General features: G+C 68.1%; 59 protein-coding genes, 1 tRNA gene, 1 rRNA gene and 1 other RNA gene (1 of these 62 running past the window's edge). 31 read left to right on the top strand and 31 right to left on the bottom strand.

Going from position 1 to position 53087, the window contains the following annotated elements; genetic code table 11:
• Both purL and NDI86_RS12300 read right to left on the bottom strand, forming a co-directional pair.
• Positions 1–1951, bottom strand: partial view of a phosphoribosylformylglycinamidine synthase subunit PurL gene (gene purL / locus NDI86_RS12305; protein WP_310900735.1) — the 5' portion only. 212 nt of this gene lie to the left of the window's left edge; only the first 1951 of its 2163 coding nucleotides appear in the window; its start codon is at positions 1949–1951; its stop codon lies off the left edge, out of view.
• A gap of 61 nt (positions 1952–2012) precedes the next feature.
• The gene (locus NDI86_RS12300) at positions 2013–2609 is read right to left on the bottom strand and encodes a TetR/AcrR family transcriptional regulator (protein WP_310900734.1); all 597 of its coding nucleotides are present in this window, start codon (positions 2607–2609) and stop codon (positions 2013–2015) included.
• 86 nt (positions 2610–2695) lie between these two features.
• Between NDI86_RS12300 and NDI86_RS12295 the strand changes: the two genes are divergently transcribed.
• Positions 2696–3403, top strand: coding sequence for a YqjF family protein (locus NDI86_RS12295; RefSeq protein ID WP_310900733.1), 708 nt, complete (start codon positions 2696–2698; stop codon positions 3401–3403).
• Complete coding sequence (locus NDI86_RS12290; protein WP_310900732.1) at positions 3400–3822, top strand: thiol-disulfide oxidoreductase DCC family protein; 423 nt, start codon at positions 3400–3402, stop codon at positions 3820–3822. Before NDI86_RS12295 ends, NDI86_RS12290 begins: the two co-directional genes overlap by 4 nt.
• On the opposite strand, the gene NDI86_RS12285 is transcribed toward NDI86_RS12290, so the two are convergent.
• The 4 genes from NDI86_RS12285 to NDI86_RS12270 all read right to left on the bottom strand — a co-directional run bounded on the left by NDI86_RS12285 (position 3819) and on the right by NDI86_RS12270 (position 5136).
• Complete coding sequence (locus NDI86_RS12285; RefSeq protein ID WP_310900731.1) at positions 3819–4088, bottom strand: glutamyl-tRNA reductase; 270 nt, start codon at positions 4086–4088, stop codon at positions 3819–3821. The genes NDI86_RS12290 and NDI86_RS12285 overlap by 4 nt on opposite strands.
• A 6-nt stretch (positions 4089–4094) precedes the next feature.
• Entirely contained in the window at positions 4095–4388 is a 294-nt protein-coding gene (locus NDI86_RS12280) for a DUF7521 family protein (RefSeq protein ID WP_310900730.1), read from the bottom strand.
• Between the two features lie 68 nt (positions 4389–4456).
• Positions 4457–4756, bottom strand: a complete 300-nt coding sequence (locus NDI86_RS12275; RefSeq protein WP_310900729.1) for a DUF7521 family protein — start codon at positions 4754–4756, stop codon at positions 4457–4459.
• Positions 4757–4758: 2 nt separating this feature from the next.
• Entirely contained in the window at positions 4759–5136 is a 378-nt protein-coding gene (locus NDI86_RS12270; protein WP_310900728.1) for a helix-turn-helix domain-containing protein, read from the bottom strand.
• Between the two features lie 318 nt (positions 5137–5454).
• Here NDI86_RS12270 and NDI86_RS12265 point away from each other — a divergent pair, with 318 nt between their 5' ends.
• From NDI86_RS12265 to NDI86_RS12250, 4 genes are read left to right on the top strand one after another with little or no spacing between them, the layout of a single operon-like run.
• On the top strand, positions 5455–5784 hold the full coding sequence (locus NDI86_RS12265) for an Htur_1727 family rSAM-partnered candidate RiPP (RefSeq protein WP_310900727.1): 330 nt from the start codon (positions 5455–5457) through the stop codon (positions 5782–5784).
• Positions 5781–6992 carry a TIGR04347 family pseudo-SAM/SPASM protein gene (locus NDI86_RS12260; protein ID WP_310900726.1) on the top strand — a complete coding sequence of 404 codons (1212 nt, stop codon included), beginning with the start codon at positions 5781–5783 and terminating at the stop codon, positions 6990–6992. The genes NDI86_RS12265 and NDI86_RS12260 overlap by 4 nt, the downstream gene beginning before the upstream one ends.
• A 45-nt stretch (positions 6993–7037) precedes the next feature.
• On the top strand, positions 7038–7724 hold the full coding sequence (locus NDI86_RS12255) for a PHP domain-containing protein (RefSeq protein WP_310900725.1): 687 nt from the start codon (positions 7038–7040) through the stop codon (positions 7722–7724).
• Positions 7725–7727: 3 nt separating this feature from the next.
• Positions 7728–8813, top strand: a complete 1086-nt coding sequence (locus NDI86_RS12250; RefSeq protein WP_310900724.1) for an asparagine synthase C-terminal domain-containing protein — start codon at positions 7728–7730, stop codon at positions 8811–8813.
• Here the strand turns inward: NDI86_RS12250 and NDI86_RS12245 are convergent.
• The 3 genes from NDI86_RS12245 to NDI86_RS12235 all read right to left on the bottom strand — a co-directional run bounded on the left by NDI86_RS12245 (position 8810) and on the right by NDI86_RS12235 (position 10856).
• Positions 8810–9214 carry a universal stress protein gene (locus NDI86_RS12245; RefSeq protein WP_310900723.1) on the bottom strand — a complete coding sequence of 135 codons (405 nt, stop codon included), beginning with the start codon at positions 9212–9214 and terminating at the stop codon, positions 8810–8812. The genes NDI86_RS12250 and NDI86_RS12245 overlap by 4 nt on opposite strands.
• A gap of 158 nt (positions 9215–9372) precedes the next feature.
• A complete protein-coding gene (locus NDI86_RS12240; RefSeq protein ID WP_310900722.1) occupies positions 9373–9855 on the bottom strand; it encodes an NUDIX hydrolase in 483 nt (160 codons plus the stop codon).
• 32 nt (positions 9856–9887) lie between these two features.
• On the bottom strand, positions 9888–10856 hold the full coding sequence (locus tag NDI86_RS12235) for a transcription initiation factor IIB (protein WP_310900721.1): 969 nt from the start codon (positions 10854–10856) through the stop codon (positions 9888–9890).
• Between the two features lie 225 nt (positions 10857–11081).
• On the opposite strand from NDI86_RS12235, the gene gatC reads away from it, so the two are divergent.
• The 3 genes from gatC to NDI86_RS12220 are packed head-to-tail and all read left to right on the top strand — an operon-like array spanning position 11082 to position 12863.
• Entirely contained in the window at positions 11082–11360 is a 279-nt protein-coding gene (gatC, locus tag NDI86_RS12230) for an Asp-tRNA(Asn)/Glu-tRNA(Gln) amidotransferase subunit GatC (protein ID WP_310900720.1), read from the top strand.
• Positions 11361–12641, top strand: coding sequence for an Asp-tRNA(Asn)/Glu-tRNA(Gln) amidotransferase subunit GatA (gatA, locus tag NDI86_RS12225; RefSeq protein WP_310900719.1), 1281 nt, complete (start codon positions 11361–11363; stop codon positions 12639–12641).
• A gap of 54 nt (positions 12642–12695) precedes the next feature.
• Positions 12696–12863: a hypothetical protein gene (locus NDI86_RS12220; RefSeq protein ID WP_310900718.1), complete on the top strand. Its 168-nt coding sequence runs from the start codon at positions 12696–12698 to the stop codon at positions 12861–12863.
• Between the two features lie 158 nt (positions 12864–13021).
• Here NDI86_RS12220 and NDI86_RS12215 read toward each other — a convergent pair whose 3' ends face one another.
• Positions 13022–14128, bottom strand: coding sequence for a glycosyltransferase (locus NDI86_RS12215; protein WP_310900717.1), 1107 nt, complete (start codon positions 14126–14128; stop codon positions 13022–13024).
• Positions 14129–14222: 94 nt separating this feature from the next.
• Here NDI86_RS12215 and NDI86_RS12210 point away from each other — a divergent pair, with 94 nt between their 5' ends.
• Positions 14223–15554: an MFS transporter gene (locus tag NDI86_RS12210; RefSeq protein WP_310900716.1), complete on the top strand. Its 1332-nt coding sequence runs from the start codon at positions 14223–14225 to the stop codon at positions 15552–15554.
• A 1-nt stretch (position 15555) separates the two neighbouring features.
• Here NDI86_RS12210 and NDI86_RS12205 read toward each other — a convergent pair whose 3' ends face one another.
• Positions 15556–16605 carry a glycosyltransferase family 4 protein gene (locus tag NDI86_RS12205; protein WP_310900715.1) on the bottom strand — a complete coding sequence of 350 codons (1050 nt, stop codon included), beginning with the start codon at positions 16603–16605 and terminating at the stop codon, positions 15556–15558.
• Between the two features lie 96 nt (positions 16606–16701).
• Between NDI86_RS12205 and NDI86_RS12200 the strand changes: the two genes are divergently transcribed.
• Genes NDI86_RS12200 through NDI86_RS12190 form a run of 3 tightly spaced genes read left to right on the top strand, consistent with a single transcriptional unit; the run spans position 16702 to position 18161 of the window.
• Complete coding sequence (locus tag NDI86_RS12200) at positions 16702–16989, top strand: ribonuclease P protein component 4 (protein ID WP_310900714.1); 288 nt, start codon at positions 16702–16704, stop codon at positions 16987–16989.
• Between the two features lie 45 nt (positions 16990–17034).
• Positions 17035–17283, top strand: a complete 249-nt coding sequence (locus NDI86_RS12195; protein ID WP_310900713.1) for a YhbY family RNA-binding protein — start codon at positions 17035–17037, stop codon at positions 17281–17283.
• Positions 17283–18161 carry a mechanosensitive ion channel family protein gene (locus NDI86_RS12190; protein WP_310900712.1) on the top strand — a complete coding sequence of 293 codons (879 nt, stop codon included), beginning with the start codon at positions 17283–17285 and terminating at the stop codon, positions 18159–18161. The genes NDI86_RS12195 and NDI86_RS12190 overlap by 1 nt, the downstream gene beginning before the upstream one ends.
• Positions 18162–18551: 390 nt before the next feature.
• On the opposite strand, the gene ffs is transcribed toward NDI86_RS12190, so the two are convergent.
• An RNA gene (gene ffs, locus NDI86_RS12185) (signal recognition particle sRNA) lies at positions 18552–18862 on the bottom strand.
• Positions 18863–18948: 86 nt separating this feature from the next.
• The gene (locus NDI86_RS12180) at positions 18949–19362 is read right to left on the bottom strand and encodes a DUF7548 family protein (RefSeq protein ID WP_310900711.1); all 414 of its coding nucleotides are present in this window, start codon (positions 19360–19362) and stop codon (positions 18949–18951) included.
• A 132-nt stretch (positions 19363–19494) separates the two neighbouring features.
• On the opposite strand from NDI86_RS12180, the gene NDI86_RS12175 reads away from it, so the two are divergent.
• Positions 19495–19818 (top strand): DUF5798 family protein, encoded by a 324-nt coding sequence (locus tag NDI86_RS12175; RefSeq protein WP_310900710.1) that lies wholly within the window; start codon positions 19495–19497, stop codon positions 19816–19818.
• Here NDI86_RS12175 and NDI86_RS12170 read toward each other — a convergent pair.
• Positions 19815–20438 (bottom strand): RAD55 family ATPase, encoded by a 624-nt coding sequence (locus tag NDI86_RS12170; RefSeq protein WP_310900709.1) that lies wholly within the window; start codon positions 20436–20438, stop codon positions 19815–19817. The two genes, NDI86_RS12175 and NDI86_RS12170, sit on opposite strands and share 4 nt — an antisense overlap.
• A gap of 202 nt (positions 20439–20640) precedes the next feature.
• On the opposite strand from NDI86_RS12170, the gene NDI86_RS12165 reads away from it, so the two are divergent.
• The 7 genes from NDI86_RS12165 to NDI86_RS12135 all read left to right on the top strand — a co-directional run bounded on the left by NDI86_RS12165 (position 20641) and on the right by NDI86_RS12135 (position 26980).
• A tRNA-Arg gene (locus NDI86_RS12165) sits at positions 20641–20715 on the top strand.
• A gap of 973 nt (positions 20716–21688) precedes the next feature.
• Complete coding sequence (locus NDI86_RS12160) at positions 21689–22354, top strand: helix-turn-helix domain-containing protein (protein ID WP_310900708.1); 666 nt, start codon at positions 21689–21691, stop codon at positions 22352–22354.
• Between the two features lie 477 nt (positions 22355–22831).
• Entirely contained in the window at positions 22832–23854 is a 1023-nt protein-coding gene (locus NDI86_RS12155) for an HNH endonuclease (protein WP_310900707.1), read from the top strand.
• Positions 23847–24494, top strand: coding sequence for a J domain-containing protein (locus NDI86_RS12150; protein WP_310900706.1), 648 nt, complete (start codon positions 23847–23849; stop codon positions 24492–24494). The genes NDI86_RS12155 and NDI86_RS12150 overlap by 8 nt, the downstream gene beginning before the upstream one ends.
• Before the next feature lie 123 nt (positions 24495–24617).
• Positions 24618–25340 carry a profilin-fold protein gene (locus NDI86_RS12145; protein ID WP_310900705.1) on the top strand — a complete coding sequence of 241 codons (723 nt, stop codon included), beginning with the start codon at positions 24618–24620 and terminating at the stop codon, positions 25338–25340.
• Positions 25341–25393: 53 nt separating this feature from the next.
• Positions 25394–25996: a class I SAM-dependent methyltransferase gene (locus tag NDI86_RS12140; protein WP_310900704.1), complete on the top strand. Its 603-nt coding sequence runs from the start codon at positions 25394–25396 to the stop codon at positions 25994–25996.
• 96 nt (positions 25997–26092) lie between these two features.
• A complete protein-coding gene (locus NDI86_RS12135; protein WP_310900703.1) occupies positions 26093–26980 on the top strand; it encodes a universal stress protein in 888 nt (295 codons plus the stop codon).
• A gap of 9 nt (positions 26981–26989) precedes the next feature.
• Here NDI86_RS12135 and NDI86_RS12130 read toward each other — a convergent pair whose 3' ends face one another.
• Positions 26990–27358: a DUF7344 domain-containing protein gene (locus NDI86_RS12130; protein ID WP_310900702.1), complete on the bottom strand. Its 369-nt coding sequence runs from the start codon at positions 27356–27358 to the stop codon at positions 26990–26992.
• Between the two features lie 329 nt (positions 27359–27687).
• On the opposite strand from NDI86_RS12130, the gene NDI86_RS12125 reads away from it, so the two are divergent.
• Entirely contained in the window at positions 27688–28740 is a 1053-nt protein-coding gene (locus tag NDI86_RS12125; RefSeq protein WP_310900701.1) for a DHH family phosphoesterase, read from the top strand.
• 1 nt (position 28741) lies between these two features.
• On the opposite strand, the gene NDI86_RS12120 is transcribed toward NDI86_RS12125, so the two are convergent.
• On the bottom strand, positions 28742–30664 hold the full coding sequence (locus NDI86_RS12120) for a beta-CASP ribonuclease aCPSF1 (RefSeq protein ID WP_310900700.1): 1923 nt from the start codon (positions 30662–30664) through the stop codon (positions 28742–28744).
• Between the two features lie 191 nt (positions 30665–30855).
• On the opposite strand from NDI86_RS12120, the gene NDI86_RS12115 reads away from it, so the two are divergent.
• Entirely contained in the window at positions 30856–31026 is a 171-nt protein-coding gene (locus NDI86_RS12115; RefSeq protein ID WP_310900699.1) for a DUF5786 family protein, read from the top strand.
• A 31-nt stretch (positions 31027–31057) separates the two neighbouring features.
• Here the strand turns inward: NDI86_RS12115 and NDI86_RS12110 are convergent, their stop codons facing one another.
• From NDI86_RS12110 to NDI86_RS12095, 4 genes are all read right to left on the bottom strand, one after another.
• Positions 31058–31396 (bottom strand): glutaredoxin family protein, encoded by a 339-nt coding sequence (locus NDI86_RS12110; RefSeq protein WP_310900698.1) that lies wholly within the window; start codon positions 31394–31396, stop codon positions 31058–31060.
• 46 nt (positions 31397–31442) lie between these two features.
• Positions 31443–31676, bottom strand: a complete 234-nt coding sequence (locus tag NDI86_RS12105) for a BolA/IbaG family iron-sulfur metabolism protein (RefSeq protein WP_310900697.1) — start codon at positions 31674–31676, stop codon at positions 31443–31445.
• Positions 31677–31752: 76 nt separating this feature from the next.
• Positions 31753–32049 (bottom strand): HalOD1 output domain-containing protein, encoded by a 297-nt coding sequence (locus NDI86_RS12100; RefSeq protein ID WP_310900696.1) that lies wholly within the window; start codon positions 32047–32049, stop codon positions 31753–31755.
• Between the two features lie 143 nt (positions 32050–32192).
• Complete coding sequence (locus tag NDI86_RS12095; protein ID WP_310900695.1) at positions 32193–32603, bottom strand: CoA-binding protein; 411 nt, start codon at positions 32601–32603, stop codon at positions 32193–32195.
• A gap of 208 nt (positions 32604–32811) precedes the next feature.
• Between NDI86_RS12095 and NDI86_RS12090 the strand changes: the two genes are divergently transcribed.
• A complete protein-coding gene (locus NDI86_RS12090) occupies positions 32812–33162 on the top strand; it encodes a TrmB family transcriptional regulator (RefSeq protein ID WP_310900694.1) in 351 nt (116 codons plus the stop codon).
• A 195-nt stretch (positions 33163–33357) separates the two neighbouring features.
• Here the strand turns inward: NDI86_RS12090 and NDI86_RS12085 are convergent, their stop codons facing one another.
• Complete coding sequence (locus NDI86_RS12085; RefSeq protein ID WP_310900693.1) at positions 33358–34344, bottom strand: patatin-like phospholipase family protein; 987 nt, start codon at positions 34342–34344, stop codon at positions 33358–33360.
• 126 nt (positions 34345–34470) lie between these two features.
• On the opposite strand from NDI86_RS12085, the gene NDI86_RS12080 reads away from it, so the two are divergent.
• On the top strand, positions 34471–34641 hold the full coding sequence (locus NDI86_RS12080; protein WP_310900692.1) for a DUF7331 family protein: 171 nt from the start codon (positions 34471–34473) through the stop codon (positions 34639–34641).
• 79 nt (positions 34642–34720) lie between these two features.
• Entirely contained in the window at positions 34721–37555 is a 2835-nt protein-coding gene (locus tag NDI86_RS12075) for a DEAD/DEAH box helicase (protein ID WP_310900691.1), read from the top strand.
• 111 nt (positions 37556–37666) lie between these two features.
• Here NDI86_RS12075 and NDI86_RS12070 read toward each other — a convergent pair whose 3' ends face one another.
• Positions 37667–38302 carry a zinc ribbon domain-containing protein gene (locus NDI86_RS12070; protein ID WP_310900690.1) on the bottom strand — a complete coding sequence of 212 codons (636 nt, stop codon included), beginning with the start codon at positions 38300–38302 and terminating at the stop codon, positions 37667–37669.
• Between the two features lie 111 nt (positions 38303–38413).
• Between NDI86_RS12070 and NDI86_RS12065 the strand changes: the two genes are divergently transcribed.
• The 3 genes from NDI86_RS12065 (at position 38414) to NDI86_RS12055 (ending at position 41361) form a co-directional block, all read left to right on the top strand.
• Positions 38414–39124, top strand: a complete 711-nt coding sequence (locus NDI86_RS12065) for a cupredoxin domain-containing protein (RefSeq protein ID WP_310900689.1) — start codon at positions 38414–38416, stop codon at positions 39122–39124.
• Between the two features lie 46 nt (positions 39125–39170).
• Positions 39171–40925 (top strand): MutS-related protein, encoded by a 1755-nt coding sequence (locus tag NDI86_RS12060; protein WP_310900688.1) that lies wholly within the window; start codon positions 39171–39173, stop codon positions 40923–40925.
• Positions 40926–41055: 130 nt separating this feature from the next.
• Positions 41056–41361, top strand: coding sequence for a DUF6199 family natural product biosynthesis protein (locus NDI86_RS12055; protein WP_310900687.1), 306 nt, complete (start codon positions 41056–41058; stop codon positions 41359–41361).
• Positions 41362–41370: 9 nt separating this feature from the next.
• Here the strand turns inward: NDI86_RS12055 and NDI86_RS12050 are convergent, their stop codons facing one another.
• The 6 genes from NDI86_RS12050 to NDI86_RS12025 form a co-directional block, all read right to left on the bottom strand.
• Positions 41371–41709: a hypothetical protein gene (locus NDI86_RS12050; RefSeq protein ID WP_310900686.1), complete on the bottom strand. Its 339-nt coding sequence runs from the start codon at positions 41707–41709 to the stop codon at positions 41371–41373.
• Between the two features lie 413 nt (positions 41710–42122).
• Positions 42123–43328, bottom strand: a complete 1206-nt coding sequence (locus NDI86_RS12045) for a zinc ribbon domain-containing protein (protein ID WP_310900685.1) — start codon at positions 43326–43328, stop codon at positions 42123–42125.
• 39 nt (positions 43329–43367) lie between these two features.
• Complete coding sequence (locus tag NDI86_RS12040) at positions 43368–44492, bottom strand: double zinc ribbon domain-containing protein (RefSeq protein ID WP_310900684.1); 1125 nt, start codon at positions 44490–44492, stop codon at positions 43368–43370.
• Positions 44493–44540: 48 nt separating this feature from the next.
• Positions 44541–45917: a PP2C family protein-serine/threonine phosphatase gene (locus tag NDI86_RS12035; RefSeq protein ID WP_310900683.1), complete on the bottom strand. Its 1377-nt coding sequence runs from the start codon at positions 45915–45917 to the stop codon at positions 44541–44543.
• 2 nt (positions 45918–45919) lie between these two features.
• Complete coding sequence (locus NDI86_RS12030; protein ID WP_310900682.1) at positions 45920–47152, bottom strand: FHA domain-containing serine/threonine-protein kinase; 1233 nt, start codon at positions 47150–47152, stop codon at positions 45920–45922.
• Positions 47153–47199: 47 nt separating this feature from the next.
• A complete protein-coding gene (locus tag NDI86_RS12025) occupies positions 47200–48384 on the bottom strand; it encodes a vWA domain-containing protein (protein WP_310900681.1) in 1185 nt (394 codons plus the stop codon).
• Between the two features lie 117 nt (positions 48385–48501).
• On the opposite strand from NDI86_RS12025, the gene NDI86_RS12020 reads away from it, so the two are divergent.
• A complete protein-coding gene (locus NDI86_RS12020; protein WP_310900680.1) occupies positions 48502–48930 on the top strand; it encodes a CopG family ribbon-helix-helix protein in 429 nt (142 codons plus the stop codon).
• Positions 48931–49116: 186 nt separating this feature from the next.
• Here NDI86_RS12020 and NDI86_RS12015 read toward each other — a convergent pair whose 3' ends face one another.
• Positions 49117–49758: an alpha/beta hydrolase gene (locus NDI86_RS12015; RefSeq protein ID WP_310900679.1), complete on the bottom strand. Its 642-nt coding sequence runs from the start codon at positions 49756–49758 to the stop codon at positions 49117–49119.
• Between the two features lie 120 nt (positions 49759–49878).
• Positions 49879–50712: a VOC family protein gene (locus NDI86_RS12010; RefSeq protein WP_310900678.1), complete on the bottom strand. Its 834-nt coding sequence runs from the start codon at positions 50710–50712 to the stop codon at positions 49879–49881.
• Positions 50713–50807: 95 nt separating this feature from the next.
• Between NDI86_RS12010 and NDI86_RS12005 the strand changes: the two genes are divergently transcribed.
• Positions 50808–52883: a beta-glucosidase gene (locus NDI86_RS12005; protein WP_310900677.1), complete on the top strand. Its 2076-nt coding sequence runs from the start codon at positions 50808–50810 to the stop codon at positions 52881–52883.
• Positions 52884–52989: 106 nt separating this feature from the next.
• Here the strand turns inward: NDI86_RS12005 and rrf are convergent.
• Positions 52990–53087: ribosomal RNA gene (gene rrf / locus NDI86_RS12000) — 5S ribosomal RNA — on the bottom strand; the annotation flags it as partial.

The raw sequence follows: 53087 nt of genomic DNA, 5'->3' as shown, positions 1-53087 counted from the left end.
GGCGCTTGCGAGTCCCGCGGTCGACCGTGTCGATGTCGACGCTGGCGCCGGCGTCGTCGTGGACCATCTCGGCGAGCGCCACCGCCAGCCCCCCGTGGCTCACGTCGTGGGAAGCCAGCACGTGGTCCTCGTCTGCCACCTCGGCGATAGTGCGGACGAGGGTGTTCGGGTCCGCGGGGAGTTCCGGGAAGGCGTCGGTGCCGCCAAACAGCGCGGTGTACTCCGAACCGCCCAGTCGCGGGTCGGTCCCACCGTCCAGCGCCGTATCGCCGACGACGAGCAGCGTTCCCTCCCCGGCGAGTTCCATCGGCGGGGCGTCGTACCCCTCCTTGACGCCGACCAGAGCGAGCGTCGGCGTCGGCGGGATGGGGCCCGTGTTCGAGTCGTTGTACAGCGAGACGTTGCCGCCGACGACGGGCACGTCGAGTTCACTGCACATGTCCGCGAGGCCGTCGACGATGCCTTCGAAGCCGCCGTAGACGTCGGGCTTCTCGGGGTTGCCCCCGTTCAGGCAGTCGACCGCGGCGTGGGGTAGGGCCCCCTTCGCGGCGACGTTCGTGGCGTTCTCCAGGGCGACGGCGCGGGCGCCGTCGTAGGGCGCGGCGTCGGTCCAGTTGGGGTCCGCGCCGGCCGAGAAGGCCAGCCCGGTGCCGGACTCCCGAACGGCGAGCACGGCGGCGTCGTCGCCGGGCAGCACGCTCGTCCGGACCTGCACCTCGTGGTCGTACTGCCGATACACCCACCGCTTCGAGGCGGTGTTCGGGCTGGCGACGATACGGTCGAACGCCGCCCCGAGGTCCATCGTCGGCAGGTCCCGCTCCTGCATCGGCGGTGCCTCGCTGGGCAGGTCGTTCATCGGGGCGCCCTCGCCGAGGAAGTGCGCGTCGACGTCGACGACCGTCTCGCCGTCGAAGGTACAGACGTAGTTCGTGCCCGCCTCGGTTAGTTCGCCGATGACCGAACAGCCCAGTTCGTACCGCTCGGCCAGTTCGGCGACGCGGTCGACGTTCTCGGGCGCGACTTCGTACACCATACGCTCCTGGGATTCAGCCAGCAGATACTCCATGGCGTTCATGTTGGGCTCGCGCTCGTGGACCCGATCCAGTTCGATTCGCGCGCCCAGGCCGCCCTTCGCGACCAGCTCCGAGGACGCGCCGCCGAGCCCGGCGGCGCCCAGGTCACGGGCGGACTCGACGAGGGCCTCGTCCAGCAGCGCCTCGTTGCACTCGATGAGCAGTTTCTCGGCGTAGGGGTCGCCGACCTGGACCGCCGGGCGGTCCTCGGTCTCGGCGTCCTCGGCGAGGTCCTCGCTTGCGAAGGAGGCGCCACCGAGGCCGTCCCGGCCCGTCGCGTTCCCGACGAGGACGAGCTTGTTGCCCGGCTCCTGGGCTTCCGCGGTAATCGTGCGTTCGGGCTCCAGCAGGCCGATACAGGAGACGTTGACCAGCGGGTTACCCTCGTAGTCCTCGTGGAAGGCGACCGAGCCCGTGACGGTGGGGACACCGATGCAGTTGCCGTAGTGGGAGATACCCTCGACGACGCCCTCGAAGAGGTACTGGGAGTGTTCGCGCTCGAACTCGCCGAAGTAGAGACAGTCGGCCAGCGCGATGGGGTAGGCGCCCATCGAGAGCGTGTCACGGACGATGCCGCCGACGCCCGTCGCGGCCCCGTCGAACGGGTCGACGTAGGAGGGGTGGTTGTGGGACTCGACGCCCAGCGTGATGTACATCTCGTCGCCGTCGTAGGTCGGCAGGGAGACGACGGCGGCGTCGTCGCCGGGACCGATGACGACCTGGTCGCCCTCGCTGTCGAAGGCGGTCAGGAGCGGGCGCGAGGAGCGGTAGGCGCAGTGTTCGCTCCAGAGGTTCTCGAAGAGCGCGGCCTCTGCTCGCGTCGGCTCCCGACCGATTTCCTCGACCACTAGCTCGTGGTCGCTGTCGGACAGGCTCATTAGGTGTGCCTGGCCCCCGGCCGGCTAAATCGCTTTCCATGCGTTCGCGTCGACGGCTCGCTCACCCGGACGGGTCGGCCAGCAGGCCGTCGACGTACGCCGTCCAGCCCCGCTGGAGGTCGTCGACCACGTCCATCTCCAGTGCGACGGCGATACCCGTCGACCCGTCGGCGGCCGCCAGGAGGAACGCGGCGGTGGCGCGGGGGTCGACCTCCCTGAAGACGCCCTGCTCGACGCCCTCGGCGACGATGTCCGTCAGCGCGTCGAGACACGCGGTCTCGAGGTCCAGCAGCGGTTCCCGGAGCGTCTCGTTGTACGGCGCGTGAGAGAGCAGTTCCATGATGCCGACGGCGATGCCGGCGTACTCGTGTTCGGGCGTGCGAAACAGGAACTCGCAGGCGTCCCGCAGCGCCCGCTCGGGGTCCCCGGTGTCGACACGCAGCAGGTCCTCGCTGAGGTAGCGGGCCGCGTGTTCGAGGAAGGCCGCAATCATCTCGTCTTTGCTGTCGAAGTAGTAGTAGAGCCCCGCCTCGCTGTTCTCGTACTCTTCGGCGATTTTCGCCGTCGTCAGCCGCTCGTAACCGTGTTCAGCGAGGGCTCGCTGGACCGCGACGGCCACGCTCTCACGGGCGTCCGCGTCCATGTCGGGACTCGCCATACAACCGAGTAGGCGCTCAGTTGTTTCAGCGTTTCGCTGTCACGCGCGCCAGCAGGTCTTTTTCGCCTCGGGCCCGTACGAAACGTATGGCCCTCGCGCTGGAGATGGGGTGGCGCCACCTCCTCTTCGAGAACTGGCCCGTCGACCCCGCCCTGATGGACTCGCATCTCCCCGAGACGCTCAGCCCGGACACGCACGACGGGTCGGCGTGGCTCTCCGTCGTTCCGTTCACGAACGTCGCGGTCCGACCGAAGGGGTTCCCGCGGTGGGCCGGCGTCCGGCTGCCGGAACTGAACGTCCGCACCTACGTCGAACGCGACGGTGAGCCCAGCGTCTACTTCTTCAGCCTCGACGCACAGGGGATAAGCAGCGTCGTCGGCGCGCGGCTCTTCCATCACCTGCCGTACTACTACGCGCGCATCTCGCTGGACTGGGCCGACGGCCGGGTGCAGTTCAGCAGCCGGCGGAAACACCCCGGCGCGCGGCCCGCCCGCTACGAGGCGACCTACTGGCCGACCGGCGAACCGTTCAGCGCCCCCGACGACCCGCTCGGCGAGTTCCTCGTCGAGCGGTACCGGTTCTACACGGAGGCGCCCGACGGGACGCTCCGATACACCGACGTCGACCACGACCCGTGGACGCTGTATCCGGCCGCCGCCGAAATCGAACGGGACACGCTCTGTTCGGCCGACGGGTTCGACCGACCCGACACCGAACCGGTGTGCTACTACAGTCCGGGGCTGGACGTCGTCGCGGCGCCGAGCAGACGCGCCCCGCCGGAGGCGGAGACATGAGCGACGGCGAGGCGCCGGGGAGCGACCACCCCGTTCTGTTGTTCGACGGGGTCTGTAACCTCTGTAACGGCGTCGTCCAGTTCGTCATCCCGCGAGACCCCGAAGGCCGAATCCACTTTGCCCCGCTGCAGTCCGACGCCGGCAAGGCGCTGCTGTCGGGACAGGGGCTCCCGCCGGGAGCCCTCGACAGCGTCGTCCTCGTCGAGGACGGCGAGGTGTACCGGAAATCGGACGCGGTCATCCGGACCGCGGAGCTACTGGGCTGGCCCTACCGGGCCGCGGCGGTGGGTCGTGCCGTCCCCGCGTCGGTTCGGGACGCGCTGTACGACGTCGTCGCCGACAACCGCTACGACGTCTTCGGCCGGAAGGACCGGTGTATGGTGCCCGACGAGGACGTCCAGGACCGCTTTCTCGGTTAATCGAACAGCTCCAGGACGGTCCGGGCCGCCGCGGTCCCGTTCGACGGCTCCCGAAGCCGTTCCCGTGGCCCGGCGAACACGCCCTCGACGAGGCGCTCGCTCAACCGCTCGACGGCCGCCCGCTGGGCCGGCGTCAGTTCACCCCGTTCCCCCAGCCTGGACAGGGCCCGCTCCAGTTGCTCGGTCCTGACCGCCTCGGCCTCGCGGTCCAGTCGGTCTCGCGCCCTCGCCACGCTGTCTGGTTCGGTCTCCTCTTGCACTGCCATCGTCGGTCAGGTCCCGGCCAGGCGGTCCGAGTACAGGGAGTACGTCATCACCAGGAATCCGGCCGCCGTGAATACGCTCTCGACTGTCGTGCTCAACACCAGAGGGACGCCAGCCAACTGGTTCAGGCTCCCAGCCAGAACCGCGCCGGCCGTCAGGAGACCGATGCCGACCGAGAGGACCCGCATCGGTCTTGACCGAGTCCGTCTGTACGCTCTGTGCGTCAGTGTCGTCAGCACCACCCCACAGGCCAGGGTGAGTGTCTTGGTCGCGACCAAGAGGACGGTACTGAGGGTGACCATCTCGTGTGGTACTGTTACCCGCACCACTAAATACGATTAACCGCGTTGTCAGAAACTGGGAACGGCGCTCAGCGCGTGTACAGCGAGTAGAGGATGACGCCGAGCCCGGCCGCGGTCATCGCACTGGAGACGAAGACGCTGGTGTACAGGAGGTCCTCGTCGAGGTACTGCTCGACGACGATGTCGAGCGCGCCGCCGACTATCGCGCCGGCGGTGACGATGCCGAACCCGAGCGCGAGCCACCAGTGCTGGGGCGCGCCGGTCCGCCGGTAGGCCTTGTACGAGAAGTAGGCGATGAGTCCGCCCATGACGAGGATGAGCGTCTTCGAGACGACGATACCTATCTGCGAGCTTGGGATGTGTACCATAGTTACGTCTCCTTCCTGACTTCAGACCAGAGGTTCTCGAGGCGCTCGTCGGGCGACCGCGCCAGATGGTCGATTTCGACGTCGAACTGGCGGGCCTCGTCGAGCGCGATGACGACCGCTTCGAAGTCGACGGCGTAGCGGCTGGCGTGCTGGCCGTCGGCCCGGACCTCGACCCCCTCGTGCAACAGCGCGGCGTCGGTCAGCAGTTCGAGCTTTCGGTAGGTCGTCGACAGCGGGACACCGCTGGCCTCGGACACCTCGCTCGCCGTCATCGGTTCGTCGAGGGTCCCGACTATCTTCCGGCAGTCCTCGTCGTCCAGCGCATCGAGGACCGTCGTCAGTTCCGGCGTTTCCTCCTCGGCCACGGGGTCCCGCACCATCCTTGGCAGCCGTTCTTGTCCCGACGCCTTTAATCTCACCGGCTCACGCGTGTGTGAGCCGGTCCCGTTGGTCAGGCGGTCGGGGGGTCTATGGTGGCGAGAGCAGATAAAGGCCGCTGGCGTTCTCAGTTTCCGGGAACGGTTCCGTCGGTCCGGGAACGACCGGTGGGGAGTATGGGCACACACCGCGAACACTCGTCTATGACCGACCGCACAGACCCTCGCGAGCCATCGGGTCGGGCCGGGACCGTCGTCGACGGTTCCCAGTCGCTGAGAACACACTGGCAGCGTTTTTTTCAGTCGGACCCAGCCACCGATATGGACGCGTTCGAGAAGACGGTCGACGCCCCCCGCGGGGCCACTGGTCGCGAATGGGAAGTGTTCTGCCGCGAGCGCGAATCGGAGCCACTCACGCACGTCGGCAGCGTGAGCGCGCCGACGGCCGGCGTCGCACGGGAACAGGCCGCGACGCTGTTCGGTCACGCCGCCGCGACGCTGTGGCTCTGTCCGGCCGACGAGACTGTCCGGGTCCAGGAGCGGGACCTGGGGGTCGGCGCGACAGGGGGCTCCGCAGGTGACGACGAGACAGCACCGACGATGGCGGCGGGACGGATGGACACTGAGACGCTCCGGGGTGAGTCCGAATGATCTCGGTCTCCAAACTGCTGACCGGCCTCGACGCCGAAGGTGACGGACTCCGGTACGACGCCGCCGAGGGGTCGACGAAGCGCCAGATTCGGGACCGGAAACAGCGTCGGCCGGTGGTCGTCTGGAACGTCACCAAGCAGTGTAACCTCTACTGCGACCACTGCTACGCCGCCGCCGACACCGAGATCGCCGACGGGGAGCTCTCGACGGCCGAGGGGAAGGCGCTGCTCGACGACCTCGCCGACTACGGGGCCCCGGTGGTCCTCTTCTCGGGCGGTGAACCCCTCGTCCGCGAGGACCTCGAGGAACTCGTCGGCTACGCCGCCGACGCCGGTATCCGGCCCGTGCTCTCGACGAACGGGACCTTGCTCACCCCGAAGCGCGTGCAGTCGCTGCGCGACGCCGGGCTGGCCTACGCCGGCGTCTCCGTCGACGGACTCCCGGAGCGCAACGACGACTTCCGGGGCGTCGAGGGCGCCTTCGATGGCGCGCTGCGGGGCATCGAGAACTGCCTCGACGCCGGCCTGAAGACCGGCCTCCGCTACACCATCACCGAGCGCAACGCCGCCGACCTGGAAGGCGTCGTCGACGTGCTGACCGACCTGGGCGTCGACCGCTTCTGTTTCTACCACCTGGACTACGGCGGTCGCGGGACGGAAATCGTCGACGCGGATCTCTCGCCCGCCGCCCGCCGCGAGGCCGTCACGCGCGTCTGTGACATGACCCGCGAGTACCACGCTCAGGGCGAAGAGATAGAGACGCTGCTGGTCGGAAACTACGCCGACGCGGCCTACCTGGTCGAGTACGCTCGCGAACACATGGGCGAGGCCCAGGCCCGACGTGTCTACGAGTATCTGCGGGTCAACGGCGGCGACCCGACGGGCGAGCGCGTCGCGGACATCGACTACCAGGGCAACGTCCACCTGACGCAGTTCTGGCAGGGCTACTCGCTTGGGAACGTGCGTGACCGGTCCTTTGGCGCCATCTGGGAAGACGAGTCGAACCCGCTGTTGCGGGCGCTCCGGAACCGAGAGGCCCACCTCTCGGGGCGGTGTGCGGACTGCCGGTACGCCGAGGTGTGTCGCGGCGCGTCCCGACTCCGTGCGCTGACCGTCTCCGACGACCCCTTCGCGCCCGACCCGCAGTGCTATCTGACCGACGGCGAAATCAGCGGGACGGCCCGCTTTACCGGGGCCACGTCGGACTGAACGCGGACCGGGGGGCTTTTGACGCATCCAACGCTATCGACTGGCGTGCTGTCGGTCGAGCTTCACACACACTCGTCGCTGTCCCACGACGGCCGGGACCCGGTCGAGCTGCTCCTCGAACAGGCCCGCGCCGTGGGACTTGACGCCCTGGCCGTCACGGACCACGACGAGCTCGAAGCCAGCCTGCGGGCCGCCGAGCTGGCCCCAGACTACGGGCTGGTAGGTATCCCCGGCATGGAGATTTCCTCCGACGCCGGGCACGTCCTCGCGCTGGGCATCGCCGAGGCGATTCCGCCGGGCCTGTCGTTCGCCGAGACGCTCGACCGCATCCGCGACCAGGGCGGGCTGGCCGTGGTTCCCCACCCGTTCCAGGAGTCGCGCCACGGCGTCCTCGACAAGATATCGAAGGCGGAACTCGCCACCGCCGACGCCATCGAGGTGTACAACTCTCGGCTGCTCACGGGCCGGTCGAACCGCCAGGCCGAGCGGTTCGCCAGACGGCGCGGGCTCCCGATGACCGCCGGCAGCGACGCCCACATCGCCGAGATGGTCGGGCAGGCGGTGACGACGGTCGACGCCGAGGCGGCGTCGGTAGACGCTATCTTGGACGCCGTCCGCGAGGGGCGGACGACCGTCGAGGGCGAGCGAACGCCGTGGCGAATCAGCTTCCGGCAGGCAGCCGGCGGCGCCAAACGCCGGATTACGAGCCGTCTCAACGGCCTGCTGGAGTGAGCGATGCGGGGCACGACCGACGACGTCGTCCGCGCCGCGCTGGCGAGTGGCGACCCGCTCCCCGGGACGGCCGGCTTCGCCGGCGAACTCGACGGGACGCTCGGCAGAGACGTTCTGGGGCGGGAGCCGCTGTTCGTCGAGGCGGGTGCGACCGGGAGAGCAGTGCCGCCGTGGAGCCACGACCGCACCGACCTCGCCGAACCGGCGCTGTTTCCCGCCGGGACCGTCCGGGATAGCGACGGCGAACGGACGGTCTGGACACTGCCGGACCCGGAGCCCTTCGAGGACCGGGCGACCGCCGTCGAGCGCGTCCGGGACGCCGTCGAGACGAGTATCGACGCCGTCGAGACGGAGGGGCTGGCGGTCGCCTTCTCCGGCGGGGTCGACTCCGCGCTGCTGGCCGCCCGACTCGACGCGCCGCTGTACGTCGCCGGCTTCCCGGGGAGCCACGACGTCGAGGCCGCTCGCTCGGCGGCCGACCTGCTCGACCGCGAACTCCGAGTGGTCGAGCTGACCCACGACGCCATCGAGCGAGCGGTCCCCGAAATCGCCGCTGCGACGGGGCGGACCGACGCGATGTCGGTCCAGATAGCCCTGCCGCTCTATCTCACCGCCGAACGGGTCGCCGCCGACGGGTTCGACCGACTGACGCTCGGACAGGGCGCCGACGAGCTGTTCGGGGGGTACGCCAAGGTCGAGAAGGCACCCGAGGACCCCCGCGTCGAGGCCGACACCGTCCGTGGCGCCCAGCGGGAGGTAATCGCGACGCTACCGGACCAGCTTCCGCGGGACGTGCTGGCCCTGCGCGGGACCGGAGTCGAACCGGTCACGCCGCTGCTCCACGACCGGGTGGTGTCCGTGGCCTTGCGGCTGAGCGACGGGATGCTCGTCGACGGGGAGACGCGCAAGTGGGCGCTCCGACGGGCCGCGCTCGACTCTCTGCCGGAGACCATCGCGATGCGGGACAAGAAGGCGGCCCAGTACGGCTCGCTGGCCGCGCGGGAACTCGACCGGCTGGCCCGGCAGGCCGGCTACAAGCGCCGGATGGACGACCACGTCGGCCAGTACGTCGAGTCGCTGCTGGACTAGCTGCTCGCACTGCCCGTCACGGTGACGGGGCGGTCGGCGTCGAGGATGACGCCCTGGCTGACGCTCCCGAAGATGAGCGACCCCATCGGCGAGCGCTTCCGACCGCCGAGGATTATCATGTCCACGTCGTGTTCCCGTGCGGTACTCACTATCCGTTGTATCGGGTCGCCGTGGGTGGATTCCGTCGTGACTTTCAGCCCGGCCGCCCGGAGCCTCTCGACGAGTTCCTTCCCCGAGGGCGTCTGCTCGACTGCCGTCCGTTCGGCGACGCCCTCGTCGCCGAAGACGTGGAGCACACGCGCTTCGACGTCCTCGGTCGCGTGGGGGAGGTTCGCCACCGCGGCCGCCTGCGCGGCTGCCCGGTCCTCGCTCGTATCCACCGGTAACAGGACGCTGTACATGTCACAACGGAGGCCAGTCAGACGATTAGTTACCGTCTACCTATCGTCTCGACGGTGAGCTTACCGATTCCCACCACGTCGGCAGGAATCAGCCGGTTGTGTGCGCCACGTTTCTCAGCTGTGAGCCAGGTCCCGTCCTCGGCGGGACGGCCGCGAACCTACGCCCGCCTGTCGGTAACCGCCTCGATGGCCCGTCGGCCGATTTCCACCACGTCGGCCGGAATCTCGTCGCTGCGAGCGTCCAGGTCCGCGGCCGTGAACCACGTCCAGTCGTCGGCCGGTTGTTCGCCGGGCCCCGGCTGGATGTCGCTGCTCGGGGCGGCGCCGTAGAAGATGAAGTCGATGTGCTGGTGGCCCACCTCGCCGTTCTCGTGGACGTTGATGTCCTCGACCAGGAAATGCTGTGGCTGGGGAATCGACCGGACCGTCTCGCTCGTGATGGCCTCCCGTGGCGCGACGAGGTCGACGTCGAAGCCGAGTTCCTCCTCGGTCTCCCGCAGGGCGGCCTCGTGGGGGAGTTCGTCACGGTCGAGGTGGCCGCCGGCGGGCAGCCACATCTCCAGCTTGTCGTGTTCGTGCAGCGCGACGGCGCCGTCGTGGACGGCATAGACCGTCGCGACGAAGTGCCGGGTCGTCTCCATGGGCGCGGCGACGTGGCGCAGGAAAAACTACGTTACGGGTGGACGCTGTCCTCGGCTTCGAGCAGTTCGTGGTAGCGGTTGCGAATCGTCACCTCGGAGATGCTGGCGACCTCGCTGACCTCGCTCTGGGTGACCTTCTCGTTGGTCAGCAAGGAGGCGGCGTAGACGGCGGCCGCGGCCAGCCCGACCGGCGACTTGCCGGAGTGGACGCCCTCCTCCTTGGCGTTCTGGAGGAGCTGTCGGGCGCGGCGTTCGACCTCCTCGGAGAGGTCGAGGTCGCTGGCGAAGCGTGGGACGTAGCTCTCGGGGTCGGCGGGCTGGATTTCCAGCGACAGCTCTCGGACGACGTAGCGGTAGGTGCGGGCGATTTCGTCCTTGCCGACGCGGGAGACGTTGGCGATTTCGTCCAGCGAGCGGGGCGTGCCGGCCTGGCGGGCGGCGGCGTACAGCGACGCCGTCGAGACGCCCTCGATGGAGCGGCCCGGCAGCAGGTCCTCGTCGAGCGCGCGGCGGTAGATGACGCTCGCGGTCTCGCGGACGTTCTCGGGCAGCCCCAGCGCGGAAGCCATGCGGTCTATCTCGCCCAGCGCCTGCTTGAGGTTGCGCTCTTTCGAATCGCGCGTTCGGAACCGCTCGTTCCACGTGCGCAGGCGCTGCATCTTCTCGCGCTGGCGCGAGGACAGGGAGTTGCCGTAGGCGTCCTTGTCCTGCCAGCCGATGTTGGTCGAGAGCCCCTTGTCGTGCATCATGTTCGTCGTCGGCGCGCCGACGCGGGACTTCTGGTCTTTCTCTTTGGAGTCGAAGGCGCGCCACTCCGGGCCGGGGTCTATCTCGTCTTCCTCGACGACCAGACCGCAGTCTTCACAGACAGTCTCGCCGCGTTCACTGTCGGAGAGCAACGAGCCACCACACTCGGGACAGACCAGTGACTCGGCCTCCTCGGTCTGGTCCTCTTCGGTTTCGCGCTCACTCGTGTATCGACGGATGGTGGTATCGGTCATTGGTTTGGCGAACAGGCGGGTCTGGGGACCCGAGAAACGTCTCTTGTACCCTTCTGTTGTAGCGCGAGCGACTTAAAACTTTTCCCAAATCACAAAGCTCTGGTTCCCATATCGAAAAAGAGTGTTCAGGTTAGCGACCAAAATGCTCTCCCTTGCGGAACCATCCCCAACACTTGGGCTCGCGGTTCCGAAACGCTTACCGCCGGGCCAGTGTTCGGAATTCCCATGAGCGACAACGCTGTCGACGGGGACGAGGTCGCCCACGTCGCCGACCTCGCCCGCATCGACCTAGACGAAGCGGAGGTCGAGCGGTTCACCGAGCAGTTCGGCGAGATTCTAACCGCGTTCGAGGCTCTCGACGAGGTCCCCGAGACCGAGCGCGATGCCGAGTTGACGAACGTGATGCGCCCCGACGAGGTCCGGGAGTGTCTGAGCCAGGAGGAAGCGTTGCAGAACGCCCCCGAGTCCGAGGCCGGGCAGTTCAAGGGTCCGAAGGTGTCGTAGATGGGCGACTACAACGCGTACATCGCCACGGACACCATCGAGGGGGCCGAGGACGGCCCGCTCTCCGGTCGGACCGTGGCGGTCAAAGACAACATCTCCACGAAAGACGTCCAGACGACCTGCGGGTCGGCGATGCTCGAGGGGTACGTCCCGCCCTACGACGCGACGGTCGTCGAACGCCTCAAACAGGCGGGCGCGACCATTCCCGGGAAGACCAACATGGACGAGTTCGGGATGGGGACCACGACGGAGACCTCCGCGTACGGCGCCGTCGAGAATCCCGTCGCCGAGGGCCACGTCCCCGGCGGCTCCTCGGGCGGCTCAGCCGCAGTCGTCGCTGCGGGCGACGCCGACATGGCGCTGGGCAGCGACACCGGCGGCTCCATCCGCTGTCCCGCCGCGTTCTGTGGCGTCGTCGGCATCAAGCCCACCTACGGGCTGGTCTCCCGATACGGCCTCGTGGCCTACGCCAACAGCTTAGAACAGATAGGACCCATCGCCCCCTCCGTCGAGGACGCCGCGGAGCTGCTGGAGGTCATCGCTGGCCCGGACGAGCGCGACGGCACCACGCGAGACGCGACCGACCACGGCACCGACTACGACTTCGCCGCAGCCGCCGACGGCGACGTAGAGGGCCTCTCCATCGGCGTCCCGACGGAACTCCTCGACGGCGCCGACGAAGCGGTCGTCGAGACGTTCTGGGACGCCATCGACGACCTCGAAGCACAGGGCGCGAGCTACCACGAGGTCACCCTGCCGAGCGTCGAACACGCCGTCGAGGCCTACTACGTCATCGCCATGTCCGAGGCGTCCTCGAACCTGGCCCGCTTCGACGGGGTCCGCTACGGCAAATCCGGCGGCGAGGGCAACTGGAACGAGAGTTTCGCCCGCTCGCGGGAGGAAGGGTTCGGCGAGGAGGTCAAACGCCGCGTCCTGCTGGGGACGTACGCCCTCTCTGCGGGCTACCACGACAAGTACTACAAGAAGGCCCAGGACGCCCGCGCGTGGGTGAAACAGGACTTCGACGAGGCACTGGCCGACGCGGACGTGCTGGCCTCGCCGACGATGCCGGTCCCGCCGATGGAACGCGGCGAGAGCCTGGACGACCCCCTGACGATGTATCTCGCCGACGCCAACACGACGCCGGTGAACCTGGCGAACCTGCCGGCGATTTCGGTGCCGGCGGGCGAGACGGACGACGGGCTCCCGGTGGGACTGCAACTGGTCGGGCCGGCCTTCGGTGAGAAGACGATTATCCGGGCCGGCAGCGCGCTGGCGTAGCGACGCGGTGGTCGAACTGATACGTTTTTACCGGCCGACTCTCTCTGTCGGGGTATGACCGCCCTCGAGTTCGTTCGCTGGCCGCTGGTGGCGAAAGCCGTCGCCGCAGGCACCGGGCTGGGAAGCATCTACGGCGTCGCGACCGGGGAGTTCGTCTTCGGACTCATCGCGGGGGCCATGATGGGCCTTGGCTTCGCCGTCGGTCGGTCCTACACGACGTAGCCGCCACTCCGCTTTTCCCGGGGACGGCCCCGAGAGCGGCTTTCCGAGCGACTGACGACGGCTGGCAGCGCTACGGACCCGCGACGTGATTGTCTCCAGCGAGCGCGACCATCTGTCGGGCCCGTGGTCCGCGGCGGGCGGGCGAACCTCTCTGAGCGCTACTCCAGGACCGCGTCGTACACCTCGGCGAGGCGGTCGACCGCGTGGTCGACGCTGGCCGACTCGCGGCGTGCCAGACAGTGTTCGCGGAGCTCTGCACGGTCGTTCAGGACCCGGTCGATAGCCCGCTGGAAGCCGTCCATGTCGCCCTCCTCGTAGCTGTAGCCCGTCTCGCCGTCGACGACGGTGTCCCGGAGCGCCCCCGCGTCGACGCCGGCGACCGGGGTGCCACAGCAGTTGGCCTCCAGCGCGACCAGCCCCTGGGTCTCGACCGGGCTGGGGAAGGCGAAGGCGTCGAGCGCGGCGTAGAACGCCGGCAGTTCCTCGCGGTCGAGAAAGCCCAGGAAGCGGACGTCGAGGTCGCTGGTCGCGGCCGCCGCTTCGAGGTCCTTCCGGGCCGGGCCGTCGCCGCCAAAGACCACGGTCACGTCCAGACCGGAGCAGGCGGTGAGGATGTCCCCGAGACACTTCTCGTGGCCGTGCCGGCCGGTGTACCCCACCAGCGGCCCGTCGGGCAGGCCGTAGCGCTCGCGGAAGTCGCTGGTCTCGGGCGGCGCGAAGAAATCCGTGTCGACGCCGTTGGAGACGACCTCGACGGGGGTGTCGGCACCCACGGTCCGCCGGACGTAGTCGGCGGTGCGCTCGGTCGGCGTGATGATGCGGTCGGCGCCGTCGAGATACCACCGCTCGTACTGCTCGGCGCTGGACTGGACGGCCGACTCGACCAGTCCGGTCTTCGAGACGTACTCGGCGTACTCGCCGGTCGGCGTGTGGTAGGAGGCGACGAGCGGCGCGTCTATCTTCCGGGCAAGGCGCTTGCCGGCCATCCCCAGGGAGAAGGCGGTGTGGGCGTGGACGACGTCGGCGTCCCGGACCTCGCTCGGAATCTGTGGCATGCCGAGCCGAAATCCCTCGTAGAGCGGGAACGGGAGGCTCCGAACGGGGTGTTCGCCCGCGACGGGGACGTGGTCGCTCTGTGGGTAGACCACGTCCATCCGGCCGCCGCGGGCCTGCCAGTGGTCGCGCCACGTCTGGACCGTGTAGGTCACGCCGTTGACCGTCGGCAGGTACGTGTCGGTGAAGGCGGCGACCTGCGGCAGTGCCATGGCGACGGCGTAGACAGACCAGCGGCTAAACCCTTGCCATTGGTCCGTCACCGCGGGCGGTGAACTTTTCACCGGCAGGAGTGAGCATCATGCAATGGCGCCGGACCGCTGGCTGTCGTCGTGGGCACTTGCCTCGGTCGCACTCGGTGCGACATCGCTACTGATTCCGCTCTATTTCGTCACCATCGGGGGGAGCACGCTGTTGCTCGGGGTGCTCGCCGGGACCGCCGCCGCGGCGGGCGCGCCCGGTGCGTTGCTCTTTGGTCGACTCGCCGACGGCGGCGGGAACCGACGGGCACTCGTCCTCGTCGCGCTCGGTCTGGCCGCCGCCGCGATCGCCGTCGTCTCGGCGACCGACGCCATCTGGCTCGTCATCGCCGGCAACGCAGTGCTGTGGTTCGCCGCTGGCGCGGTCGCCCCAGTCCTGACGCTGCTGGTCACCGTCGGGTCGCCCGAACGGGACTGGCCGGGCCGATTCGCCGCCCTCAACCGGTATCAGGGCTGGGGCTGGGCTGGCGGCCTCGTCCTCGGGCTGGCGTGGACGACGGCGCTCTCGGGACCGCTGGGGGTCGTCTACGCCCAGCGGACGCTGCTGTGGGTCTGTGCGGGCGTCACCGCCGCGGCGGCGCTGCTCGCCGCCCGGTGGCTCCCCCGCGAGCCGAGTGGCGACGAGACGGCGCCCCGGCCCAGCCACGTCGCCCGCGCGCTCGCCCGGTCGCGTCGGCTGCCGGTGCGCAGCGCGACCTTCCCCGTCGGGCCGGCCCGGCTCTACTGGCTCACCCGGTCGCTCCACCCCCGACAGCTCGCGGCCCGACTCACGCCCTCGCTGTCGCTGTACTTCGTCGCCGTCGTCGCCGTGTTCACCGGCTTCGGCGTGTTCTGGGGGCCGCTGCCGTCGTATCTCGCCGGGACGCTCGACTACGGCTCCGGCGTCGTCTTCACGCTGTATCTGCTCTCCAGCCTGGGCTCGGCGCTGTGTTTCGGCCTCGCCGGCCGACTCGCCGAGCGGTACGACACCATCGGACTCCAGGCCGGGGGCCTGCTGGCCCGCGCCGTGCTTCACCCGGCGGTCGCCGTCGTCGGGCTCGCGGTCCCCGCCGGTTCTCTCGGGCTACTCACCAACGGCGTCGTCTTCGGCGGTATCGGCGTCGCGTGGGCCGTCGTCGCCATCACCGCCGCGGCCATCGTCACCCGGCTCGCGCCGCCCGCGATACGTGGCGAGGCGCTCGGTCTCTACACCGCCATCTCCGGGCTCGCGACCGGCGTCGGCTCGGTCGCCGGCGGCTGGCTCGGCGGCTACGGCTTCACGCTCGCCTTCGGCGTCGCCGGCGGGTTCGTCCTCGTCGGCACCCTGCTCGTCGCGCTCATCTGGCGGCGCACGGCACGGGCAGAGCAGACGGCCGCGACGCCGACGGAGAGCCTCTGACTCAGACCAACCCGTCGTACACCTCGACCAGCCGGTCGCCGACGCGGTCGAGGCCGTGTTCGCGGGCCGTCGCTCTGGCGTTCTCGCCGAGTCGGTCGCGCAGGTCCGGGTTCGCTTCGAGCCGTTCGAGCGCCTCGCGGAACTCTCGCTCGTCGCCACAGATGAGACAGTCGTGGCCGTCCTCGTAGTACTCGCGGAAGACGGGGATGTCGGAGAGGACGACGGCCTTCCCGCAGGCCATCGCCTCTAAGACGACGATACCCTGATTCTCGACCTTCGACGGAAAGAGGAAGACGTCGCCCGCGCCGTAGGCGCCGCGGATGTCGTCGACCCAGCCGGTGAAGGTGACGTTCGCGGGCGGGTCCGAGGTCCACTTTCTGACCGCCGCCGAGCCCTGTGGCCCGTCGTCGTAGGTCCCGAACCAGGCGAAGTCGTAGTCGGTTCGCTGAGCGAGTTCACAGAACGTCGTCAGCCCCTTGCGCTCGAAGACGCTCCCGACGGCGAAGACGACCATGCCCTCGAGGTCGTAGCGCTCGCGGTACTCCTCGCGGAAGGTCTCGAACCCCTCCAGGGGTTCGGTGTCGATACCGTTGGTCACGGGCTGGATTGGGGCGTCGATGGGGTACGATTCGAGGACGCCCCTCGTGTACTCGGAGGGACAGAGCACCTGGTCGGCCTGCGAGTAGAACCACTTCAGGTACTCGCCAAGCGCCGGCGCGACGAGATTCGAGCCGCGGAAACTCCCCCTGAAGTCCTCGCGAGTGACGTGTGCGTGCAGGACCAGCGGGATATCGTTTCGCCTCGCGTGGCGAGCCACGGCGACCGACCCCGGCCCTATCATGTTGCAGTGGGCGACGTCGTACGTCTCGAAGACCGGGTCGTCGAAGGCGAGGTTCCCGCCGACGGCCCACGCCGGGTGGCCGTCCGTCCACGGCGTCCTCACCACGTCGACGCCGGCGTCGGCGAGCGCCCGCCGCTGGTGGTCGACCGAGGTGGCGATACCGGACCGGTCGAGCCGGTCTTCGAGTTCCAGGTAGTTCAGGACGCGCACGGGCGAGCCCTCTCCGGCCGCGAGCAAAACGCTACCGACTCCACTCGCCGTCGCGGTTCGGAAGGTGTTTGCCGCGCGCCGCCCGAGTCGGCGGTGATGACCGACGAGGAGACCATCGCTCGCGAGCGCATCGACCGTCTGCAGTCGATGGCCCGCGACGCCGTCCGCGAGGGCCGGGACGAGCGGGCCCGCGAGTACGTGCGCCGGGCCCGCCGCATCGCCGAGCGCCACCGCCTGCGGCTCCCGCGGGAGTTCTCCCACTCCATCTGTCGCTCCTGCGATACGTTCCTCGTCCCCGGAAAGAACGCCCGTGTCCGCACCCAGTCGGGCCACGTCGTCGTCACCTGTGACTGTGGCGAACAGGCACGCTACCCCTACGCGTAGGCCGTTGGTGGTGCATTTAAATAACTCCACAGTCAGTGTCCGACAATGCCATCGAAATCCAGAGACCAGCGCATCCACGACCTGGACGCGACACTCCGGGTCGGCAAGAAGGGCGTCGACTCCGTCGCCGACGAACTCGCCAGCCAACTCGAGGACAGCCAGTTCGTGAAGGTGAAGTTCCTGCGTGCCGCCCGCGGCGGGACGACGAGTGAGGAACTGGCCGACGAACTCGCCGACCACGTCGGGGCCGACGTCGTGCAGGTCCGGGGCCACACTGCGGTGTTCGAGCGATAATGCAGGTCCCGGCGATTCGCAGCATCCTCTCGGGGTTCCTCCCCGCCGGCGTGGCCGACACCATCGCGAGTACCATCGTGTTCGTCGCGGCGTTCGCCGTCGTCTACGTCGCCGGCCGGGCCGCGCTCATGCCGCTCGTCGACCGCTCGCTGGCCTCGCGCAACCTCGACGAACACGCGCGAAAGCCCCTGAAGAAGATAGCCAGCATCCTGTTGCTGTTCGTCGCCGTCGCCGTCGCCTTCGGGATGGCCGGCTTCCCGAACTTCCTGCAGTCGCTCGCCACCATCGGCGCCGCGGCGACGCTCGCCATCGGGTTCGCGCTGCAGGACGTGCTCAAGAACTTCGTCGCCGGCGTGTTCATCTTCACCGACAAGCCGTTCCGCATCGGCGACTGGATAGAGTGGGACGGCCACTCCGGCGTCGTCGAGGACATCAGCCTCCGGGTCACCCGCGTGCGCACCTTCGACAACGAACTGCTCACCGTCCCGAACTCCAACCTCACCGACGACGTCATCAAGAACCCCGTCGCGAAGGACCAGTTGCGGCTGAAGTACCTGTTCGGCATCGGCTACGACGACGACATCGACGAGGCGACCGACATCATCGTCGAGGAGGCCGAGGCCCACGCGGACATCCTCGAAGACCCCGCGCCGTCGGTCCGACTGACCGAACTGGGCGACTCCTCGGTCGGCCTGCAGTCCCGCATCTGGATCGACAACCCTAGCCGCTCGGACTTCGTGAAGACCCGCGCCGAGTACGTCAAGGCCGTCAAGGAGCGCTTCGACGAGGCCGGCATCGACATCCCCTACCCGAACCGCACCATCAGCGGCGGTCTGGAGATGGCCGGCCTCGACAGCGCGGTCACCGCCGACGACTAGGCAGCACTCACTTTTTCCAGCGTGAGTTCGAGATACCGTTACCGGGAGTCCGTCCAGGGTGTGGCGCTGTCGATGCGTACACCGACGGCCCCGAGACAAGGGGTAGCCGGTTCAGGTTCTCGAATCATATCACGCCAGGCTCGACGCATGATGATAGCTGGCCGGGAGCGACCGCTGTGTCGCGACCCGGGGACGGGCAGGCACTCAGCAGTATCGTCCGCCCAGTCTACAGAGAGCATCCGGCGCGCAGCGCGCCGTGTTCGACCGCGGCGCACGGACTGGAGCGTGGCGAAGGCACGCGGAAGGAGCACGCCGCGATTTTTCCCCAGGTTTTTGCACGACTGAGAGCGCCGCAGGCGCTCGAAGGAGTTGCAAAAAGTGGTATGAATGGAACGGACAGCGGGATTGCCCGGCGTTCGGACGCGGGTAATCCCGTTTGCCTCCTCCACCCCGCGACCCCACGAGCGACGGGTGTTCGATGGTCCGCTGCTCACTTCCGTGCCTGGCGGGCTGCCATCGTTTAACCACGCGGGCACATCCCTGCAGATGCGACCACGCGGACCGCCGTCCCCGCGGGACGAGGCTTCCACGTTGGCTCACGGGGTCCGCGTCCGTCGGACCGGACGCCCCCGGGTTCGGTCCCCGCTGATGACCGTAGTGCGGGTACAGAGGGGGGCCAAACCCCCCGACCTAGTCCATCTCGAACTCCGCCACCGCCGCATAAGGGCCTTTCGGAACTGGAAAACCGCACGCCGACGAGGGCGCGACTGGTCGCGTCGTCGCCCGCTCAGAGGAGGTCCAGCCCGACGGCGAACCAGGCGGCGCCCAGCGGAATCGGGACAGCGGCGGCCACGAGTGCCCACCGGTGTTGCTCGATGAGCGTCGATTCGGTCAGCCCCAGTACCAGGCTGGTCGGCACCGTCGTCGCCCACAGCAGGGAGAGGCCGACGATGAAGACCCCCAACACCAGTCCGGCGCCGGCGGCGAGGCTGGGGTCGGTGCGGCCCTCCCGACCCGCCGCCAGGACGATGATGGCGAGGAGGGCGAAGACGGCCGCGATGGCCGGTGAGAGCGCGCCGGCGCCGTAGTACGCGCCGACGGCGCTGGTCGTCTCCACGACGAGATACGGCGCGACCAGGACGACCAGATAGGCGACACACCCGACGATTCCGACCGTCGGGCCGGTCCGGAGCCCGTTCATACCCGCGCTGGGACCGCGGGCGCCTTAACGGCGACGTTCCGCTGGCGTCTTCCCGACGGAGGCCGGTGTCCTCGCGGCGACGCCGTCGGCCGCGAGCGAAACCGGCAAATCCCCCCTGGACATACGGCTGGTATGGGCCTCGGTTCCACGACGAAGAAGCTCCAGAAGGTCGTCGACATGGCCGACGACCTCTACACGAAGCTGAACGAGCAGAAAGAACAGCTCCAGGAACTCCACGCCACGGTCGAGGAGACGAGCGACCGCGTGGACGCCATCGACCGGGAACAGACCGAACAGCGGGCGCTAATCGAAGCCCTCGCCGAGGAGCAGGGCCTCGACACGGACGCGATTCTGACCGAGGCGGTCATCGAGGACGCCGAGGCGGCGCCGGGTGACCCCACGGCCGAGGACGGCACCGCGTCCGAGCCCCAGTCCGCGTCCGAAACGACCGACTAGAGCGTCGCCGTCTGGGTCTCGTCGTCCAGGGTGAGCGTCGCCGACCCGGCGGCGTCGACTTCGATAGTGGCGTCGAACAACTGGTCGAGCGTCGACAGCGTCTCGGCGTCGTGAGCGGTGGACTCGATGGTGTACAGCCCGAGCCCGTCGACGGTCTCGACGCGCGAGGTGAACACGTGGAGGAATCGGAACACCGTCTGGAGATTCGAGTACAGCAATAGCGTCGTCAGCGAATCGAGCACGACGCGGTTGTACTCGCGCTGTTGCTCCGTGTAGAACGACTGGATGAACTCGGAGAACTTGACGCCGATGTCGCTCATATCGCGCGGCGACGGCGCGTACTTCGTCGCGTCGGCGTCGGTGGACCGGCCGATGTGCCTGGAGACGGCGTCGACGACAGCGAGGTCCGTCTTCCCATCGACCAGTGTCGAGAACGCTTCGCGCACGCGGACCACGCTGTCGCGAGTCGAAACGATAATCGTCCCTTCGTCTCGCCTGGCACCGACGGCGAGTGTCTCCATGGCGATGGAGCGTTTGCCCACCAGAGGCGGGCCCGAGAGCAGGATATTCGTCCCCGACGGAACCATCGAACCGCGGAACGGGGGGCCTAGTTCGTACATTGACTGGGAAGCGGTAGAGCCGAAAGTACCTCCACGTGACTCTGACACGCATATAGATTTTTCGGCTCGCTCGGGATGGAATTTACCGTGCGCGACAGGCGGCCCGAACTCCGATGGGAATCCGTCGGCGGGTGGGGCACTCACGCATCGCCGTCACGAATCGGTTGGTTTAAACCGATACACTGGAGTATGTCTTACTACAGGGCGCTTAGCTCAGCCTGGACAGAGTGCTTGGCTTCGGACCAAACCGTCGGGGGTTCAAATCCCTCAGCGCCCGTGCAACAAACCGATGAGCGTATCGAATCGGTGACGTGATCCGGCACTGCGAATTCGCTCGCTTTCCGTTCGCCCGTCGGACCGTTCCGAACTGGGATAGTGCCAGCTGGTGGCTCGCGTACATCTACACAGGTTCCCTCAGAGAAAACCACTCACAGACGTATCTACGATCACCGGTCGCATCAGCACTAATAGCTTGAGAGGAAGTGCGCGGAATCAGCCGTTTTGACTGATTTAGGCGGCCTCCGCTAACCCAAGCTACTTTCAGTACCGGCCTGCAGAATCATATTTCGGTTGGAACGGTATCGTGGGAACCGCGAGCAACTCTCGGAAGGGCCTGGCGCTTGAAACCTGGTAGCTTGAAGACCGAAGTTGTGGCCTTCCGGGAGTACGCCTCACGTCTGGTTCGAGAGGCGGTCACTATTCACCGCCCGTCGCTCTCGGGGTTCTACCGAGCGACGGGCGGACAGAGCCGGGAATCCACGTAATCCTCGACGGCCCGTATAAAGAGGTTATACCATTAAGCTACAGAACAATGCGGTCACGGCCTTTCTATCCATCTGTATGGCAGCAAGAACCCGTGCCGACGAACGAGGTAGAGCTACAGAGTCGAAATTCTACATCCCCGCCGGTCCCACCTCGTCCTCTGTCGCCGGTCGAATCGAGAGCCTCTGGGCGGCGCTGTTCAACCACGGCATCGAAACGTCGAGGTAGCGCCGAACGCGTCCGTCGAAACTGTCGGCGCAAGGAGGACGTGCTCGTTTCTGATCGGACCCGGCTCTAACCGACACACGTGAGGAGTGTGTCTCTCGACAGCGTCGTTCGCTCCAGAGATTACGACCGGCCGTCACGTCCCACCCGACACGGCTACTACCGCGGCGCCGCAAACAACCGTCGCGGGGACGCGATTCACCGACCAGTCGAAAGAGGCTATTACAAGCCGCCACGAATCGAAAGCAACCCTCCCACAGAAAATGACCGATATCAAGGCGGTCGTCCGGCTCGAGCATCCCGACATCGTACTCACAGAGACAGTCTCTCACGACCGAAGTTCGAAGGTCAAGTCGGTGTCAGAGGCAGGGACAGACCCGACGTCGGGGCGGTTCTTCTATCGTATCGAGTCCGTTGATTTCTCGCAGTTCGAAGACGGGTTGCGGGAAGACAACACCGTTGGCGATTTCGAGCGCGTTATCGAGACCAGAGACGGGGAGGCGATATACAGTTTCGAGTACACCGACGAAGCGAAGATTATCTCCCCGATTATTTCGACCGCCAGCGGCGTCATACTCGGGATGGAAAACGAGGGGGAAGCCTGGGTCTTTACGGTATGGATGCCCGACCGGACGAACCTAGTCCACCTCTGGGACTACGCGAAGCAAAACGACGTCGAAATCGAGTTACTGCGCGTGAACGAATACGCCAGTTTGGGCGACACGGACGCCGGGCTGACCGATAGCCAGCGGGAAGCCCTCCTCGTCGCAGTCGAGAGGGGGTACTTCGAAGAACCGCGGAACGCGACGCTCAGCGATGTCGCCGCCGAGCTTGATATCTCCCAACCCGCAGCCAGTGGGCTCCTGCGACGCGGAATCAAACGACTCGTCGTCTCGTCCCTGACGGACGGCAGCGAAACGCCCGAGTGAGCGACGGCTATTCGGCGGGGTGGCACCCTACTGTTGACACGACCTGTATTCCCGTAGCCGACGGAGTGTACCGACCCGAGGTCCGAACACACGGGTCGATGGCGAGTACCCGCCCGCAACAGTGGACCTCTTTGCGCACTTAAGCGGGCAAATGCCTGGCCCCAGTTACCGCTCGGAGTCGGGCCCGACGGACTTCAACACCGCTCTCCGGCACTCTCGCCGCCTCCCGACTGGACATATTGACTGCGAGACGAGCGAGCAGACAGACCATCCCACACTCTTGTGCATACACTGTGGTTATCAAGCGATGAAATCACTCCTGGCGTTTTATATCGAACTCTGAGACATGACCGGATGTGTATGGGGAATAAGGAACAGCAAGAGAGACACCAAATAGAACACGTAAAGCGGCTCCTCGAGCTCGCTGAATCGGATGCGAGGGCGGCGCTTGGACATCTGTCCGAGCTCCCGCCGCTGTTGACAGCACGGGACGCGACCGTCCGGACCCAGGCGACGGGCGTACTCGTCCAGTTGTCGATTCGCTATCCGCTGGAGTTGCGCTCGACGAGTGAGGCACTTCTGGCTCGCCTCGACGACGTGGACCCAAACGTCCGACACAACGTCCTGATGGCCATCGGGAATCTGGCGACGTGGTATCCGCAGGACTTCGCCGACGGGACGGACCTGATGGTCGAGTCCCTCCGCTCGGACCATCGAGACGAGCGGGTGGTCGCGGCCACGACGCTGGCCAAACTCGCCTACTACCGACCGGACCTGGTGACGCCGCGCGAGGAGGCACTGCGTCGCCTCCGTGACGTCCGCCAGCGCGACTCGCTCGACGACACCGAGGAGGTTGCCGTCGAATCGGAGCTACTCGACGGCGCGGTACAGGCTCTCGAGGGCGGGGACATGGCGAGCCGGGCGCTTGAGGACGACCTCGTACCCAGTGGGAAACGAGCGCCGCTGAGCAAACCGGCCCGGGTCGGTATCACGGCGCTCCTGTGGTTCCCACTGGTGATGGTCTCGATGTTCACATGGATGTACCGCGTGTGGAAGCTCGCACGGAAATACCGGCCCCATGGGGCACACAGCGCCGCCGACGGGATATACGTGTTCTTCCATATGTGTCTGGACACGGTCGCGAAGCTGTTTTTCCTGTGGCCGCCGTCGCGGGGGCGACTGTACGCGCGTCGCTCCTTTCTGGTGACGCCAACGCGGCTGGTGCCCTGGTTCGCCGGGACAACACCTACCAAGGCCAAGCGGAGACAGACGCCACCGTATCCCGACGACTGGGCGACGATGGCGACACTGGTGCGACAGCGCGACGGCCACCAGTGTCGGAACTGTGGCGCGCTCGGGGGACCACGAGACGGGGACGCGGAACTCCACGTCGACCACCAGCACCCCCGAAGTCGCGACGGCCCCGACCATCCGTCGAACCTCCGTACGCTGTGTCGTTCGTGTCACGAGGCGCGTCACGGGAGGCCCTTCGATGACTGAGACCTACTACGACCGACTCGGTGTCACGCCGGAGGCCGACCAATCCGAAATCAAGGCGCAGTGGAAACAGGCGGTCAAAGAGAAACACCCCGACCAGAACGACGACCCCGACGCCCAACAGCAGTTCATTCAGCTTAAGGAAGCTTATGACGTCCTTTCCGACCCCGAAGAACGCGAACGGTACGACCGCCTCGGGCACGAGCAGTACGTCGGCGGGCGACAGCACGGCGGAACGGACACCGGTGACGCCTACCAGCGGGACCGGACCACTCGCGACGGTACAGGCGCCGATGACAGTGATCAGGGACGAGCTGGTCAGACCGGTGACGTGGACTGGGGCGCACACACTCGCGGTCACGAGGCCGCAGAACACGTCTGGAAAGCGGGCTCCGGGCCGACGGCGGACACGGCGCCGCCGACCGGCACCGCCCACGCGGGCGTCGCTGAGCGAACCGTCGCGTACGGTGGGCTGGTGCTGATACCCGGTTTCCTTTCGGTGCCGATACTCCAGATGTGGGCCAACGGGGCAGCGGTCGGAGCGCTTTACACCGCCGGCCTCCTTCTCTTGACAGCCATACTCATCGCCGGTGCGGAGACAGTGCTGGACACGGAGCGCCGAATCTGGAACCCCTTCGGATGACCCGGCCAGAGTCCCTCTGGGGCAGTTCTGAGCCGACGGGGTAGGTGACGTGGAGTTCAAGGGGAGGCAGCCTGCGCGAGCCCCCTTCCACACCGTTATATCCAGCGAGCGACTGGAACTGGTGTGACAGAGTGGCCACCGGCGGAGCCCGCCGACGCGACGGCGGTCGCACAGCACCGAGACGAACTGGCCGCGGCGGTCCGGGACCACGCGGGCCGCATCGCCTACCAGCTGGCCCGACTCCAGGGGGGCGACTACGGCTCGGCGACCATCGAGACGGACCGGGCCGAGTGGACCGTGAAGTACGAGGGCGGCGACCTGGAGTACCTCCGCTACGACCCGGGACGGGGCGACGAGGTGTACGTCGTCTCGACGAAGCAACCGCCCGAGCCGGAGGCGTTGGCCGACGCGCTCGGGGACTACGACGCCTTCGTCGCCGGGTTCAACGACTTCGTCGCGAGCCGCGAGGGGGTGCTTGACGACGTGGAGACCGACTTCCCCGAGGTGGCGACCACCGACGGCGTCGTCGCCGAGCGCGACCGGGTCCTGGACCGGGTTCGGGCGGTCTGTGACGAGATTGCGGCACAGCTCCAGCGCTACGAGGGCGGGGACTACGGCACCTTCACCGAGCGCGTCGACGGGACCCGCTGGGAGCTCAAGTGGGACCGCGACGGCGCGTCGTATCTCCGGGTCGGGGGCACCGGCGGGCTGTACCTGCTCTCGCAGTACGAGGCCCCGGCCGCGGCCGACATCCGCGAGTACGCGCCGCTCTTTCGCGGGTTCGTCGCGGCGTACAACGACCGCGTCGCCGGCCTGGAGTCGGACCTGGCGACGGTCGAACTGTAGGCCGACCGGCGACGTGTCGATACGACTATCCGTCGTGAGGCCCGGGACCGAACGTGGATTCGAACGACGTCCGGGCGGCCTGGGCCGACCGGTCCGGCGAGTACTCGCCGACCTACTACGCCCACTACGGCCCGGACGAGACGAGCGAACTGGTGCGAGCGACGATTGAACGGTACGCGGGACGCGACGCGCGCGTGCTCGAAGTGGGGTGTGGCGTCGGCCGGCACCTCGCGGCGCTGGCCGAGGGCGGGTTCTCGGCGCTTTCGGGGGTCGACGTGAACGCCGACGCGCTCGCCGTCCTGCGCGAGACGTATCCGGGACTCGCGTCCGTCGGTGAGTTCCACGCGGCGAGCATCGAGGAGTACGTCGAGGGCGTCGAGACGGACGCCGTCGACGCCGTCTTCTCCGTCGAGACGCTCCAGCACATCCACCCGGACGCCGAGTGGGTGTTCGCGGAGCTCGCGCGAATCACCGGCGACCTGCTGGTCACCGTGGAAAACGAGAGCGGCGAAGCCGGGACGGTCAATCACGTCGACGACCAGTTGCCCCTGTACTACCGGGACTGGCGGCGGGTGTTCACCGACCTGGGCTTCGAGGAAGTCGAGTCGGTCGAGCGCAAACGGGACACGATGCGGGTCTTCCGGGCCGGGGACTGAACGGGCGCCAACCGAGGACCGTCCGTCGCTCCCGACCGGCGACGGGGACGCCGGGCACACATCTATCAGCCCAGCGACCGAAGCTAGAGAGCACCGATGTACGAACACATTCTCGTTCCGACGGACGGGAGCGACCACGCCCGGCGCGCGGCCGAGCACGCGACGCTGCTCGCCGAGGGGTTCGACGCGACGGTCCACCTGCTCGCGGTCGTGGACATCGAAGCGGCGGCGGGGCCGTTCTCGGCGGGCGGTGTCGACGACGAGTACGTCGACCAGCGGACGGCCGCCCAGCGGACGGCGCTCTCCGACCTGGCCGACTCGCTCGACTACTCCGGCGCGGTGGAGACGACCGTCGTGACGGGCACCCCGGCCGAGGGGATACTCGACTACGCGCGCAACGGGGGCGCCGACCTCGTCGTCATGGGGACCCACGGCCGTAGCGGGTTGCGTCGGTACCTCACCGGCAGCGTGGCCGAGCGGGTGGTGCGGCTGTCGCCGGTGCCCGTCCTGACGGTGCGAGCGACCGAGGCCAGCGCGGTCGGCGAGGGGTACGACGATATCCTGCTGCCGACCGACGGGAGCGAGCGCGCGGCGGCCGCCGTGGCACCAGCGCTCGCGGTCGCAGACGCCTTCGGGAGTACCGTCCACGTCGTCAGCGTCGTCAACGTCGGCGACATCGCCACGGGCGCCGAGACGAGCGTGCCGGCGGAACTGCTCGACGAACTCGAGGACGCGGCGGCCGACGCCACGGCGGCCGTCGCGAGCGAGACCCAGGCGGCCGGTGTCGACGCCGTGACCGACGTCTGGACCGGCCGACCGAAGCACGACTTGCTGGAGTACGTCGACGACCACGACATCGAGATGGTGGTTATGGGGACCCACGGCCGGACGGGCCTGGAACGGGTCCTGCTGGGCAGCACCGCGGAAGCGCTCGTCAGACGTGCCGAGGTGCCGGTGATGACCGTCGGCGAAGAACGCGACTGAGTGGGCCGCTCAGAACGACCCTTCGGCCCCGAGCAACTCGTCGATATCGCGGCGGAGCCGGGTCTCCAGTGACGGTCTGAGCCGGTCGGCGGCGGGCCCGAGTTCGACCATGTCTTCGTCCTGTTCGTACTCGACGACATCGGCGTCGGTGAGCGTCGGGAGGTGGTCGTGGTACAGCGACATGTACGTCTCGAGGCGCTCTCGCAGGCACACGCTCGGGCTGTCGGGCCGTTCCCAGACGGTCACCTGGTGGGCGATGTCCGGGAGTCGAAGCGGGTTGGCGTACATGTGAAGACAGTAGAGCAGATACCGGCGCCGTCGGTCAGAGAGCAGCACCTCGGCGTCGGGCGCGTCCGACCGGCCGGCGAATCCCACCATCGTCAGTTCCCCCTGTCGACAGTCACAGTCGGCCCGGTCCTGGCGAATCTCCCGCGGTGCTGTGTCTCTGTCACAGTGCGACGAGCGTGGGCCCAGACGTGTTTTGTTATACCGCTCGAATCGGACAGGCCCGGCCGGTAACGCGGCCGTTGACGGCGGTAGGGACGCCTTATGCGGCCCAGTAGTGTCAGGGCGGTGCCGCTCGAACCCGCCCCTGCGCCAGCACGGAGAACGGGTTTATAGTGTCGCGAATCTAATGTATCTCCCTGGCCGGATGTCCCGCGGCCGCGACATCTTCGGGCGGGCTGTCGGCGACCCACTAGATAAGAATGAGCCCCAACACGGAACTCTCGGTGAGCGGACCACAGCGGCTGTGGGAACTGCTCGGCGACAGCGAGACGCTAACAATCGTCTGTCACAACAACCCCGACCCCGACTGTCTGGCAAGCGCGGTCGCACTGGGGACTATCGCCGCCGCCGCGGGCATCGACGAACGCCACATCCTCTACAGCGGGGAGATATCCCACCAGCAGAACCGGGCGCTGGTGAACTTACTGGACATCGAACTGGAACCGTTCAACGTCGAGATGGTCCGGGACCGGCCGCCGGAGACGCTCCTGGCCTTCGTCGACCACTCGGTCCCCGGCGAGAACAACCGGGTCCCGCCGGAGACCGAGGTCGACATCGTCATCGACCACCACCCGGCCGACACCATTCCGGCCCGGTTCGTCGACAACCGCGAGTCCGTCGGGGCGACGGCGACTATCCTGACCGAGTACATCCAGGCGCTCCCGATGGAGCCGACACCCCGCATCGCCACCGCCCTCCTCTTTGCCATCCGGCGGGAGACGCTCGACTTCCTCCGCGGTGTCACCCACCGGGAGTACGAGGCCGCCGCCTACCTCGACGAGTTCAGCGAGTCCGACGTGGTCCGCCAGCTATCGAACCCCGACGTCAGCAGCGCGACCGTCGACACCATCGCCCACGCCATCGAGAACCGGCGGGTCACGGGGTCGGTGCTCATCACGCAGGTGGGCCGGACCAGCGAGCGCGACGCGCTCCCCCAGGCCGCCGACTACCTGATGACCCTCGAGGGCGTCGAGACGGCCATCGTCTTCGGCCTCGTCGAGAACACCATCCAGATAAGCGGCCGCTCGACCGACCCGCGAATCCACATCGGGAAGGTGCTACACAGCGCCTTCGAGGACGTCGGCAGCGCGGGTGGCCACCGCGAGATGGCGGGCGGCACTATCGAACTGGGTATCTTCTCGGGGTACACCACCGACGACGAACAGCTCATCGGCATCGTCGACCAGGTCATCACGGCCAGGCTCCTGAACGCGCTCAACATCGACGAGCCCTTCGACGGGGACGGCGAGTAGCTCAGACGAAGCGGAACGTCTCTAAGTTCTTCGGGTTGAACGTCCGCATGTTGAACTTCTGGTACAGCGCCGAAGAGAGCTGGTTGGTCGAACTCTCGTCGCCGTGGACACAGAGCACTTTCTCGGGACGTGGGTGCATCGTCTCGACGAACGTCTCCAGGCCCTGTCGGTCGGCGTGGCCCGAGAAGCCGTCGACCGTCTCGATGTCCATCTTCAGGCTCACGCGCTCGGCGCGCGGGCCGCTCTTGTCCGACATCGTTATCTCGTCCTGGCCGCGCTGAATCTGGCGACCCAGCGTCCCCTCGGCCTGGTAGCCGACGAACACCATCGTGTTGTCCGGGTCCCCGCCCAGCAGGCGGAGCCACGACATGACCGGGCCGCCGGTGACCATCCCCGAGGTGGTGAGGATGATGGCCGGTTCGTCGTCGACGATGTCCTGGCGCATCTCGTCGCCCCCGTCGACCTGCTGGAACTGCTCGGCGAGGAAGGGGTTGTCGTCGTCGTACAGTATCCGCTTTCGCAGGCTCTCGCGCAGGTACTCCGGATAGGCCGTGTGGATGGCCGTCGCCTCGCGAATCATCCCGTCCAGATACACCGGCATCGTCGGGATGTCCCCGGAGGACATCGCTTCCTCCAGGACGAGCATCAGTTCCTGTGAGCGACCGACGGCGAACGCCGGGATGAGAATCTTCCCCTCCTTCTCGTGGGCCTCGTTGATGACGCGTTTGAGGACGCGCTCGGAGTCTGCCTGATCGGTCTGGTAGTCGTTCTTGCCGCCGTATGTCGACTCCAGGATGAGCGACTCCACCCGCGGGAAGTCGTTGACCGCGCCGTCTAGCAGGCGCGTGTCCTTGTAGTGGATGTCCCCCGAGAAGGCGACGTTGTAGCGACCCTCGCCGATGTGGAAGTGACACACCGCCGAGCCGAGGATGTGACCGGCGTTGTGCATAGTGAGTTTCACGTCGGGCGCGATGTCGGTGACGTTACCGAACTCCAGCGGAATCGTGTGTTTCAGGGCGTCCCGGACCTGCTGACTCTCGTAGGGCGGGGCCCGACCCTCTTTCGCCGCGACGTCCAGATAGTCAAGCTGGAGCAGGCCCATCAGGTCACGCGTCGGCGCGGTAGTGTAGATGGGGCCGTCGTAGCCGTACTTGAACAGGATGGGGATGAGCGCCGAGTGGTCCAGGTGGGCGTGTGTCAGGACGACGGCGTCGATGGAGTTCGGGCCGGCGGCCAGCGCCTCGGGCACCTGGAGATATGGCACCTCGCCCTCGGCGCCGGGCTTGTCGCCACAGTCGATGAGGATGCGCGACTCGGGCGTCGAGAGGATGAAGGAGGCCCGGCCGACTTCGCGACAGCAGCCAAGCGTCGTCAGACGGACCCAGTCGTCGTCGGCCGTCTTGGGCCGGTTTATCTGGCGGCCGACCCGCTCCAGTATCTCGCGGCGTTCGGTGCGCTCCTGTTTCAGGAAGTTCCGGACGTTCGAGACGGTGTTGGACTCCATCGGCGGCGTCCGGACGACCTCGGGCGTCCAGCCGACGCTGGCGGATATCTGGTCCAGCGTCTCGCCGTGGCGGCCGATGACCCGGCCGGGCTTTTCGGCTTCGATGAACACCTCGCCGGTGTCCCCGTCGAAATCGAGGTTCTGGACGCCGGCGTCCTCGGGAATCGTGTCCTCGATGGTGGCCTCCGCCTTCGCCTGTGGGACCAGCGCGTCCTGCGTCGGGCGGACGTTGATGCGCTTTCGCAGCGTCTGTGCCAGGTTCCGAACGATGCCGTCCCGCGTCGCGACCTCCTTGGCCTCGGGCGTGTAGATGACCAGTTCCGGGCCCTCGAAGGAGACAGATGCGATTGTGATGTCGTCGGGCGTCTCGGTCTCGACCTGTGCTTTGATCTTCTCTAAGGTCTCGTCTGCAGTACTCATGAATGTGGGAAAGCGACGATTGGAGATTCGGCCGTCCGAAGACGAACGGCTATCGAATGTCGTTGTTGTACCGAAAGACAACCACAGATAAGAAACTTCCCCTCCGGGGGAGCCGGGCTGTCACGCGATACCACGGGCCGAGAGGCGTCCCTACCGACCGATTTTTGTGGCTGACGCCACCATCATCACACATGGGTTTTGGTAGCTACGACGAGTCCGAGCAGAAGGACCAGGACGTAGATACAGACGACAGCGACGGCGTCGCTGTCCACGAGAACGACCACGACGGCGACGTCTCGTTCGAAGTCGAGGGGTCGACGAGCGACCTCGTCGACAAGCTCGGCGAGATGAAAGACGACTGAATCGGCGCTTACGACGTGGTACCGGGGGCGACTACGCGTTCAGCGTCTCCGCGAGGTCGCCGTTGTCGTCGAGCTGTTCTAAGATGTCGCTGCCGCCGACGAACTCCCCGTCGACGAACGTCTGCGGGATGGTCTCGCGGCCGCTGTACTCCGAGAGCTTCTCGCGGTAGGCCTCCGTCGCCGTGAGGACGTTCACGGTCGCCACGTCGTCGCGGTACTGGCCGATGAGCCCCAGCGCCTTCCGGGAGTAGCCACACTGGGGCAGCATCTCGGTGCCCTTCATGAACAGCGCGACCTCGTTGTTCTCGATGGTCTCCTCGACGTTCGCGTGGGCCTCCTCCCGCGAGAGCTGCTCTGGTTCGAAACTCATGGTCACCTGTAGCGGGCCGGCAGGGAAATGCGTACCGCCGATAGGGTCACTCCGGCGTGGTGGTCGTCAGCTCGATGGCGTGTATCTCCCGGGTGAGGTGTTCGCCCAGCGCGTCGTGGACGAGTTGGTGCTGGTCGACGAGCGACTTGTCCGCGAACGCCGGCGAGACCACGTCGACAGCGTAGTGGCGGTCGTCGTCGGGGTCACGCGGCGTGGTCACCGTCGCCGTCGCGTCCGGAATCTCGCGCTCGATGATGGCAGCGACTTCGTCTGCGTCCATGTCTCCGGCAACGCCGCCGGCGAGCAAAACAGTTGGGCCCACAGGGTCGAGCATACGGGTCGCCGTCCGCCGCCGGTCAGTTGCCCGTCGGCTCGACGGCCGCCGTCCCGTCGCCGTGCAAGAACACGGAGAGACGACGGTGTGTGAACTCGAGTTTCGACCCGTCGTCCATCGACGGCAGGAGTCTGTCGAGCGCGTCCGGGTCCACCGTCTCCCCCAGCGGGTCGATGGCCGTCGGGTCGCTGTTCGTCGCCACGCTGAGGAGTCGAACGACGGCGACGCTCGGCGGCGTCTCGCTCCAGTCGAACTCCCTCGAAATTCGCTCGCCGGTCCCATCCACTCCCACGTTCACGCCGGAACTGCGATTCTCCATACGAAACTGGGGTGTAGCTGCATCTACATATAGTCCTATGAAAGTAAGCTGATAAATTTAGCAGCGAAACGTGGGATAGAACAGCTTGAAGCGCCGCCAGCTCCCTCCGGGTCCGACGCCGGGGGTAGATACCCGTGCTTGGATCAGCCGACGAGCGACTGGTGGGTCGGTTTCATACAGCGGTCCTGCACGACGCGGCGCCCGGCTTCCTCGGCGCGTGCCACCGCCTCGTCGTCGTGGATACCGAGCTGGAGCCAGATGACGGCGTCGTCGTCCCGCGCGAGCGCCGCGTCGACGATGTCGGCCACCTCCTCGCTCGGGCGGAACACGTCGACGATATCTACCTCGCCGGGGACGTCGGCAAGCGTGTCGTAGCACTCGCGGCCGAATATCTCGTCGGCGAAGGGGTTAATCGGGACGACGTCGTACCCACTGTCGAGTAGATATTTCGGAATCTCGTGGGCGTCCTTCCCGGGCGTGGTAGAGCAGCCGACGACCGCGACGCGGTCCAGCGCGAGTATCTCTCTGAGTTCGTCCTCGTCTGTGACGGGCATACGTGAGGATGGCCTCGCCCGTGCAAAGTCGTTTCGCCTGAGATGATTGAATTTGCCAGCGACACGTTGTGGCGGCGCTCGTGACTATTTACTCGAAAAATCACAACAAACATATACCCGATGCGGGCGGACGAGCTACTGACGCGTACAACAGTTGGGTCACGCACCATCACCGTATCGCGTTGTAAACATCGAGGAATCAGCTGGAATGTGTAACGGAACCGCAGAAAACCCCCGTAACGACGCTATCGACCAACTAGCGGCGCTCGGCTTGAGCGCCTACGCGGCCAGAACGTTCGTGGGGCTTCTGGAACTGGGGACGGGGACGGCCAAATCGGTGAGCGAAACCGTCGACGTCCCACGGACCAGGGTCTACGACGCTGTCGAGGAACTGTCCGACCGCGGGCTCGTGTCGGTCGAGGAGACGACGCCGAAGCGATTTTCCAGTGTCCCCGCCGAGACGGCCTGTGAGCAGTTCGAGCGGGAGTATATGGGTCGGATTGTCGAACTCCAGCGCTCGCTCGACGCCGTCGAGCGGGCCGAGGATTGCGGTGAGTGACGCCGGGTATCCACCGAGCGGTGACCGCCGACTGTCACCGCGGATTCACCCGAGTACACCACCGCCGAAATGTCAAGTGAACTGATGCAGTCGTGGGGCTGCCGGTTCTTTCATCTGGAGATTAGTTGACATGCTCGGGGAGGGCCCGGACAGATAGAGGCGACCGCGCGACGATTCCCGACGACCGCGGGGCGGTCAGTCCTCCCGGGCACTGAGAAACGCCGCGGCCCGCTCGCGACCCAGCGCGCGGAGTCCGTCCAGAAACTCCGGCCGCCGGTCGACCTTCGTCGCGTACCCCAGCGCTCGCCCCAGTTCGATTCGGTGGACGTCGATGTGGGAGAACTGCGCCGAGGGGAGCGTGCCGTCGGCGACCCACTCGTTTACCTTCTCGACGAACCGGACCTCCTGATTCAGCGAGAGATTCCCGGAGAGCTGGTTGCGGCGGTCGGTTATCTGCTCGACGCTCCGTGGTTCGCCTGCGAATGACTGCGGGTTTATCTGGACGATCCAGATTTCGTCTGGCTTGCGGTCCGGCGGTACGTCCATGAGGTCTTTTATCGGCGGGTTCTGTGAGAACAGCCCGTCCCAGTGGAGATGACCGTCTATCTCGACGGCCTCGAAGAGGTTAGGCACCGCGGCCGAGGCCAGCACCGCCTCGACGGTGACGGCCTCGTCGACGAACGTCTCGAAGACGCCGGCGTTGAGGTCGACCGTGCCGACGACGAGTTCCGGCGCCGACCGCTTGCAGTAGCCCGGGATGGCCTCGAAGTCGATGTGGCGCTCCAGAATCTCCCGGATGCGCGCTTTCCCGACCTCGGGCCCGAGCACCTGGTAGGGGCTGATTGCCGGGAGCGGGAACCCGGTGGCACCCAGCCGCGTGAGCCCGGTCACCCACTCGTTTACCAGGCGGTCCGGGCCGTCGGTCGCCGCCAGGTCGTCCCACACCCCGGTGACGATGTCGCGGGCCCGCTCGGGCCCGTCGGTGACCAGCCCGTACCACGCGGCGAGCGCGTTGAACGCGCCACCCGAGGTCCCGCTGATGCCGACGAGTTCGTACCGCTCGTCCCAGTCGTCGAGGAGGCGACAGAGCACGCCGGCGGTAAAGGCGGTGTGGCTCCCGCCGCCCTGGCAGGCGATGGCGACGCGGGTCGGTCGACCGCCGGCGGCGTCGGTAGCTGCCATCCCGTGGCACCACCGCCCGGCGTCGCAAAAGTAATCACGGGCTTCACTGACGGGTCAGGCCGGTAACAGTCCCGTTACCGCACAGCTATACGCGCCGGCGACGAACTATCCGACAACAGGTAATTCATGCCCAGCAGAACGAGCGACACGGACGACGGGGGGACCGTGGCGGACCCGGACGGGTTCGACCGGTACAGCCACGTCAGGACCGATAGCGGCGAGATAATCTACGACACCGAGCGCGACGACGCCTGGATTCAGGCCGACTGCGCGCTCCGCCTGACCGAGTGGCGGTAGGGCCGGCCTGGGACGGGTCGGGCCCGCGCCGGCGTTCGACGCAGTGTGTTTAACCGGTTGTAGCAGTTACGGCGTACCGATGAGCGACGGGGCGACGGAGAGACGGGACGCCTTCACCGAACTGGGCGACGACGTCAGAGCGGCGCTCTCCGAGCGGGGCTTTGCGACGCCGACCGAGCCACAGCGAAAGGCTATCCCCACCCTCGCCAGCGGTCGGGACGCCCTCGTCGTCGCACCGACCGGCACGGGCAAGACCGAGACGGCGATGTTGCCCGTCCTCGATTCGCTGACAGCGGCCGACGACCGCTTTGGCATCGGCGCGCTGTACATCACGCCGCTTCGCGCGCTCAACCGCGACATGCGCGAGCGCCTGGAGTGGTGGGGCGAGACGCTCGGCCTCGACGTCGACGTGCGCCACGGCGACACGACCGACTACCGGCGGAGCAAGCAGGCCAACGACCCGCCCGACGTGCTCGTCACCACGCCGGAGACGCTGCAGGCGATGCTCACCGGGTCGAAGCTGCGGGTCGCCCTGGAAGACGTCGAACACGTCGTCGTCGACGAGGTCCACGAACTCGCCGCGGCCAAACGGGGCGCCCAGCTGACGGTCGGCCTCGAACGCCTGCGCGAGGTGGCCGGCGAGTTCCAGCGCGTCGGCCTCTCGGCGACGGTCGGTGACCCCGACGCCGTCGGCCAGTTCCTCACGGGCGGGCGTCCCTGCTCGATAGTGGAAGTCGACATCGGGAGTCGCCTCGACGTGTCCGTCGTCCGCCCACGAGTCACCGACCGCGACGAACGCCTCTCCAGCGAACTCGTCACCGACGCCGAGACGGCCAGTCACGTCCGCTTCATCGACGACCTGATAACCGACCACGACTCCGTGCTGGTGTTCGTCAACACGCGCCAGACCGCCGAGGCACTGGGCTCCCGGTTCAAGGAACTCGGGACGAATCTCGGGGTCCACCACGGTTCGCTCTCGAAGGAGGCCCGAATCGAGGTCGAAGACGGGTTCAAGGCTGGCGAACTCGACGCCCTGCTCTGTACCTCCTCGATGGAACTGGGTATCGACGTGGGCCGGGTGGACCACGTCGTCCAGTACGGCAGTCCGAGACAGGTCTCGCGACTCGTCCAGCGGGTCGGCCGCGCCGGCCACCGCCGGGACCGGGTCTCCTCGGGCACCGTCGTCACGACCCACGCCGACGACACGCTCGAAGCGCTGGCTATCGCCAGACAGGCCCGCGCCGGCGAGGTCGAACCCGCTGGCATCCACGACGGGAGCCTCGACACCGTCGCCAACCAGATAGCCGGGCTGGTGATGGACACCGGGGAGATACGGGCCATGGCGGCCTACGAGATACTGACCCGCGCCTATCCGTTCCGTGACCTCGACGAGGAGCAGTTCAAGGCCGTCGTGCGCGAACTCGCCCGGAACAACGTCGTCTGGCTGGACGAGGACCGCGACCGACTGGAGAAACGCCGGGGCACGTGGCAGTACTTCTATCAGAATCTCTCGATGATTCCCGACGAGGCGACCTACGACGTGGAGGACGTGGCATCGGGCAAACAGGTCGGGACCTTAGACGAGCGGTTCGTCGTCAACTTCGCCACGCCGGGAGAGGTGTTCGTCCAGCGCGGCGAGATGTGGCGCATCACGACCATCGACGAGGAGGAAGAGACCGTCACCGTCTCGCCCATCGAGGACCCCGCCGGCGAAGTGCCCTCCTGGACGGGGTCGGAGATTCCGGTTCCGAAGGCCGTCGCACAAGAGGTCGGCGAGTTGCGGCGCGTCGCTGGCAGCCAACTACAAGATGGCGCACCCGTCGACTCGGTCGCGAGCCACGTCGCCGCCCGCTACGACGCCGACGCCGACACCGTCGCGGACGGCCTCTCGCAACTGGACGGCCACGAGGCCCCGATTCCCGACGAGACCACCGTCCTCGTCGAGTTCCACGGCCGCGAGGTCGTGGTCAACGCCTGCCAGGGCCACAAGATAAACGAGACGCTCGGCCGCGTGCTGTCGGCCCTACTGGGCCAGCGGGCCGGCTCCTCGGTGGCGATGGAGGTAGACCCCTACCGCGTCGAACTTGAGCTTCCGCGGGCCATCACCGCCGGCGACGTCATCGAAGTCTTAGAAGAGACCGACCCGGACCACCTCGCCGCGCTGGTGGAGTTGAGTCTCAAGAACGCCGACGCGCTGAAGTTCAAGCTCGCGCAGGTCGCCACGAAGTTCGGCTCGCTGAAGCGCTGGCGCGGCCGTGGCTCGACCGACTTCGGCCGCGACCGACTGCTGGCCGCCCTGGAGGACACCCCCATGTACGAGGAGGCGCTGCGGGAGGTCCGCCACGAGGACCTCGCTATCGCCGAGACGGCCGCCCTGCTGGCCGACCTCCAGTCCGGCGCCGTCGCCCTGGAGACGGTCAGCGAGCGCACGCCCGTCGGGAGCGGCGGCCGCTCCGCTGGCCGGGAACTGCTCTCGCCGGAGAACGCCGACGCCTCCGTCATCCAGACGGTGCGCGAGCGCATCCAGAGCGACCGCGTCATCCTCATGTGCCTGCACTGCAAGGAGTGGGACCGACGCCAGCAGGTCGGCCGCGTCCGCGACCAGCCGGAGTGTCCCGAGTGTGGCTCGACCCGCGTGGCCGCGCTGAACCCGTGGGCCGACGAGATGGTCACGGCGGTCCGAACCGACGAGAAGGACGACGAACAGGAGAAGATGACCGAACGGGCCTACCGCTCGGGGTCGCTCGTCCAGACCCACGGCAAGCAGGCCGTTATCGCGCTCGCGGCCCGCGGCGTCGGGCCCCACAACGCCGCCCGCATCATCAATCGCCTGCGCGAGGACGAAGACGAGTTCTACCGGGACATTCTCAGACAGGAGCGCGAATACGCGCGGACCCAGTCGTTCTGGGATTGAGCAGAGCGAAGCTCTGCGACGGTCGACAGACGACCGAAGGGAGTCTGTCGGGACTGAGCGAAGCCGCAGGCTTCGCGAAGGTCGAAGGCGCGAACGAGCGCCGGAGCGTCGCTACTCGTCGTCGTCGACCTCGATACCGGCCCGCTCGTGGAGCGGCCCCGGCTCGCCGCGTGCCTGTCGGGCCGCCCGCCCCGCGACGCGGCGAGCCAGCAGTAGCGCGAGCATCGCGGGGAGCGCGAGCGCCCCGACGACGAGGCCCACGTCGCCCGAGACCGCCGACGAGCCCGGCGACACCGCGTCGTAGCCCACCGCGAGGACCACCGCGCCGATACCGGCGACGACGAGATACAGCCCCCGCGAGAGCACCGCACTCGGGTTCGGGAGCCGCGAGAGCGCGGCCGCGGGCAGCAGCCAGCCCGCCAGCCCCAGCCCGACGAGGACGACCGGCGGGAGGTCGCCGGCGGCGATGACGGCGGCATAGACCACCAGCGGGGCGACGGCGATACCCAGTGCCAGGCCGGTCAGCACGACGGCCCAGCGGGGTGTGGTATCACGGCCGCTCTCGAAGGCGGCGGCCATCCGCTCGTCGAGCAGGTCGGCCACCTCGTCGGAGACCAACTGCTCGCCACATTCGGGACAGGTCGGGGCCGCTCGCTGGAGGGCGGCACCACAGGCCGGGCAGTCGAGCGCGTCGGCCGCGCCCGCCTTGTCGCTCGTCGCGGTGCCATCCTCGCTCCCCTCGTCCATGTCCCCCCGTTCCGGTGCCAGGGGCTTGAATCGTCGGGCCGGCCGGTCCTGGTGACCACAGTTTGGCATCTGGTAACATGACACAACTGTCCGGCGGTCGTACGCGTCCGTATGGGACAGCTCTCACTCGACGCCACGCGGCGCGACCTGCTCCGGACCGTCGGGGCCGGCGCGGCGCTTTCTGGACTTGGCGGCACCGTCGCGGCACAGACCGGGGGCGAGACAGCGCAGCGGGGGCGCACCGGGAGGCGAGTCCACGAGGTGCGAACGCTCATCTCGACGCCCCCGACGGGCGACCGGCCGGCGGACTTCTTCTACCAGCCCACCGGCCTCCGCGTCCGGCCGGGCGACGTGCTTCGGTTCGTCTTCGAGACGCCGGACCACAACGTCGTCAGCTACCACCCGGCGTTCGGGATGTACCGGCGGGTGCCGACCGGCGTCGGCCCGTTCACCTCGCCGCTGCTGGGCTGGCGACCGGAGACCATCCCGGACGACCAGGTCCAGCCGCCGTCGGAGACTGGCGGCGGCCAGGCGGCCCCCGACACGTGGCTCCTGAGTCTCGACGTCCCCGGCGTCTACGACGTGCTCTGTTCGCCCCACGAGGTCTACGGGATGGCGATGCGAGTCGTCGTCGGCGACCAGACGAGCGCGCCGTTCGAGACCGCGGACCCGTCAGCGCTGCCCGAACCGCGGGTCGGCCCGGCCGGCCTCGCCCGCGTGACGCTCACCGACCCCGCGCTGGCGCCCCGGACCATCGTCGACCGCGGGCGGGTCCGGTGGCAGGACCTGCAGGCCGTCCAGTCGACGCCGAGTGGCGGGTGAGTCGGCATCCGCCACGGCTAAATCGGGGCCACCCGTCGGCTCGCCCATGCGACTGGAGGAGTACTGGGGAATCGGCCCGAAGACGTCCGAGCTACTGACCGAGGAACTCGGCGTCGAGCGGGCCATCGCGGCCATCGAATCGGCGGACACGCGAACGCTCACCTCGGCGGGGCTCTCGCGCGGTCGGGCGACGCGTATCCTCCGCCGGGCGACCGGCGCCAAGTCGATGGACCTGCTCGCCACCCGGGACACCCGCGACGTGTACAAGGAACTGCTGGACCTCGCCGAGGAGTACGCCGTCACCGACGACGCGGCCGACCGCGTCCGCGTGTTGACGCCGCTCCCCACCCGCGGGCGGATGACCGAGCGGCTGGACGACGTGCTGGCAGCGAGAGACACGTGGGCCGACCTCGGCGAGTCCGACCGCCGGGCGGTCCTGGCCGCCTTCTCCGACCACGACGCGGGCGGCGAGCGAGCAGCCGTCGAGACGGTGCTCGCGCTGCAGGCCACCGGCGTCGACGACGGCGTCTTCGAACGGGTCGCCGCCCTCGACACCGACGCCCTGGAGGACGCCCGCGCTGCGCTGGCCGGACTGGCAGGCGAGGGCGACCGCGTCGGCGAGGGGGCCGACGACGAACTGGACAGGCTCCGCGAGCGACTCGGGCAGGTCGAGGACCTCGCCGCGTCGACGCCCGACGTGGTCGAGGCGATTCGGGACAGCGCCGGTCGGCCCGACGAGTTCCAGGACGCCCTGGTCCGGCACGTCACCGGTGAGACGGGTATCGACGGGACGCGGGTCCGGGATGCGTTGCCCGACGGCGCGACCGACGCGCGGGACTTCGTCGACGCCGCGCTCCGCGAACTGCGCCGGTCGCTGCGGACCGCCGTCGAGGAGCGAGAAGCGACCGTCGCCGACGAACTGAGCGAGGCCCTCGACGACGCGCGCCCGACCATCGACGCGGCCGTCAGCGCCGTCGGCGACCTCGCGCTCTCGGTGTCGCTCGCCCGCTTCGCGCTGGCCTACGACCTCCGGCGACCGACCTTCGTCGACCGCGACACCGTCGCCGTCAAGCGGGCGCGCAACCTCGCGCTGTCCGACGCCGACGGCGTCCAGCCCGTCACCTACGCCATCGGCGACCACACGCTCGACGTCGAACGGGCCAACGCGCCGCCAAGCGGCGACCGCGTGGCCGTCCTGACCGGGGCCAACTCCGGCGGGAAGACCACCCTGCTGGAGACGCTCTGTCAGGTACAACTGCTCGCCCAGATGGGGCTACCCGTCCCCGCCGAGGCCGCCGAGGTCGGCGTCGTCGACACCGTGGTCTTTCACCGCCGGCACGCCTCCTTCAACGCCGGGGTGCTCGAATCGACGCTGCGCTCGGTCGTCCCGCCGCTTTCGGGCGACGACCGCACGCTGATGCTCGTCGACGAGTTCGAGGCCATCACGGAGCCGGGGTCGGCCGCGAACCTGTTGCACGGCCTCGTGACGCTGACGGTCGACCGGGGCGCCCTGGGCGTGTTCGTCACGCATCTCGCCGCGGACCTGGAGCCGCTGCCCGAGGTCGCCCGGACGGACGGCATCTTCGCCGAGGGACTGGACCCGGACCTCGAACTGCGCGTCGACTACCAGCCCCGCTTTGGCACCGTGGGCAAGTCCACGCCGGAGTTTATCGTCTCCCGACTGGTCGCCAACGCCGGCGACCCCGTCGAGCGCAGCGGCTTCGAGACGCTTGCCCAGGCCGTCGGCGAGGAGGCCGTCCAGCGGACCCTCTCGGACGCGATGTGGACCGACGGCGAGTGATACTGGTGGCTGTACCAAACTGACGTACTTCGCCACCACGGGGCGGCGAATATCTTTGCGGCCACACAGCCACCAGTATGAGCCCCGGGAAGCCAAGGGTTCACGTTCCTGGGGAGCGAACTGTCGCGTGATGATACAGCGCCTCCTCCCGGCCGGCTACGCGTGGATGGTCGTGCACGGACTGCTCGCGGTCTTTCTCCCGAAGCAGGCCATCAAACTGAACGGGAAGCTCCTGCTTCGCGGCTACGAGAACCCCGGCGACCTCGAACCCAAGGACTGGTACGTCCGCTCGACCCGCATCTCCGGGCTCGGGATGCTGGTCACCGGCGTCACGGGACTGCTGGCCGGCCAGCTCGCCGAGGACGAAGACGAAGCGGGAGACGACCCCGACCGGGCCGACGAGTCCGACGAGGAGCCCGTCGAACTGGACATCTGAGCGCCCGACCTATTCTTCGACGAGGGCGACGCGTTCGACCGCGTTGACTGCCGTGATGCCGAACCCGTCGACGAGTCGCGCCGCGACACCCTCGCCCAGGTCCGTCTCGGGCGGAGCGTCGGCGGCCGCCGCCGGCAGTTCGAGGACCACGGTGACGTCGGTGTCGACGCGGATGTCCGTGTGCCCCGGGCGAACGCTCGTCACCCGTTCGACGGCTACTTCCACGACCCCGTCGATAGCGGCGAGGACACCGGCGACGCCGCTGGTGAGGTCTTCGGTCCCGCCGCGGGGAACCCGCAGGGAGACGTCGGCCGATGCCTCGACGGTGGTAGTCGCGTGGAGCGACATAGGTCGGCGGCCGGAGTCGAACCGGGCCGGTGCTCGCCAGTCGAGCCCGCCGGCGTGCTGACCACTGTGGGGTGGCCAGCGGAGAACGATACCTCGCCGCAGTGGGCGTCGGGTGACGCCGTCCCACGGGTCGGTGCCTTATGCAGCGGCCGGGAGCCGACGGATAAGCGCCACGGCAGCCCGACCCACAGGAGCGTCCCCGCCGAGGCCGGTCGTGCAACCGGCTTCGAGGACCACCCGCTCGGCGCGGGCGGCGGGTACGTCGTGGGTCGGAGTGGCGTGCGTCATCTGAGACACCGCGTCAGCGTCGCTGACGTATCCAAATCTTCACGTGGGCATATATTAAGTATATTGTATATCTGGTATCGAATACCACGGCCGGTCGGCCTGACCCGCGGCCAAACCGGACTCCGTTAGCGCCGGATTCGCTCGCCGCAGTTCGGGCAGAACGTCACCGACTCGCGGGGAATCTCCTCGCCGCAGGCGCCACACTCGTCGTCGGAGCTGCTGGCTCCCTCCGGCGAGAAGATGGCGGTGTCGTCTATCCAGCCGTCGTCCTCCTCGTCCTCCTGGGCGTCGCCCGCGACTGTCGCCGTCGCGTCGTCGCCGTCGGGAATCGGTTCGTCGGTGGTGAACACGCGGGTGTGTGAACTGTCGTCGGTCGTCACTTCGGAAGCGTCGTCGGTGTCCCCGGTCGTGTCTCCGGCGTCGTCTGTCGCCCGCTCGTCCGGCGACTCGGATTCGGACGACGCCGTGGACGCTGCGGACTGGGACGACCCGTTCGGCGACGGCGGGCCGGGCCGGGAGCTGTCGGCGACCGGCGGCATGATTGGGTAGCGCTGCTCGGCCCGCTTGACCGGGTTCGCGAGCGGGGCCTGCGCGCGGACCCGTCGGGCGACGACCGTCTGGACGACGAGATACAGTCCCGAGAGCAGCGCCGGGACGGCGACCAGCACACCGAGGGCCGTCCCCGAACCGACGCCCGCGAGGCCGAGTCCCGTCTCGACCACACTGCCGACGCCCGCGGCCGCCGCTTGCTCGCCGACCGTCCCGGGCAGTCCCGGCGCGTGGACGAGCCACGCGGCCGCGAGGGCCAGCCCACTCACTCCCGAGAGCACCGAGAACAGCGGTTTCGGGGAGACGCTGTAGACGCGGCGACCGAAGGCGATGGTCCTGACGAGCAGGTGGACGCCCGCGACGGCCATCACCGCGAGGACGGGCGGACGCGGTCCGACGGCGACGGCGACGGCGGCGACGACCAGCATCAGGACCCCCGATGGCGCGGGCAGGACACCGGGGTGGTCGATGCGGTACTGGCTCACGAGGTTCCCGTTCACGTTCGAGAGCTGCCGGTCGAGCAGCCACGCGGCGGCCGCGGCGGGCGCGAGCAACCACGCGACCGCAGCGAAGACGACCAGCCCGGTCACCGGCGTCGAACCGACGGTCGTGACGGTCGTAGCGGCGAGTCCGGGCGGGAGCGCACCGAGCGCCAGCCCGGTCCCGACCACCCACAGGCCGTAGCACAGGTAGCCGGCGAGACCGCCGGCGGCGAGCCACCACTCGGTAGCGAGCACGGCGACGGAGCGTCGCAGTTCCGCGGCAGGGGGGCGGTCCGACATTACGTGGCTGTTTCCCTGTGGGTGCTTAATTCGTGTGGCTCACGGCGCCTGTACGGAGACGGAGGCGACGCCCGAGAGTTCGAGTTCGTCGCCCGGCGCGACCGGCTCCCGGTCGCCTTTCTTCAGCGTCCGCCCGTTGAGCTGCGTGGGGTTGTCGCCCAGGTCGAGCAGGTAGAAGCTGTCGTCTTCCCGGACGAACCGCACGTGTTCGCGGTGGATCCGGACCGCCTCTTCGTCCGGTCGCCCCGCCTCGGTGAGCGCGGCGCGAATCTCGCGACCGACCGTGTCGCCGTCGTCGACGTGTATCTCGCGTCCCTCGACCGTCAGGACGAGCGACTCGGTGACCCCGGCCTCGTCGTCGCTGGCTTCGGGCGCGTCGATAGCGTCGTCTGGCTCGCCGGCGTCGCCCTCGCGGTGGGCGGCGAGGTCCTCACCGCAGTTCACACAGAAGTTGTCCGCCGGTTCGACGTCGGTCCCGCAGCCGGGACAGGCGTCGAGTTCGTCCGCGCCCGGCGTGACCCCCGAGACGTCCGCCCCACAGTCGACACAGAAGTTGGCGTCGGCGTCGAGTTCGACCCCGCAGTCCGGACAGTCGATGGTGTCGGCCGCCTCGGCGGCGTCCTCGTCGTCCCCGGCCGGTTCTGCTTCGGCAGCCGCCTCGACCGCTGCAGCCTCTCCGGTGTCCTCGACCGCCGCAGCGTCGGCGTCGACTTCGGCAACTTCCTCGGTCGCGTCGGCTTCCTCGGCGTCGGCGGACTCGTCGGCTTCCTCGGCGTCGGCGGACTCGTCGGCTTCCTCGGCGTCGGCGGACTCGTCGGCTTCCTCGGCGTCGGCGGACCCCTCTTCGACGTCGTCCTCGACCGCGCCGAACGCGTCGTCGGCTGCGTCCGCCTCGGCGTCCGCGTCGGCAGAATCGTCGAAGAGGTCGACAGGCTCCGCGTCCACGTCGTCGTCTTCGGCCGGGGAGACGAAGCCGCCGTCGTCCGACTCCGCATCCTCCGCCTCGGCGTCGTCCGCCGCCGTCGTCTCGGGTTCGGTGCTGTCCTCGGTGTACTGCCACTCACCGCACTCCGTGTTGGTACACCACCCGCCGGCTACCGTCGGGTCGAACTCGTCCCCACAGATAGGACATTCGACTGATTGCGTTGTGCTCGCGTCTGACATAGTCCTTCATGAGCGGCTTTACCGGGGAGAAATAAAACATTTCCCCCGTCAGTCTTCAGTGATGATGACAGTATCACGCTCTGAGAGGTCGACGTCGGGGTCGGCCGCCCGGACCGGGACCCCGCCGCTGGGCGTCGATGGCAGCGTCTCGTCCTCGAACAGCAACACCGAGACGTTGTCTTTCCCGCCGCGCTCGTTCGCCAGCGTGACGTAGTCGGTCGCCGCGTCGTCCAGCGAGTCCGCCGAGAGCAAGACGTCGCGTATCTCCTCGTCCGTGACGACCGCCTCGAGGACCGCCTCGGCCATCTCCGCGGAGCGGTCGGACTCGACGTACTCCTGGTAGAGCCGTGGCGCGTCGGTCTGGGCGTCGATGAGCCCGTCGCTGGTCGCCAGCACGGTGTCCTCGGCGAACAGCCGGACCGAGCGGGTGTCGACCTCGACCATCGCGCGGTCGGGGTCCTCGTGGCCCGAGCCGCCAAGCGCCCGCGTTATCTGGTTCCCGTCCGGGTGGACGTGGGCCTCGACGTCGTCTATCTCGCCCTGGTCTTCCCACTCCTCGACGACGGCGTGGTCCTTGGTGAGCCGGACGATTTCCTCGCGGGCCTCGTTGACGAGGTACGCGCGGCTGTCGCCGACCCAGCCCAGGTGGAGTCGCCCGTCGGCGAAGACCCCCGCGACCACGGTGGTGTACGACTGGGTCCCCGAGTCGCTGGCGTAGCGGATGATCTCGCGGTGGGCCTTGATAATGGCGTTCTCCAGCCCGGTCTGGATGTCCTCGGGACCGAGTGGCTCCGGGAGCACGTCCGGGCTGATGTCGATGTCGAACTCGTCGGGGTGGCTCCGCGCCGCGTGGATGGCGACCGGCGCGAGGTTCTCCGCGACGACGGTCGTCGCGATGTAGGAGGCCACGTCGCCGGCGTCGTGCCCTCCCGCGCCGTCGGCGAGCACGAAGACGCCGGCTGAACGGTTGGCCGGCATATCCGGCCGCTCCACCTCGCTCTCGTCGGCCCCGTCGGCGTCCTCGGAGGTCGGGTCGGTCGCGTCGCTGTCCCCGTTGTCGACGGTCTCACCTGCATCGTCGGCCGCAACACGCCCGGCCGCGTCGGTCTCGGCCTCGTCGATGGCCGCGGCCACGTCCGCCGGTTCTGCGCCCGCTTCGTCGTCCGTGTCGACCGCGTCTCCGTCCTCGGCCTCCGACTCGTCCCCCTCACTGTCCGGGGCCGCCTCGTCCCCCTCACTGTCCGGGGCCGCCTCGTCCGTCTCCACAGCCTCGTCGTCAGTCCGCACACGTATCCGGGGCGGGCGCGTCTGTCCCAGATAGCCCTCGCGGTGGCCCTGTTCGAAGATAGTCACCGAGAGGCTGTCCTCGTTGATTCCCTGTCCGCGCTTCCGGTCGCCGATGTCGTAGTTTGTCGTGTATCGCATTGTTACTCCGCCTCGAACGTGAGATTGACCCCGTAGGTCGGGTGGACGAGCGCGATGAAATCGCCGTCGTTGAGCTGCATCGACTCCGGCGGCTCCTCGCCGTGGCGGTCCGTGTGGTCCTCGCCTTTCTCCTTGAGTCGTTCGCGGCCGTCGCCGCTTAGCACCCACTTCCACCCTGACCCCCGCTGGACGTACGTCCCGTTGAGGCTCTTGTCGACCAGATACCACGCGTCGCCGGCCTTCTCGAACTGTATCTGGACCGACGAGATGTGGTCTCCCTGTGGGTCCTCGATGGTGATAGAGGCCGCCGGTCCGTCGGCCCCTTCGCGCCCGAGCGTGTCGCCCGGTTCGACGGGGAACTCCTGTCCCGTCTGGCTGTACCGTATCGTGGCGGTGGAGGGTGGCGTCGGGTCTCTCGCTTCGAGTACGTCCCGCAGGACGGTGGCGTTCCGGTAGCGGTGGCGGTAGTCCGACTGGGTCGCCCGCTCGACGATCTCGGCCAGGTAGTCGGCACACTCGGCCCCGAAGTCGTGCGGGTTGACGCCGTCTTTCTTCGGGACCGACCCCTTCAGCAGATAGAGGAGAATCTTCCCGATGGAGTAGACGTCCGACCACGGGCCCTGGCGGACGTCCGTCCGACTGGCCTCGGCCACCTCCCGAGGCTTGAACGGCCCGAGTATCGTCGTCCCCTGGTTCCCCGTCGAGGGGTCGCCCGTCGAATCGAACCCCGTCGCCGTGTTGAAGTCGATGAGTGTCGGGGTGCCGTCCTCGGCGAGCATCACGTTCTCGGGTTTCAGGTCCCGGTAGACGATCTCGTTTTCGTGGAGAAAACCCATCGCGTCGGCGAGTTTGATACCGACCTGCCGGACCTGGTCGTCGTCGGTCATCGGCGCGTTGTACTTCTCTATGGCCGTATCTATCTCCTCACCCTCGACCAGTTCGACCACCAGGAACGGGATGTCCCGCTCGCGGACGGTATCGTACAGGTCCATCACGTACTCGTGTCCGCCCGCGGCGGCGATGCGCTGCAGCGTCTCGGCCTCCTTCTCGAAGTACTCCTCGATGACGGACTGGTCGTTCTGTGACCCGGTGTAGTTCGGGTGTTTCACCACGACCGTTTCGCCCGTTGTCCGGTCCAGTGCCCGGTAGGCCTTGGCGAACCCGCCCTGGCCGAGAAACTCCTCGAGTTCGTAGCGGCCCGCGATTACGTCGTCCGCCTCGGGTTCCCACGGCATCGCTCAGGTCCCGTGACCGACGGTCTCGACCCGCGCGCGCGGCGCCGTCACTTCTGGATACCCTCGTCGGTGACTATCTTGGTGGCGCGGCTCTGCTCCTCCCGGCCGCCCTCCATGACTATCTGGGTCTGGCGCTCCGCGGACTTGACCGCCTCCGTCTCGGCGCCGTGGATACGGGTCATCTGCTCTATCTGGGTCTGTGCCTCGGCGACGTTGCCCTTGCCCAGTTCGGTCTGTATGACGGTCTGCTTGTGGTCGATGTCGATGGCCTCGTTGTGCTGGCCGAGTAGCTCCTCGTCGTCGGTGTACTCCACCGAGAGGGTCGCCGTCGCCGTCTCGCCGCCCGCGGTGAGCGTCACGTCCGCGAGGCCGTGTTCGCCCAGTGGCCGCGCCGGCGCGTGGACCTTCAGGACCACCCGCTGGGTCTCCCGGTCGAGCAGGTCCGGCAGTTTGACGACGGCGCTGTTTTCGTGCCACTCCGGTGTGACCTCCTGTGTCTGGGGCAGGGCGCGGTACACCTCGCTCACCTCGACGCCGTCGGCGACGTCGAGTTCGAGTTCGGCGTCGGGGGCGACGACGCTGCCGGCCTCCTCGACTGCGTCCCCGAAGAACTGCTCGATGTCGCCCGACGCCTGCAGGTGCGTCCAGTCGCCGCGGGCGACGCTGCCGAGCTTCCGGATGGTCTCGCTGCGGTAGTCCTCACCGATGCCCGCCGACTTGATGCGGATGCCGGCGCTGTCTATCTCGCGGGCGAGCGTCTCGAACTCCGGCGGGTCGTGGGTGTTGTCCTTGCCGTCCGAGAGCAACAGGACGCGCCGGGCGGTGTGCTCGTCGGCGGGCAGGTCCCGGAGCGTGTCCGCCGCGGCCTGCAGTCCCTGGTACATGTCCGTCCCGCCGCCGGCCTGTATGTCCTGGACCTTCTCGACGGCGTCCTCACGTGAGATGTCGCCCCAGCGGGTCGCTTCCAGCACGACCTCGACCTCGGTGTCGAACGCGACGATGGAGACGTAGTCGTCGTCGTTCAGCAGGCCGAAGACCCACTCGGCACCGCCGCGAGCCCGGTCCATGTTCCCGGCCTCGTACATCGACCCGCTGGAGTCGATACAGAGCGCGATATGCCGGACGGGCTCGACTTCCTGCTCGCCGGGCTCGACCTCGATTTCGGCGGTCAGCTTCGCCCCGCCAGCCGGAACGTACGGTCGGTTTACGTCGGTCACGACGTTCGCTGTCATACTGCTATGTCCATCTTGAGAGCTAGTTATAAGTTTTCCCTCCATCAACGATGAAAACTCGACCGATAGCGGGCCGGTTCGATAATCCTTAATAGGATTTGCCCTCTGAGTTAATACATGACCGTCGTCAGCGTCTCCATGCCCGAATCGCTCCTTGACCGCATCGACGAGTTTGCCGAGGAACACGGCTACACCGGCCGCAGCGAGATTATCCGCGAGGCCAGCCGGAACCTGCTGGGCGAGTTCGAGGACAAGCGACTGGAGGGCCGGGAGCTGATGGGCATCGTCACCGTCCTGTTCGACTACGACACCACCGCCGTCGAGGAGAAGATGATGCACCTGCGCCACGAACACGAGGGGCTGGTCGCCTCGAACTTCCACAGCCACGTCGGCGAACACCGGTGTATGGAGCTGTTCGTTCTGGAAGGGACGCTCGAAGAGATATCGACCTTCGTGGGCAAGATTCGCGCCACGAAGGACACGCTCAACATCGACTACTCGGTCGTCCCCGTCGACGAGTTCGGGACGCTCGCGGATATGGAGTAGCGAGGCCGACCGCAGGGAGGCCTCGGAGCGACGCGCGGAGCGAAGCGACCCGCGGAGCAGCACCGGGCTTCGGCCCCGAGGAACGGTGGAGGCAAAGCGCGGAACCGACCGCAGGGAGGTCCTTCGAGACGGCGAATCCGTCTCGCGAACCCGAAACCGGAGATTTTCGAGGTCCTCGGCGGAGCCCTATCCGACCAGCCCGGCGACCAGGTCGGCCACCGCGTCGAGTTCGTCCTCGTTGACCCCGTGGCCCATCCCCTCGTAGATGCGCTTGTCCACGTCGCCGTTCAACAGTTCGAACGCCTCGGCCGTCGCCTCGACCCGCTCCAGCGGGATGTGGGGGTCGACGTCGCTACAGCCGACGAACACCGGCGTCCGCTCGATGTCCCCCTCGTAGCTCGTCGGGTCGACCGCCTCGCCGATGAGTCCGCCCGACAGCGCCACGAGCCCGCCGTACCGACGGGGGGTCCGGGCGACGAACTCGCTGGCGAGACACGCCCCCTGGGAGAAGCCAAGCAGGAGGACGCGCTCGCGGTCGATACCGGCCTCGGCCGCTCGCTCGACGGCGTCGCCGACGGCCCTGAGTCCGGATGTTCGACCCGGCTCGTTCTGTTCGACGGGCGCGAGGAAGGAGTTGGGATACCAGGTGTTGCGAGCGGCCTGTGGCGCCAGCAGCGCGACGCCGTCGCGGTGGACCTCCTGCCCCATCCCGACGATGCTCCGGGCCGTCGCGCCCCGACCGTGGACCAGAATCATCGCCGCCTCGGCCTCGGAAAGCGGGGTGCCGGCGGTGACCAGCTCCTGACCCTGGTGTGGGCCGTCGGTCATGCGACTCCCCCGTCGGTTGCGGTGGTCGGTCGGTACCCAGTTTCGTCTGTGACACTGCGGGTCATACGCGTCACAACGCCGGCGGCCCATTTGAGTAACCGGTAACACGAACGCAACCGGTTACGAGCGCAGGCGGAGGTCGATGCCGTCCGGGTCGGTCACCCGAACCCCGTCGCCGACCGCCTCGACGGCGTAGCCGGCCCGTTCGAGTCGTTCGCGCGCGGCCGCGACCCCCGCGTCGGTCGGCAGGCGGAGTTCGACCCACTCGAGCCCGCGGCCGCTCGCCGGTGTCGACCGCCCGTTCCAGACGTTCGCGCCGACGTGGTGGTGATACCCGCCCGCCGCGAGGAAGCACGCCCCCTCGTAGGTCGTCCGGACGGACATCCCCAGCGCGTCGGCGTAGAACGCGCGGGCGGCGTCGAGGTCGGTCACCTCCAGATGGACGTGGCCAACGTCGGTTCCGAGCGGGACTATCTCGTCGCCGGCCGCCGCCCCCCGAACGCCGCCCGTGTCCAGTGGCTTCGTCGCCATGCGGACCCCTCCGTCCGGCGTCTCCTCCCACGCCGACCGCGGCCGGTCCCGATATATCTCGACGCCGTTTCCCTCGGGGTCCCGGCAGTACAGCGCCTCGCTGACGAGGTGGTCCGCGGCCCCGGACAGTTGCCACTGCTCGTCGAGACGCGCCAGCGCGTCACCCAGCGCTCCCCGCGAGGGCACTCGGAACGCCGTGTGGAAGAGGCCGGCTGCTGACCGGGGGCGCTCGGGCGCGGTCCGGTCCTCGTGGAGTTCCAACAGCGGTATCTCCCCGTCGCCCAGCACCGCCGACCCGTCGCGTCGCTCGTGGACCGCCAGCCCGACGACTCGCTCGTAGAACTCGGCCACGTCGCGCACGTCACCGACCGTCAGCGCGACGCGCCCGATGGCAGTCTCCGGCGGGAGCCCCTCGGCGTCCATACCGCCGGTCCGCGCGAGACACGCATAGCAGTTGTGCCGCCCGGACGACCGTGCCCAAACGGCTTTCCCGCCCCCACACCCACCCTCGGTATCGTATGGCCGACATCGACGCACTCGTCGACGAGTTGACCCGCGCCGAGAAACTGTCGCTCGTCCGCGGGGCTCCGGACCCCGAATCGCGCGCCACTGGCTATCTCCCCGGCGTCCCGCGCCTCGACATCCCGCCGCTCCGGCTGGTCGACGGCCCCCTCGGCATCCGCGCCGAGGGCGAGCGCGCGACGGCGTTCCCCGCCACGCTCGCCACCGCCGCGACGTTCGACCCCGGCCTCGCGCGCGAGCAGGGGGCGGCGATGGCCCGCGAAGCCCGCGCCCACGACCAGGACGTGCTGCTCGCGCCCGGCGTCAACATCGTCCGTGTCCCCCACTGTGGCCGGAACTTCGAGTATCTCTCGGAGGACCCCGTCCTGGCGAGCGACCTCGGCCGCGCGCTCGTCGCCGGCATCGAATCCGAGGACGTGATAGCGACGGTCAAGCACTTCGTCGCCAACAACCAGGAGACGGGCCGGACGACAATCAGCGCCGACGTCGACGAGCGGACCCTCCGCGAACTCTACCTCCCGCCCTTCCGCGCCGCCGTCGAGGCCGGCGTCGGCTCGGTGATGACCGGCTACAACCGCGTCAACGGCACTCACATGAGCGACCACGGACGGCTGGTCGGCGACGTGCTCAAAGACGAGTGGGGCTTTGCGGGCTTTGCCGTCTCGGACTGGTACGGCCTCGAATCGACCGTCGGTGCGGCGAACGCCGGCCTCGACGTGGAGATGCCCGGGGTCCCGGCCGGCCCCGACGACCCCGACGAGGAGTTCGAGTGGCCCGACGGCATCCCGGACGCGACCCACGCCGGCCTCTTCGGGGAGCCACTCGGCGCCGCTATCGACGAGGGGTCGGTCCCCGCCGACCGGCTGGACGACATGGTTCGACGCGTCCTCGGCCAGATGGCCCGCGTCGGCCTGCTCGACGGCCGCGACCGGCCCGGCGAACTCGACAGCGAACGCCACCGCGACATCGCGCGCGATATCGCCGCCCGCGGGACCGTCCTGCTCGACAACGACGGCGTCCTGCCGCTCGCCGACGACGCCGACGTGGCGCTCGTCGGCCCCCACGTCCACACGGCGAAACTCGGCGGCGGCGGCTCCTCCGAGACGACGCCGTTCCACTCGGTAAGTCCCGTCGACGGTCTCGAAGCGCGTGCCGACGGGACCGTGACGAGCGCGCGCGGGATTCCGGAGATAGAGAACGTCTCGCTGTTCGACCTCCTGCCGTTCGTCGACAGCGGCCACGAAGCCGACGACAGCGGCCCCGACGAGGAACCGTCGCTCGACGACGCCGTCGCGGCCGCCGAGGACGCCGATGTCGCCGTCGTCTGTGTGCGCGACGCGACCACGGAAGCCCGCGACCGCGACAGCCTCGCACTCCCCGGCCGGCAGGACGAACTCATCGAGGCCGTCGCCGCCGCCAACGACCGGACTGTCGTCGTCCTCCGGACTGGGGGCCCGGTCGAAACCCCCTGGCGCGACGACGTGGCCGCCGTCGTCGAACAGTGGTACCCCGGCCAGGCCGACGGCGCGGCCCTCGCCGAGGTGCTCTACGGCGACCGCGACCCCAGCGGGCGACTGCCCGTCACGTTCGCCCCCGAGGGGAGCTATCCGGCCAGCGACGAGCGTCGGTTCCCCGGCATCGACGACGTGGCACACTACGACGAGGGCGTCTTCGTCGGCTACCGCCACTTCGACACCGCCGACGACGGACCGACCTACCCGTTCGGCCACGGCCACTCCTACGCGACCTTCGAGTACGGCGACGCGACAGCGACCGGCGACGCCACTGTCGAGGTGCCCGTCGAGAACACCAGCGAGCGGCCGGGCCGAGAGGTCGTCCAGGCGTACGTCCGACCACCCACCGTCGAGGGAACCGACCGCCCGGAGCGAGAGTTCGCCGCCGCCGCACCGGTCCGACTCGACGCCGGGGAGTCACGCACGGTGACGCTCGACCTCGACGAACTCGCGCTCTCGCGGTACGACGGCGGCTGGACCGTCGACGGCGGTCACTACACGGTCGAGGTCGGCCGGTCAGTCGCCGACGTGCGCACGACGGCCGCTATCGAGCGATAGTTATTCGTTCGTAGGTATTTGTCGGGCAGCGTCGCCACTCTGCGTAAATACAAAAAGCCCTCCGGAGAGAGATGACTCTCTCCGGAAGGCTGAAAGTAGGTATGAATGGTGGCGGCGAATCGGATTTCCCAGAGGCTCGCGCACTCCAGTACTCACCGAAACGCTGGTGAGCTTATCTTCCGTGTTCGGGATGGGTACGGGAGG

It is taken from the genome of Haloarcula onubensis, from assembly GCF_031624605.1.
Classification (GTDB): Archaea; Halobacteriota; Halobacteria; order Halobacteriales; family Haloarculaceae; genus Haloarcula; species Haloarcula onubensis.
Note: the sequence above shows the minus strand (reverse complement) of the source record. Positions and strands in the feature narration are given on the sequence as shown.

Excerpts from the sequence above, each read along its gene's own strand:
- NDI86_RS12035 (WP_310900683.1), bottom strand. The coding sequence starts at position 45,917 with ATGCGATACACGACAAACTACGACATCGGCGACCGGAAGCGCGGACAG.
- NDI86_RS12050 (WP_310900686.1), bottom strand. The coding sequence starts at position 41,709 with ATGTCGCTCCACGCGACTACCACCGTCGAGGCATCGGCCGACGTCTCC.
- NDI86_RS12275 (WP_310900729.1), bottom strand. The coding sequence starts at position 4,756 with ATGGTACACATCCCAAGCTCGCAGATAGGTATCGTCGTCTCGAAGACG.
- gatA (WP_310900719.1), top strand. The coding sequence starts at position 11,361 with ATGGGCGACTACAACGCGTACATCGCCACGGACACCATCGAGGGGGCC.
- NDI86_RS12240 (WP_310900722.1), bottom strand. The coding sequence starts at position 9,855 with ATGGAGACGACCCGGCACTTCGTCGCGACGGTCTATGCCGTCCACGAC.
- NDI86_RS12300 (WP_310900734.1), bottom strand. The coding sequence starts at position 2,609 with ATGGCGAGTCCCGACATGGACGCGGACGCCCGTGAGAGCGTGGCCGTC.
- NDI86_RS12055 (WP_310900687.1), top strand. The coding sequence starts at position 41,056 with ATGATACAGCGCCTCCTCCCGGCCGGCTACGCGTGGATGGTCGTGCAC.
- NDI86_RS12170 (WP_310900709.1), bottom strand. The coding sequence starts at position 20,438 with ATGTACGAACTAGGCCCCCCGTTCCGCGGTTCGATGGTTCCGTCGGGG.
- NDI86_RS12210 (WP_310900716.1), top strand. The coding sequence starts at position 14,223 with ATGGCGCCGGACCGCTGGCTGTCGTCGTGGGCACTTGCCTCGGTCGCA.
- NDI86_RS12090 (WP_310900694.1), top strand. The coding sequence starts at position 32,812 with ATGTGTAACGGAACCGCAGAAAACCCCCGTAACGACGCTATCGACCAA.
- NDI86_RS12110 (WP_310900698.1), bottom strand. The coding sequence starts at position 31,396 with ATGAGTTTCGAACCAGAGCAGCTCTCGCGGGAGGAGGCCCACGCGAAC.
- NDI86_RS12295 (WP_310900733.1), top strand. The coding sequence starts at position 2,696 with ATGGCCCTCGCGCTGGAGATGGGGTGGCGCCACCTCCTCTTCGAGAAC.
- NDI86_RS12115 (WP_310900699.1), top strand. The coding sequence starts at position 30,856 with ATGGGTTTTGGTAGCTACGACGAGTCCGAGCAGAAGGACCAGGACGTA.
- NDI86_RS12120 (WP_310900700.1), bottom strand. The coding sequence starts at position 30,664 with ATGAGTACTGCAGACGAGACCTTAGAGAAGATCAAAGCACAGGTCGAG.
- NDI86_RS12005 (WP_310900677.1), top strand. The coding sequence starts at position 50,808 with ATGGCCGACATCGACGCACTCGTCGACGAGTTGACCCGCGCCGAGAAA.
- gatC (WP_310900720.1), top strand. The coding sequence starts at position 11,082 with ATGAGCGACAACGCTGTCGACGGGGACGAGGTCGCCCACGTCGCCGAC.
- NDI86_RS12015 (WP_310900679.1), bottom strand. The coding sequence starts at position 49,758 with ATGACCGACGGCCCACACCAGGGTCAGGAGCTGGTCACCGCCGGCACC.
- NDI86_RS12215 (WP_310900717.1), bottom strand. The coding sequence starts at position 14,128 with ATGGCACTGCCGCAGGTCGCCGCCTTCACCGACACGTACCTGCCGACG.
- NDI86_RS12070 (WP_310900690.1), bottom strand. The coding sequence starts at position 38,302 with ATGGACGAGGGGAGCGAGGATGGCACCGCGACGAGCGACAAGGCGGGC.
- NDI86_RS12235 (WP_310900721.1), bottom strand. The coding sequence starts at position 10,856 with ATGACCGATACCACCATCCGTCGATACACGAGTGAGCGCGAAACCGAA.
- NDI86_RS12180 (WP_310900711.1), bottom strand. The coding sequence starts at position 19,362 with ATGAACGGGCTCCGGACCGGCCCGACGGTCGGAATCGTCGGGTGTGTC.
- NDI86_RS12025 (WP_310900681.1), bottom strand. The coding sequence starts at position 48,384 with ATGACAGCGAACGTCGTGACCGACGTAAACCGACCGTACGTTCCGGCT.
- NDI86_RS12135 (WP_310900703.1), top strand. The coding sequence starts at position 26,093 with ATGTACGAACACATTCTCGTTCCGACGGACGGGAGCGACCACGCCCGG.
- NDI86_RS12175 (WP_310900710.1), top strand. The coding sequence starts at position 19,495 with ATGGGCCTCGGTTCCACGACGAAGAAGCTCCAGAAGGTCGTCGACATG.
- NDI86_RS12285 (WP_310900731.1), bottom strand. The coding sequence starts at position 4,088 with ATGGCAGTGCAAGAGGAGACCGAACCAGACAGCGTGGCGAGGGCGCGA.
- NDI86_RS12040 (WP_310900684.1), bottom strand. The coding sequence starts at position 44,492 with ATGTCAGACGCGAGCACAACGCAATCAGTCGAATGTCCTATCTGTGGG.
- NDI86_RS12270 (WP_310900728.1), bottom strand. The coding sequence starts at position 5,136 with ATGGTGCGGGACCCCGTGGCCGAGGAGGAAACGCCGGAACTGACGACG.
- NDI86_RS12100 (WP_310900696.1), bottom strand. The coding sequence starts at position 32,049 with ATGGAGAATCGCAGTTCCGGCGTGAACGTGGGAGTGGATGGGACCGGC.
- NDI86_RS12060 (WP_310900688.1), top strand. The coding sequence starts at position 39,171 with ATGCGACTGGAGGAGTACTGGGGAATCGGCCCGAAGACGTCCGAGCTA.
- NDI86_RS12200 (WP_310900714.1), top strand. The coding sequence starts at position 16,702 with ATGACCGACGAGGAGACCATCGCTCGCGAGCGCATCGACCGTCTGCAG.
- NDI86_RS12030 (WP_310900682.1), bottom strand. The coding sequence starts at position 47,152 with ATGCCGTGGGAACCCGAGGCGGACGACGTAATCGCGGGCCGCTACGAA.
- NDI86_RS12045 (WP_310900685.1), bottom strand. The coding sequence starts at position 43,328 with ATGTCGGACCGCCCCCCTGCCGCGGAACTGCGACGCTCCGTCGCCGTG.
- NDI86_RS12130 (WP_310900702.1), bottom strand. The coding sequence starts at position 27,358 with ATGGTGGGATTCGCCGGCCGGTCGGACGCGCCCGACGCCGAGGTGCTG.
- NDI86_RS12220 (WP_310900718.1), top strand. The coding sequence starts at position 12,696 with ATGACCGCCCTCGAGTTCGTTCGCTGGCCGCTGGTGGCGAAAGCCGTC.
- NDI86_RS12290 (WP_310900732.1), top strand. The coding sequence starts at position 3,400 with ATGAGCGACGGCGAGGCGCCGGGGAGCGACCACCCCGTTCTGTTGTTC.
- NDI86_RS12150 (WP_310900706.1), top strand. The coding sequence starts at position 23,847 with ATGACTGAGACCTACTACGACCGACTCGGTGTCACGCCGGAGGCCGAC.
- NDI86_RS12160 (WP_310900708.1), top strand. The coding sequence starts at position 21,689 with ATGACCGATATCAAGGCGGTCGTCCGGCTCGAGCATCCCGACATCGTA.
- NDI86_RS12265 (WP_310900727.1), top strand. The coding sequence starts at position 5,455 with ATGGACGCGTTCGAGAAGACGGTCGACGCCCCCCGCGGGGCCACTGGT.
- NDI86_RS12195 (WP_310900713.1), top strand. The coding sequence starts at position 17,035 with ATGCCATCGAAATCCAGAGACCAGCGCATCCACGACCTGGACGCGACA.
- NDI86_RS12075 (WP_310900691.1), top strand. The coding sequence starts at position 34,721 with ATGAGCGACGGGGCGACGGAGAGACGGGACGCCTTCACCGAACTGGGC.
- NDI86_RS12245 (WP_310900723.1), bottom strand. The coding sequence starts at position 9,214 with ATGTACAGCGTCCTGTTACCGGTGGATACGAGCGAGGACCGGGCAGCC.
- NDI86_RS12190 (WP_310900712.1), top strand. The coding sequence starts at position 17,283 with ATGCAGGTCCCGGCGATTCGCAGCATCCTCTCGGGGTTCCTCCCCGCC.
- NDI86_RS12125 (WP_310900701.1), top strand. The coding sequence starts at position 27,688 with ATGAGCCCCAACACGGAACTCTCGGTGAGCGGACCACAGCGGCTGTGG.
- NDI86_RS12250 (WP_310900724.1), top strand. The coding sequence starts at position 7,728 with ATGCGGGGCACGACCGACGACGTCGTCCGCGCCGCGCTGGCGAGTGGC.
- NDI86_RS12095 (WP_310900695.1), bottom strand. The coding sequence starts at position 32,603 with ATGCCCGTCACAGACGAGGACGAACTCAGAGAGATACTCGCGCTGGAC.
- NDI86_RS12080 (WP_310900692.1), top strand. The coding sequence starts at position 34,471 with ATGCCCAGCAGAACGAGCGACACGGACGACGGGGGGACCGTGGCGGAC.
- NDI86_RS12020 (WP_310900680.1), top strand. The coding sequence starts at position 48,502 with ATGACCGTCGTCAGCGTCTCCATGCCCGAATCGCTCCTTGACCGCATC.
- NDI86_RS12065 (WP_310900689.1), top strand. The coding sequence starts at position 38,414 with ATGGGACAGCTCTCACTCGACGCCACGCGGCGCGACCTGCTCCGGACC.
- NDI86_RS12280 (WP_310900730.1), bottom strand. The coding sequence starts at position 4,388 with ATGGTCACCCTCAGTACCGTCCTCTTGGTCGCGACCAAGACACTCACC.
- NDI86_RS12010 (WP_310900678.1), bottom strand. The coding sequence starts at position 50,712 with ATGGACGCCGAGGGGCTCCCGCCGGAGACTGCCATCGGGCGCGTCGCG.
- NDI86_RS12085 (WP_310900693.1), bottom strand. The coding sequence starts at position 34,344 with ATGGCAGCTACCGACGCCGCCGGCGGTCGACCGACCCGCGTCGCCATC.
- NDI86_RS12105 (WP_310900697.1), bottom strand. The coding sequence starts at position 31,676 with ATGGACGCAGACGAAGTCGCTGCCATCATCGAGCGCGAGATTCCGGAC.
- NDI86_RS12260 (WP_310900726.1), top strand. The coding sequence starts at position 5,781 with ATGATCTCGGTCTCCAAACTGCTGACCGGCCTCGACGCCGAAGGTGAC.